The 54836-nt window shown below is 68.9% G+C and carries 51 protein-coding genes and 9 pseudogenes (2 of these 60 running past the window's edge); 33 read left to right on the top strand and 27 right to left on the bottom strand.

Annotation, left to right across the window (positions count from 1 at the left end; genetic code table 11):
• On the bottom strand, positions 1-590 hold the 5' portion of the coding sequence (locus ACFJGX_RS27015) for a hypothetical protein (protein WP_382323180.1). 67 nt of this gene lie to the left of the window's left edge; 590 of the gene's 657 nt are visible here — the first part of the coding sequence; its start codon is at positions 588-590; the stop codon falls past the left edge of the window.
• A 179-nt stretch (positions 591-769) separates the two neighbouring features.
• Between ACFJGX_RS27015 and ACFJGX_RS27010 the strand changes: the two genes are divergently transcribed.
• Positions 770-1249 (top strand): MarR family winged helix-turn-helix transcriptional regulator, encoded by a 480-nt coding sequence (locus tag ACFJGX_RS27010; RefSeq protein ID WP_382327456.1) that lies wholly within the window; start codon positions 770-772, stop codon positions 1247-1249.
• A 67-nt stretch (positions 1250-1316) separates the two neighbouring features.
• The gene (locus ACFJGX_RS27005) at positions 1317-2354 is read left to right on the top strand and encodes an aromatic ring-hydroxylating dioxygenase subunit alpha (protein WP_382327454.1); all 1038 of its coding nucleotides are present in this window, start codon (positions 1317-1319) and stop codon (positions 2352-2354) included.
• A 21-nt stretch (positions 2355-2375) separates the two neighbouring features.
• Here the strand turns inward: ACFJGX_RS27005 and ACFJGX_RS27000 are convergent, their stop codons facing one another.
• Positions 2376-2924 (bottom strand): hypothetical protein, encoded by a 549-nt coding sequence (locus ACFJGX_RS27000; RefSeq protein ID WP_382323183.1) that lies wholly within the window; start codon positions 2922-2924, stop codon positions 2376-2378.
• The gene (atpE, locus tag ACFJGX_RS26995; protein WP_291119650.1) at positions 2924-3163 is read right to left on the bottom strand and encodes a F0F1 ATP synthase subunit C; all 240 of its coding nucleotides are present in this window, start codon (positions 3161-3163) and stop codon (positions 2924-2926) included. The genes ACFJGX_RS27000 and atpE overlap by 1 nt, the downstream gene beginning before the upstream one ends.
• A 259-nt stretch (positions 3164-3422) precedes the next feature.
• Between atpE and ACFJGX_RS26990 the strand changes: the two genes are divergently transcribed.
• Positions 3423-4841 (top strand): ATP-binding protein, encoded by a 1419-nt coding sequence (locus tag ACFJGX_RS26990; RefSeq protein ID WP_382161995.1) that lies wholly within the window; start codon positions 3423-3425, stop codon positions 4839-4841.
• A gap of 18 nt (positions 4842-4859) precedes the next feature.
• On the opposite strand, the gene ACFJGX_RS26985 is transcribed toward ACFJGX_RS26990, so the two are convergent.
• The 3 genes from ACFJGX_RS26985 to ACFJGX_RS26975 are packed head-to-tail and all read right to left on the bottom strand — an operon-like array spanning position 4860 to position 7042.
• The gene (locus ACFJGX_RS26985) at positions 4860-5303 is read right to left on the bottom strand and encodes a MarR family winged helix-turn-helix transcriptional regulator (protein WP_382161992.1); all 444 of its coding nucleotides are present in this window, start codon (positions 5301-5303) and stop codon (positions 4860-4862) included.
• A gap of 6 nt (positions 5304-5309) precedes the next feature.
• On the bottom strand, positions 5310-6257 hold the full coding sequence (locus tag ACFJGX_RS26980) for an alpha/beta hydrolase (protein ID WP_382327452.1): 948 nt from the start codon (positions 6255-6257) through the stop codon (positions 5310-5312).
• 26 nt (positions 6258-6283) lie between these two features.
• The gene (locus ACFJGX_RS26975; protein ID WP_382323185.1) at positions 6284-7042 is read right to left on the bottom strand and encodes an SDR family NAD(P)-dependent oxidoreductase; all 759 of its coding nucleotides are present in this window, start codon (positions 7040-7042) and stop codon (positions 6284-6286) included.
• Positions 7043-7184: 142 nt separating this feature from the next.
• Here ACFJGX_RS26975 and ACFJGX_RS26970 point away from each other — a divergent pair.
• The 5 genes and pseudogenes from ACFJGX_RS26970 to ACFJGX_RS26950 form a co-directional block, all read left to right on the top strand.
• A pseudogene (locus ACFJGX_RS26970) lies at positions 7185-7298 on the top strand (hypothetical protein); the annotation flags it as partial.
• Positions 7299-7524: 226 nt separating this feature from the next.
• Positions 7525-8796 carry a flavin-containing monooxygenase gene (locus ACFJGX_RS26965; RefSeq protein WP_382327450.1) on the top strand — a complete coding sequence of 424 codons (1272 nt, stop codon included), beginning with the start codon at positions 7525-7527 and terminating at the stop codon, positions 8794-8796.
• 54 nt (positions 8797-8850) lie between these two features.
• Positions 8851-9894 (top strand): TRAP transporter substrate-binding protein, encoded by a 1044-nt coding sequence (locus tag ACFJGX_RS26960; protein WP_382323187.1) that lies wholly within the window; start codon positions 8851-8853, stop codon positions 9892-9894.
• A 109-nt stretch (positions 9895-10003) separates the two neighbouring features.
• Positions 10004-10435: a hypothetical protein gene (locus tag ACFJGX_RS26955; protein ID WP_382323188.1), complete on the top strand. Its 432-nt coding sequence runs from the start codon at positions 10004-10006 to the stop codon at positions 10433-10435.
• Between the two features lie 114 nt (positions 10436-10549).
• Positions 10550-11095, top strand: coding sequence for a hypothetical protein (locus tag ACFJGX_RS26950; protein ID WP_382323189.1), 546 nt, complete (start codon positions 10550-10552; stop codon positions 11093-11095).
• An 8-nt stretch (positions 11096-11103) separates the two neighbouring features.
• On the opposite strand, the gene cls is transcribed toward ACFJGX_RS26950, so the two are convergent.
• Complete coding sequence (gene cls, locus ACFJGX_RS26945) at positions 11104-12309, bottom strand: cardiolipin synthase (RefSeq protein WP_382327448.1); 1206 nt, start codon at positions 12307-12309, stop codon at positions 11104-11106.
• Positions 12258-12638, bottom strand: a complete 381-nt coding sequence (locus ACFJGX_RS26940; RefSeq protein WP_382327446.1) for a hypothetical protein — start codon at positions 12636-12638, stop codon at positions 12258-12260. The genes cls and ACFJGX_RS26940 overlap by 52 nt, the downstream gene beginning before the upstream one ends.
• Before the next feature lie 248 nt (positions 12639-12886).
• Here ACFJGX_RS26940 and ACFJGX_RS26935 point away from each other — a divergent pair, with 248 nt between their 5' ends.
• Positions 12887-13711, top strand: coding sequence for a DUF1566 domain-containing protein (locus tag ACFJGX_RS26935; RefSeq protein ID WP_382327444.1), 825 nt, complete (start codon positions 12887-12889; stop codon positions 13709-13711).
• 19 nt (positions 13712-13730) lie between these two features.
• Here ACFJGX_RS26935 and garD read toward each other — a convergent pair.
• Positions 13731-15372, bottom strand: a pseudogene (gene garD, locus ACFJGX_RS26930) (galactarate dehydratase).
• A gap of 121 nt (positions 15373-15493) precedes the next feature.
• Between garD and ACFJGX_RS26925 the strand changes: the two are divergent.
• The 6 genes and pseudogenes from ACFJGX_RS26925 to glxR form a co-directional block, all read left to right on the top strand.
• Positions 15494-16264, top strand: a pseudogene (locus ACFJGX_RS26925) (LacI family DNA-binding transcriptional regulator); the annotation flags it as partial.
• Positions 16265-16346: 82 nt separating this feature from the next.
• A complete protein-coding gene (locus ACFJGX_RS26920; RefSeq protein WP_382328821.1) occupies positions 16347-16496 on the top strand; it encodes a substrate-binding domain-containing protein in 150 nt (49 codons plus the stop codon).
• A 315-nt stretch (positions 16497-16811) separates the two neighbouring features.
• Entirely contained in the window at positions 16812-17762 is a 951-nt protein-coding gene (locus tag ACFJGX_RS26915; RefSeq protein WP_382323194.1) for a Bug family tripartite tricarboxylate transporter substrate binding protein, read from the top strand.
• A 7-nt stretch (positions 17763-17769) separates the two neighbouring features.
• Positions 17770-19116 (top strand): glucarate dehydratase, encoded by a 1347-nt coding sequence (gudD, locus tag ACFJGX_RS26910; protein ID WP_382323195.1) that lies wholly within the window; start codon positions 17770-17772, stop codon positions 19114-19116.
• A 37-nt stretch (positions 19117-19153) separates the two neighbouring features.
• Positions 19154-19942, top strand: coding sequence for an HpcH/HpaI aldolase/citrate lyase family protein (locus ACFJGX_RS26905; RefSeq protein ID WP_382327441.1), 789 nt, complete (start codon positions 19154-19156; stop codon positions 19940-19942).
• Positions 19943-19976: 34 nt separating this feature from the next.
• Positions 19977-20862: pseudogene (gene glxR / locus ACFJGX_RS26900) on the top strand (2-hydroxy-3-oxopropionate reductase).
• 15 nt (positions 20863-20877) lie between these two features.
• Here glxR and ACFJGX_RS26895 read toward each other — a convergent pair.
• Both ACFJGX_RS26895 and ACFJGX_RS26890 read right to left on the bottom strand, forming a co-directional pair.
• On the bottom strand, positions 20878-21843 hold the full coding sequence (locus ACFJGX_RS26895) for an MBL fold metallo-hydrolase (RefSeq protein ID WP_382323197.1): 966 nt from the start codon (positions 21841-21843) through the stop codon (positions 20878-20880).
• Between the two features lie 2 nt (positions 21844-21845).
• Positions 21846-22739: a Bug family tripartite tricarboxylate transporter substrate binding protein gene (locus tag ACFJGX_RS26890; RefSeq protein WP_382327439.1), complete on the bottom strand. Its 894-nt coding sequence runs from the start codon at positions 22737-22739 to the stop codon at positions 21846-21848.
• A gap of 204 nt (positions 22740-22943) precedes the next feature.
• Between ACFJGX_RS26890 and ACFJGX_RS26885 the strand changes: the two genes are divergently transcribed.
• Complete coding sequence (locus ACFJGX_RS26885) at positions 22944-24203, top strand: LysR substrate-binding domain-containing protein (protein ID WP_382327437.1); 1260 nt, start codon at positions 22944-22946, stop codon at positions 24201-24203.
• On the opposite strand, the gene ACFJGX_RS26880 is transcribed toward ACFJGX_RS26885, so the two are convergent.
• Positions 24200-24481 (bottom strand): ACT domain-containing protein, encoded by a 282-nt coding sequence (locus ACFJGX_RS26880; RefSeq protein WP_382161938.1) that lies wholly within the window; start codon positions 24479-24481, stop codon positions 24200-24202. The two genes, ACFJGX_RS26885 and ACFJGX_RS26880, sit on opposite strands and share 4 nt — an antisense overlap.
• A gap of 93 nt (positions 24482-24574) precedes the next feature.
• Here ACFJGX_RS26880 and argP point away from each other — a divergent pair, with 93 nt between their 5' ends.
• Positions 24575-25480: an HTH-type transcriptional regulator ArgP gene (gene argP / locus ACFJGX_RS26875; protein WP_382323202.1), complete on the top strand. Its 906-nt coding sequence runs from the start codon at positions 24575-24577 to the stop codon at positions 25478-25480.
• A gap of 6 nt (positions 25481-25486) precedes the next feature.
• Here the strand turns inward: argP and ACFJGX_RS26870 are convergent, their stop codons facing one another.
• The 5 genes from ACFJGX_RS26870 to ACFJGX_RS26850 form a co-directional block, all read right to left on the bottom strand.
• The gene (locus tag ACFJGX_RS26870) at positions 25487-26698 is read right to left on the bottom strand and encodes a hypothetical protein (protein WP_382327435.1); all 1212 of its coding nucleotides are present in this window, start codon (positions 26696-26698) and stop codon (positions 25487-25489) included.
• A 304-nt stretch (positions 26699-27002) separates the two neighbouring features.
• A complete protein-coding gene (locus ACFJGX_RS26865; RefSeq protein WP_382323204.1) occupies positions 27003-28079 on the bottom strand; it encodes a pyridoxal phosphate-dependent aminotransferase in 1077 nt (358 codons plus the stop codon).
• Complete coding sequence (locus ACFJGX_RS26860) at positions 28076-28888, bottom strand: trypsin-like peptidase domain-containing protein (RefSeq protein ID WP_382161927.1); 813 nt, start codon at positions 28886-28888, stop codon at positions 28076-28078. Before ACFJGX_RS26860 ends, ACFJGX_RS26865 begins: the two co-directional genes overlap by 4 nt.
• Complete coding sequence (locus ACFJGX_RS26855) at positions 28885-29103, bottom strand: hypothetical protein (protein ID WP_382327433.1); 219 nt, start codon at positions 29101-29103, stop codon at positions 28885-28887. The genes ACFJGX_RS26860 and ACFJGX_RS26855 overlap by 4 nt, the downstream gene beginning before the upstream one ends.
• Positions 29100-29933, bottom strand: a complete 834-nt coding sequence (locus ACFJGX_RS26850) for an alpha/beta hydrolase family esterase (RefSeq protein WP_382327431.1) — start codon at positions 29931-29933, stop codon at positions 29100-29102. Before ACFJGX_RS26850 ends, ACFJGX_RS26855 begins: the two co-directional genes overlap by 4 nt.
• A gap of 337 nt (positions 29934-30270) precedes the next feature.
• On the opposite strand from ACFJGX_RS26850, the gene ACFJGX_RS26845 reads away from it, so the two are divergent.
• The 5 genes and pseudogenes from ACFJGX_RS26845 to ACFJGX_RS26825 all read left to right on the top strand — a co-directional run bounded on the left by ACFJGX_RS26845 (position 30271) and on the right by ACFJGX_RS26825 (position 35972).
• Positions 30271-31236, top strand: coding sequence for an ABC transporter substrate-binding protein (locus ACFJGX_RS26845; RefSeq protein WP_382323206.1), 966 nt, complete (start codon positions 30271-30273; stop codon positions 31234-31236).
• The gene (locus tag ACFJGX_RS26840) at positions 31233-34313 is read left to right on the top strand and encodes a PAS domain S-box protein (protein ID WP_382327429.1); all 3081 of its coding nucleotides are present in this window, start codon (positions 31233-31235) and stop codon (positions 34311-34313) included. The genes ACFJGX_RS26845 and ACFJGX_RS26840 overlap by 4 nt, the downstream gene beginning before the upstream one ends.
• A gap of 25 nt (positions 34314-34338) precedes the next feature.
• Positions 34339-34557 (top strand): annotated as a pseudogene (locus tag ACFJGX_RS26835) (universal stress protein); the annotation flags it as partial.
• Positions 34558-34663: 106 nt separating this feature from the next.
• Entirely contained in the window at positions 34664-34786 is a 123-nt protein-coding gene (locus ACFJGX_RS26830; RefSeq protein ID WP_382327427.1) for a universal stress protein, read from the top strand.
• Positions 34787-34898: 112 nt separating this feature from the next.
• The gene (locus ACFJGX_RS26825) at positions 34899-35972 is read left to right on the top strand and encodes a hypothetical protein (RefSeq protein WP_382327425.1); all 1074 of its coding nucleotides are present in this window, start codon (positions 34899-34901) and stop codon (positions 35970-35972) included.
• A 6-nt stretch (positions 35973-35978) separates the two neighbouring features.
• Here the strand turns inward: ACFJGX_RS26825 and ACFJGX_RS26820 are convergent, their stop codons facing one another.
• Positions 35979-36680 carry an ArsR/SmtB family transcription factor gene (locus tag ACFJGX_RS26820; RefSeq protein WP_382323209.1) on the bottom strand — a complete coding sequence of 234 codons (702 nt, stop codon included), beginning with the start codon at positions 36678-36680 and terminating at the stop codon, positions 35979-35981.
• 339 nt (positions 36681-37019) lie between these two features.
• The gene (locus ACFJGX_RS26815; protein WP_382323210.1) at positions 37020-37589 is read right to left on the bottom strand and encodes a DUF2889 domain-containing protein; all 570 of its coding nucleotides are present in this window, start codon (positions 37587-37589) and stop codon (positions 37020-37022) included.
• Positions 37590-37693: 104 nt separating this feature from the next.
• On the opposite strand from ACFJGX_RS26815, the gene ACFJGX_RS26810 reads away from it, so the two are divergent.
• Positions 37694-38206, top strand: a complete 513-nt coding sequence (locus ACFJGX_RS26810) for a cupin domain-containing protein (protein WP_382323211.1) — start codon at positions 37694-37696, stop codon at positions 38204-38206.
• Between the two features lie 142 nt (positions 38207-38348).
• A complete protein-coding gene (locus ACFJGX_RS26805; RefSeq protein WP_382323212.1) occupies positions 38349-39086 on the top strand; it encodes a hypothetical protein in 738 nt (245 codons plus the stop codon).
• A gap of 4 nt (positions 39087-39090) precedes the next feature.
• Here ACFJGX_RS26805 and ACFJGX_RS26800 read toward each other — a convergent pair.
• The 6 genes and pseudogenes from ACFJGX_RS26800 to ACFJGX_RS26775 form a co-directional block, all read right to left on the bottom strand.
• A pseudogene (locus tag ACFJGX_RS26800) lies at positions 39091-40189 on the bottom strand (chemotaxis response regulator protein-glutamate methylesterase).
• 13 nt (positions 40190-40202) lie between these two features.
• Complete coding sequence (cheD, locus tag ACFJGX_RS26795) at positions 40203-40808, bottom strand: chemoreceptor glutamine deamidase CheD (RefSeq protein ID WP_382325873.1); 606 nt, start codon at positions 40806-40808, stop codon at positions 40203-40205.
• A gap of 41 nt (positions 40809-40849) precedes the next feature.
• Positions 40850-41741: pseudogene (locus ACFJGX_RS26790) on the bottom strand (CheR family methyltransferase).
• A 57-nt stretch (positions 41742-41798) separates the two neighbouring features.
• Positions 41799-43928 (bottom strand): chemotaxis protein CheA, encoded by a 2130-nt coding sequence (locus ACFJGX_RS26785; RefSeq protein WP_382323214.1) that lies wholly within the window; start codon positions 43926-43928, stop codon positions 41799-41801.
• Positions 43929-43968: 40 nt separating this feature from the next.
• The gene (locus ACFJGX_RS26780) at positions 43969-44331 is read right to left on the bottom strand and encodes a response regulator (protein WP_291113599.1); all 363 of its coding nucleotides are present in this window, start codon (positions 44329-44331) and stop codon (positions 43969-43971) included.
• Between the two features lie 61 nt (positions 44332-44392).
• Positions 44393-44835 (bottom strand): annotated as a pseudogene (locus tag ACFJGX_RS26775) (hypothetical protein).
• A gap of 159 nt (positions 44836-44994) precedes the next feature.
• Here ACFJGX_RS26775 and ACFJGX_RS26770 point away from each other — a divergent pair.
• The 7 genes and pseudogenes from ACFJGX_RS26770 (at position 44995) to ACFJGX_RS26740 (ending at position 52064) form a co-directional block, all read left to right on the top strand.
• Positions 44995-46143: a response regulator gene (locus ACFJGX_RS26770; RefSeq protein WP_382161883.1), complete on the top strand. Its 1149-nt coding sequence runs from the start codon at positions 44995-44997 to the stop codon at positions 46141-46143.
• Positions 46121-46750 carry a response regulator gene (locus ACFJGX_RS26765; protein ID WP_382161880.1) on the top strand — a complete coding sequence of 210 codons (630 nt, stop codon included), beginning with the start codon at positions 46121-46123 and terminating at the stop codon, positions 46748-46750. The genes ACFJGX_RS26770 and ACFJGX_RS26765 overlap by 23 nt, the downstream gene beginning before the upstream one ends.
• A gap of 82 nt (positions 46751-46832) precedes the next feature.
• Positions 46833-47345 carry a DUF2845 domain-containing protein gene (locus tag ACFJGX_RS26760; protein WP_382327423.1) on the top strand — a complete coding sequence of 171 codons (513 nt, stop codon included), beginning with the start codon at positions 46833-46835 and terminating at the stop codon, positions 47343-47345.
• A 77-nt stretch (positions 47346-47422) separates the two neighbouring features.
• On the top strand, positions 47423-50065 hold the full coding sequence (gene tssI / locus ACFJGX_RS26755; protein WP_382323217.1) for a type VI secretion system tip protein TssI/VgrG: 2643 nt from the start codon (positions 47423-47425) through the stop codon (positions 50063-50065).
• A gap of 112 nt (positions 50066-50177) precedes the next feature.
• Positions 50178-51056, top strand: a pseudogene (locus ACFJGX_RS26750) (MFS transporter); the annotation flags it as partial.
• Positions 51057-51126: 70 nt separating this feature from the next.
• Positions 51127-51753 (top strand): MFS transporter, encoded by a 627-nt coding sequence (locus ACFJGX_RS26745; protein WP_382327421.1) that lies wholly within the window; start codon positions 51127-51129, stop codon positions 51751-51753.
• Between the two features lie 26 nt (positions 51754-51779).
• Positions 51780-52064, top strand: a complete 285-nt coding sequence (locus ACFJGX_RS26740) for a hypothetical protein (protein ID WP_382327419.1) — start codon at positions 51780-51782, stop codon at positions 52062-52064.
• 80 nt (positions 52065-52144) lie between these two features.
• Here the strand turns inward: ACFJGX_RS26740 and ACFJGX_RS26735 are convergent, their stop codons facing one another.
• The gene (locus tag ACFJGX_RS26735) at positions 52145-53029 is read right to left on the bottom strand and encodes a dienelactone hydrolase family protein (protein ID WP_382323220.1); all 885 of its coding nucleotides are present in this window, start codon (positions 53027-53029) and stop codon (positions 52145-52147) included.
• A gap of 95 nt (positions 53030-53124) precedes the next feature.
• Here ACFJGX_RS26735 and ACFJGX_RS26730 point away from each other — a divergent pair, with 95 nt between their 5' ends.
• Both ACFJGX_RS26730 and ACFJGX_RS26725 read left to right on the top strand, forming a co-directional pair.
• Complete coding sequence (locus tag ACFJGX_RS26730; RefSeq protein WP_382323221.1) at positions 53125-54099, top strand: GlxA family transcriptional regulator; 975 nt, start codon at positions 53125-53127, stop codon at positions 54097-54099.
• 36 nt (positions 54100-54135) lie between these two features.
• Entirely contained in the window at positions 54136-54642 is a 507-nt protein-coding gene (locus ACFJGX_RS26725) for a GNAT family N-acetyltransferase (protein ID WP_382323222.1), read from the top strand.
• 16 nt (positions 54643-54658) lie between these two features.
• On the opposite strand, the gene ACFJGX_RS26720 is transcribed toward ACFJGX_RS26725, so the two are convergent.
• Positions 54659-54836: the final stretch of a cupin domain-containing protein gene (locus ACFJGX_RS26720; RefSeq protein ID WP_382161853.1), read on the bottom strand. It continues 188 nt past the right edge of the window; 178 of the gene's 366 nt are visible here — the last part of the coding sequence; its start codon lies off the right edge, out of view; the stop codon is at positions 54659-54661.

Raw genomic sequence — 54836 nt, 5'->3', positions numbered from 1 at the left:
GGGATGGTGTCCACGAAGTCCTGCTGCACCTTGGGCGCCAGCGCGCTCCCGCTGAGCAGGACCTGGATGTACTGGATGTAGGACTCGCGCACGGTTTCGGCGAACAGGCCCGACCAGGCGCGAAAGACGATGTCCTTCTCCAGCGGGGCGAGGGCGATGGCATCCTGCAGCCCGCCTTCCAGGCAGTGGGCGTAGCGCACCGCATCGAATGCGCTGAGCGACAGATGGAAACCGGCGTCTTCCTGCTGAAGGATGCGCTCCAGGGCCGCCGCCTCGTCGTGGGTGTTGGCGCAGATGCGCTTGGACAGACGGTGCACGTTGTTGGAGCGCACGGGCGATGAGAGCGGGCCTTGCAGTTCGTTGAGGAACAGCGCCGCGAAGCGGCTGCCGATCTGCGCCTGGCGCATGAGCAGGCGCAGCGCCAGCTGGCGTTCGATGGGCAGGTCCTTGGTGCGCGACTCGGTGTTCGCACTGACGAACAGCCAGACCTTGCGGAGGTATTCGTTCACCAGCAGGGGCGCGTCGTGGGCCGAGAATTCGGCCAGCAGGGTGCGCATGTCGGATCGGTGCAGGGCCACGGTCTGCTGCATGGGGCTCACTCCGGTGTGGGATGGCGCCATCTTCGTACCATGGGGGGTATGCCGATCGCCACATGCTTCAAGTGCGCCGCGGGTGGCACGAAGCGTGGCGGTGGCGGCATGAGCGGTCGCGGCCGGGGTGACAATCGGCGGTGCGTCCACCCGACCGGGCGTTCCAACACCGCTTCACCATGCCCGCTCCGTCCCGTACCCCCCGCACCCTGGCCTCTGCCTCCGCCGATCGCGGCCCGGAAGCCACGCTGGGCCTGCACGAACCCGGCCACCTGTTCCGGCGCGCCCACCAGCACTCGGTGTCGTGCTTCAACGCGGTGTTCGGGCGGGCCGTCACGCCGCTGCAGTACGCCGCGCTGCGGGTGCTGCAGGAGCACCCGGGCATCGACCAGGTCACGCTGGCCGCGGCCATCGCGCTGGACACCTCCACCACGGCCGAGATCGCGGTGCGCCTGGAGCGCGATGGCTGGATCGTGCGCGAGCTGGGCGCGCGCCGCCAGCGCCGGCTGGAGCTCACCGCCGAAGGGCAGCGGGTGATCAACGAGATGCTGCGGTCCGAGGCGGTGCTGGCCGACCGCATCCTCACCATGCTCGACGCCGGCGAGCGCGAGGTGCTCATGGGCCTGATGCACAAGCTGCTCGGCAAACCCCCCGTCTGAACCCGGTTGACGACCGGCCCCGGCTTGGGCTACCATTTGATTCAGTGTACTGAATGAAGGAGACGACATGAGCTGGATGCGCAATGCCTGGTATGTGGGTGCCACCTCGGTGGAAGTCGGCGATGCCCCCTTGGGCCGGCGCCTGTTGGGGGCCCGCATGGCCTTCTTCCGCGACGCGCAAGGCCGTGTGCAGGCGGTGGAGGATTCTGCCCGCACCCGGGGCGCGGCGCTGTCGCTGGGCCGCGTGTGCAAGGGTGAGCTGGTGTGCGGCTACCACGGCCTGGTGATGGGCGGCGACGGCGTGACCCGCTCGATGCCCGGCCAGCGCGTGGCGGCGTTCCCGCGCATCCAGCGCTTCGCGGTCGAGGAGCGCTACGGCTTCATCTGGGTCTGGGCGGGCGAGGCCGACCAGGCCGATCCCTCGACGATTCCGGTGCTCGAATGGCACGACAACCCGACCTGGGCCTACGGCGGCGGCCTGTTCCACATCAAGGCCGACTACCGCCTGATGATCGACAACCTGATGGACCTCACGCACGAGACCTACGTGCACTCGACCAGCATCGGCCAGCAGGAGATCGACGAGACGCCCTGCACCACGCGCCGCGAGGGCACCACGGTGGTGACCAGCCGTTTCATGGAGAACATCGAGGCGCCGCCCTTCTGGCTCGACGCGCTGCGCGCCATCGGCGTGGAGGGCAACCCCCGGGTGGACCGCTGGCAGGTCTGCCGCTTCTCGCCGCCCAGCCATGTGCTGATCGAGGTGGGTGTGGCCCTGGCCGGCCAGGGCGGCTACGACGCGCCCGACGACAAGAAGGTCTACAGCGTGGTGACCGACTTCATCACGCCCGAGGTCGATGGTTCGATGTGGTATTTCTGGGGCATGGCGCGCCGCTTCCGGCCGCAGGACGCCGCGCTCACCGACCGCATCCGCGCCGGGCAGCACGGCATCTTCTCCGAAGACCTCGAAGTGCTGGAGCGCCAGCAGCAGAACCTGGACGCCTTCGCGCAGCGCAAGCTGCTCAAGCTCAACATCGACGCGGGCGGCGTGCAGGCACGGCGCGTGATCGACGAGCACATCGCGAAGGAATCGGTGCCGGCGTAAGGGACCGGGCCCCCGCGCCGCTCAGCGCGGCGGGCGGCGGCCGTAGGCGGCCTGCGCCATCTGCAGGGTGGCGACCAGGGTGCGGATCAGCCACAGCGCCAGCCGCTCGAGCCAGGGCCCGGTGGGGGCGGGCGGCGGCACGGCCACCACGGCCGGGTGCATGTCCAGCCGGTCCCAGCCCAGGGACGCCAGCGCCTGGCGTTCGGCCGGGCTCGGGTCCGGGCTGTCGGCGATCACCACCTCCAGCGTGCGAACACCCTGGGCGTGCAGCGCCGTGGCCAGCGGCACCAGGTCGGCCCGCGCGGGCGGCCAGTAGACCCGCTCGCGCGCGCGCCGCACCGTGTCGAACACGATCACGGCGTGGCCCGCCGCCGGCAGGGCGGCGGCCCAGTCGTTTGCGGTCACCACGGCATCGGCCAGGCGCGGGGGCATGCGCAGAAAGCGGTGCGTGGTCAGCACCGTGACCTGGTCGTACCGGGCGTCGCCCAGCGCGGCGTGCAAGGCGGCGCCGCCGGCACCGCCGCCCGCGCCGATCACCACCACGTGCCGCTCGGGCGGGGCGGGCCGCATCAGGCAAACGGCGCGGCCAGGGCGAACCACACGCCCAGCGCCACCGAGATGATGAAGGCGCCGTCCAGCAGGCCGGCGAGCAGGAAGACCTTGGGCTGCAGGGCTTCCATCATCTCGGGCTGGCGGGCCGAGGCCTCCAGGTACTTGCTGGCCATCACGCCGATGCCGATGCAGGAACCGAGGGCGCCCAGGCCGATCATGTGGCCGACGGCGAGGGGGAGCTGGCTGAGGTCTGACATGTGAAACTCCTTTCTGATTGGACTGGTTTCACTGTGACGGAGGAGCGACATGAAATCCATGACGCGGGAGGTCATGGCGCTACGATCACCCGCTTCTTCCACCCCGAAACCTGACCATCATGCACCGACTGGCCCCGCCCGAGAGGATCCGAATGGGGGTCTCGCGCTGCCGGGCCGGCTGCCCTACACTGCGCAAGTGGCGCCCGGCAGACATGGGCGCAAGCTTGCCGAGCCCAAGCTCATCACGGAGGAGGCCGTCGTGACCCACCCGGTCCTGAGTTTCTTCAGCGACATCCGCATCCTGTCCGCCATCCTGATCGCGATGCTGGGCATGACCTTTCTGGCGCACGCCAGCGCCCGCTCATGGCCGTACGTGAAATGGCTGGCGGGTTCGGCGCTGGTGTTCGGCGTCACGCAGGGGCTGCTGGTGTCGGCGGACGCGCTGGGCTGGATCTCGGGCGAGGTCGCCGGCCCGGTGGGCTCCGCGATGGGCCTGGGCGCCCTGGCCGCCCTGCTGGCGGGCCTGCAGGCCTGCTTCACCCCGGGTGGCACACCGCCCTCGCGCGTGTTCGCCGCCGTGCTGGTGGGCGCCCCGGTGCTGGTGGTGGCGATGAGCGGCCTGATGGACGGTTGGGCCTTCGCCGGGCCGGCGGCGATCGCGCTCATCTTCACGGCCGCCGCCTGCTGGCTGGCCTGGCTGTGGACGCGCGACGGCTGGGGCGGGCAGCTGGTGCTGGCCGTGTTGTGCCTGGGCTACCCCGTGTTGTTCGTGGTCGCCATGCTCTCCGACATGAGCCTGCTGCAGTTCCGCCAGGTCACGCCGCTGCCGGTGAGCATCGCCTACGTGTTCGTGATGACCCTGATCCTGCAGCGCGACTCGCTGATCCTCGCGCGCGAGCTGCGCGAGCGCGTGCGGGCCGAGCAGGCCCTGCAGCAGCTCACCGATTCGCTGGAAGAGATCGTGCGCAGCCGCACGCGCCAGCTGGAAGAGATCATCCAGGGCCTGCGCTCGTTCGCGGGCATGGTCTCGCACGACCTGCGCGGCCCCTTGCGCAACACCGCCGGCCTGGCCGATCTGGCGCTGGAGGACTACCGCGCGGGCAACACCGCCGGGGCGGAGCGTTCGCTGGAGCTGATCCGCCGCGAGGCGCAGCGCGCCACCGACATGGTGAACGACCTGCTCACGCTGGCCAAGGTGGACCAGGGGCCGCCCAGCCCCGAGGCGGTGGACATGCAGGCCCTGCTGCGCGAATGCCTGCAGTCGCTGGCCGTGCAGTTCCCGCAGGCGCCCGAGGCGGTGCAGGCCGCGCCCCTGCCGGTGGTGCAGGCCGATGCGGGCCTGATGCGCCACGTGCTGATGAACCTGCTGGGCAATGCGCTGAAGTTCGGTGCCGAGCGGCGCGACCTGCACATCGCGCTCGATGCCCGCGAGGAGGGCGGTTTCTGGCGCTTCTCGGTGGCGGACAACGGGCCGGGCTTCGATCCCGACAAGAGCGGCGAGCTTTTCAAGCCGTTTTCCCGGCTGGACGAGCGCCAGGCTGGCGGCACGGGCCTGGGGCTCACGGTGGTCAAGCGCGCGGTGGAGCGGCACGGCGGCACGGTCGGCGCGTGGTCCTCGCCCGGCGAGGGCGCGGCCTTCTGGTGGACCCTGCCGGTGACGGCCGCCCCCCAGGGCTGACGGCGCTTTTCGTTTTCTTCAGCGGCCCACGCGCTGCACGCCTTCGAGGTTGCCCAGCATGCGCTTGAGCAGGGCGATGACCTGCTCGCGTTCCGAGGTGCTGAAGCCTTCCAGCAAGGCTTCCTCGCGCGCCATCGCCAGGCGGAACACCGCGTTGTGCAGCTTGTTGCCGGGCGGGGTCACGTGGTATTCGATCTTGCGCAGGCCCTGCGGCCGGGGCTCGAGCCAGCCGTTCTCCACCATGAAGGCGATCGACCGGCTCACGGCGCCCTTGTCCAGTCCCATCAGTTCGCACGCCTTGGAGGCGGTGGACCAGGGGTAGATCTTGAAGTACGACAGGATGCGCCACTCGGTCACGCCGATGCCGAACTTCTCGTTGTAGAGGCTGGACGCACTGCTGGACACCCGGTTGGACAACCACAGCAGCAGGCCGGGAACGTAGGTATCGAGATCGAGTTGCATGGGCTTTCAGGGGCGGTGTTCGTCGTCCGGCGCCGCCAGGCTTTGCACGATGCGCTCGAAGGCCCGGGCGGCATTCGGAGAATAGTGGATCATGGACAGGAAGGCGTGCAGCAGGCCGGGGCAGCGCACGGTTTCGCAGTCCACGCCCGCGGCCGCCAGGCGCTCGCCATAGGCCTCGCCCTCATCGCGCAGCGGGTCGCATTCGGCGGTGAAGATGCGCGCGGGCGGCAGGCCGGCGAGGTCGCTGGCCTGCAGCGGCGAGGCGTCGGGGTGGCGGCGCGCCGCCGTGTCGGGGCAGTAGTGGTCCCAGAACCAGCGCATGTCGTCCGCGCTCAGCAGGTGGCCTTGCGCGAAGTCGCGGTAGCTGGCGGTGTCGAAGCCGGCGTCGGTCACCGGGTAGACCAGTACCTGCAGGTCCACCGGCCGCGCCCCGGGCAGCTCGCGCAGGCGCCGCGTGCGCACGGTGGCCAGGGTGGCGCCGGCGCTGTCGCCCATGGCGATCAGGCGCCGCAGGGGTTGGCCCAGCCAGCCCGCACCGGCCTGGCCGCCTTGCAGCAACGCGGCGATGGCGTCGTCCACCGGGCCGGGGTGGGGACTCTCCGGGGCCAGGCGGTAGTCCACCGACAGCACGGCCGCGTGGGTTCGGGCCGCCAGCGTGGCGGTGAACGGGTCGTGGTCGGCCACCGAGCCCAGCACCCAGCCGCCGCCGTGGAAGTAGACGATCAGGTCGCCGTTGCAGGCTTCGGGCACGTAGAGGCGCGCGGGCAGTGGGTGGCCCTGGGGCGTGGGCAGGGCGAGGTCTTGCACCCGGGCCACCGGCAGGCCCTCGCCGAACAGGCTTTTCATGAGGGTGGGGAAGGCACGCGCCTCCGTGGCGGTGCAGGCCGAGAAGGGTTTGCGGCCGGCGGTGCGAACGCGTTCGAGCAGATCGAGGGTGGGGGCGTCGAAGGTCATGGGTGCAGGGTTCAGGAAAGAAAGGTTCAACCGTTGATCACGCCGCCATCGACGGTGATCACCTGGCCCGTCACATAGGACGAGGCCTCGCCGCAGAGAAAACCGACGACGCCGGCGACGTCCTGCGGCGTGCCGAAGCGCTGCAATGGGATCTCGGCCAGGCGCTGTTCGCCGTGGTGGGCGATCAGGTCTTCGGTCATGCGCGTCTGGATCAGGCCCGGCGAGACCGCGTTGACCAGGATGTCGGGCGCGAAATCGCGCGAGAAGGCGCGCACCAGGCCGACGATACCGCCTTTGGCCGCGGCGTAGGCCGCACGGCCCGGCGTGCCGCGCTGGAAGGCGCGCGAGGTGCAGAGCACCATGCGCGAAGGCGTCCGCCGGTCGCGCGCGGCGCGAAAGGCCAGGGCCATGTCGTAGGCGGTGGTGAGGTTGCTGGCGATCGCCCGGTCCCAGCCCGAGCGGTCGGCGGGATCGAGCCGGTCGGTCTCGAACAGGCCGGCCATGTGCACCAGCGCGAAGGGCGGGCGCCCGCCCTCGTCGATGGCGCGCTCGCAGGCCGTGTGGTCGGCCAGGCGGGAGGTGCTGCAGCTCACCGCCGCGTGGCCTTGAAGCGCATGGCGCGCCCCGTCCAGCCGCGCGGCGTCCACGTCGATCAGGTGCACCGAGGCACCCGAGGCCAGAAAGTGCCGGGCGCAGGCCAGGCCGATGCCGCCCGCACCGCCGGTGATGAGCACGTGCCGGCCGGCGAATTCAGGAAAGGGGCGTTGCGCGTCAGAGGAAGGCATGCGGGGATTGAATTGGCATCAGGTTGATGGGTCAACCTATGGTAAACCCTTGGATCTGTTGTGTTGACATGTCAACCTAATGCGATCATAGTCCGACCCGTGCCGCGATCCGCGGCGGTGATTCAAGACGGAAAGTGGAACGATGGCGGATTCGGTTGGTCGGCTGGACATGTTGGTGGTGGGCGCGGGTTTCGCGGGCATCTACCAGCTCTACAAGGCCCGGGAGATGGGGCTGTCGGTGCGCGTGCTGGAGGCGGGCGACGGCGTGGGCGGCACCTGGTTCTGGAACCGCTACCCCGGTGCGCGCTGCGACGTGGAGAGCCTGGACTACTCGTACTCGTTCAGCCGCGAGCTCGAGGAAGAATGGGTGTGGAGCGAGCGCTATGCGCCGCAGGCCGAGATCCTGCGCTACATCGAACACGTGGTGGACCGCTTCGGCCTGCGCGACGGCATCCAGCTCAACGCGCGGGTGCGCCAGCGCGGTGTTCGACGACGAGCGCCTGCTCTGGACGGTGCGCACCGAGGCCGGCGATGTGCTGGAGTGCACCTACCTCGTCATGGCCACGGGCGGCCTGTCGATCCCGCAGCGCCCGCAGTTGCCCGGGCTGGAGAGCTTCCAGGGCCGCTGGTACCACAGCGCGCAGTGGCCCAAGGAGGGTGTGGACTTCACCGGCCAGCGCGTGGCCCTGATCGGCACCGGCTCCAGCGGCGTGCAGATGGTGCCCGTGATCGCGGAGCAGGCCGCGCGGCTCACGGTGTTCCAGCGCACCGCGAATTTCAGCGTGCCGGCGCACAACGTGCCTTTCACCGAAACCGCGCTGGCGGCGGCGAAGGCGCGTTACCCGGACCGCCGCGCCATGGGGCGTGAAGCGATCACCGGCCAGTTCCTGAACGCCAACACGAAGACCGCCGCCGAGATGACCGAGGAGGAACAGCGCGCCGAGCTCGAGTACCGCTGGCGGGGCGCGGGCGGCGGTTTCCGCATGTTGCGCACCTTCGCCGACCAGATGAGCAACCTGGACACCAACCGCATGGTGGCCGACTACGCGCGCAACCGCATCCGCGGCGTGGTGAAGGACCCGGTCAAGGCCGAGCTGCTGTGCCCCAAGGACGACCTGCCGTTCGGCGGCAAGCGCCTGTGCGTGGACTCGCACTACTACGAGACCTTCAACCGCGAGCACGTGGACATCGTCGATGCGGCGGCCCACCCGATCATCGAGGCCACGGCCCGCGGCGTGCGCACCGATGAGCGCGAGCACGAGGTGGACGCCATCGTCTTCGCCACCGGCTTCGACGCCATGAGCGGCGCGCTCAAGGCGATCGACATCCGCGGTGCGCGCGGCGCGCGGCTGAGCGACAAATGGGCGCACGGCCCCACCTCCTACCTGGGCCTGGGCATCGCCGGTTTTCCCAACATGTTCGTGGTGGCCGGGCCGGGCAGTCCCTCGGTGCTGAGCAACATGGTGCATTCGATCGAGACCCACGTCGACTGGATCGCGCGGCTGCTGCAGCAGGCCCGCGCGGTCGGCGTGCGCCGCATCGAGGCCACGCAGGAAGCCGAGGACGGCTGGGTGCGCCGCTGCGCGGAGGAGGCCGACAAGACGCTCTACCCGCGCGCGAACTCCTGGTACATGGGCGCCAACATCGCGGGCAAGCCGAGGGTGTTCATGGCCTTTGTCGCGGGCGTGCCGCTGTACCGCCGGATCATCGAAGACGTCGCCGCCCGGAATTACCAGGGATTCGAGATGGCCTGAGCCACAGGCCACCACCACACCAGCATCCGAACCTATCCACCCGAGAGAGACACCATGATCCAACGCAGAACCCTGCTCCAGTCCGCCGCCGCTTTGGTGGCCGCCCCGGCCATCGTGGCCCGAGCGCAATCGCCCATCACCCTGCGCTTCCAGACCTTCGTGCCGGCGACCTCCAACGTGTACTCGCGCGTGCTGGTGCCATGGATGAACAAGGTCGAGAAGGAATCGAACGGGCGCCTGAAGTTCGAGCACTATGCGGCGATGCAGATGGGTGGCGCGCCCGCCCAGCTGTTCGACCAGGCGCGCGAAGGCGTGGTGGACATGGTGTGGTCGCTCGCCGGCTACACGCCCAACCGCTTCCCGCGCGCCGAGGTCTTCGAGCTGCCGTTCTTCACCTACGACGGCGAAGGCGCGTCCAAGGCCGCCTGGGAGTACATGACGACCTATTCCGCCGACGAGCTCAAGGAAGTGAAGGTGCTGACCTTCCACACCCATGGCCTGAACGTGCTGCACATGAAGAACAAGCTGATCACCAGGGCGGCCGACTTCAAGGGCCTGAAGGTGCGCGGCCCCTCGCGCAAGGCGACGCAGATCCTGAGCGCGGTCGGCGCGATTCCGGTGGGCATGCCCTTGCCGCAGATCCCGGACTCGCTCTCCAAGGGCGTGATCGATGGCGCCATCATTCCCTGGGACACCGTGCCTTCGGCCAAGCTCGACGAGCTGACCAAGTTCCACACCGAGTTCGCCAAGGGCATGCCGGGCTTCAACAACAGCATCCAGTACATGGTGATGAACAAGGCACGCTACGAAAACCTCGCGCCCGACCTCAAGCAGATCATCGACCGGAATTCGGGCCTGGAGGCCTCGGGCCTGTTCGGTCGCGTGATCGCCGACGCCGATCCGGTGGTGCGCAAGGGCGCGATCGACCGGGGCAACACCGTGCACGTGATGGGCAAGGCCGAGACCGAGGAGTTCATCAAGCTCACCGCGCCCATCACCGACGAATGGGTGGCCGACATGGACAAGCGCGGCTTCGACGGCAAGAAGCTGCTGCAGGGCGGGCGTGACCTGATCAACAAGTACAAGCCCAAGGCCTGAAGGCTTCCGCGCGTCGCGTGAGAGAGCCCGTCCAGCACGGGCTTTTTTTCGGGTGTCACCGACCGGTGTTATGGTCGCGCGTTTTTCTTCAACGCTGAAAGGATGTTCGATGCTGGCCCGCCGATTTGTCTGGACTTTGCTGCTGGTGCCCTTCTTGCTGGTGGGTTGCGGCAAGACCGATCCTCAGGCCGCGCTCGAAGCGGCGGTGCAGAAGCTGCAGGACAACCTGGAGGCAAAAAAGACAGGGGCCGTGATGGACCAGCTGCACCCGAGTTTCCAGGCGGGCGAGGGCATGGACCGCGAGTGGGCCAAGCGCACGATGACACTGATGTTCATGCGCTACGCGAACATCAAGATCATCGCCGTCACGCGCAGCAGCCGCATCGACAGTGGCAGTTCGCAGGTGGGCCACACCGAGGCCAAGGTGGTGGTGACGGGCGCGCAGGGGCTCATTCCCGAGCGCGCCGAACCCTATGCCGTCCAGCTGCAATGGCGGCTGGACGGCGGCGAATGGAAGCTGATCGAACTGCATTGGGAGTGAATGTCCGAGGCCCGGGTCGGACTGGGCCTACAGACGCTCCGGGTACCCCTTCCTAGCATGGTGAATCCAGGGGCGGTGCCCCCCGCACCGCCTGGCTCTCAGGAGGTTCACACCATGTTTGCATCCATTTGTCACCACCCACGCGGCTGGGTGGCCGCAGCGGCACTCGCCGTCTGCCTGCCTGCGGCCTGGGCCGCGGGCCCCGACAAGGCCGCGATCGAAGCCGCCTACCAGCGCGACCGCGCCGCCTGCCAGGCCCTGAGCCCCACGCAGGACCGCACCAGCTGCCTGCGCGATGCGGGCGCGCACCGCGCGCAGGCACTGAAATCCGGTATCCGGGGTGGCTCATCGGCGCAAGACCTCGAGCGCAACGCGCTGCAACGCTGCCAGCGGCACACGGGCGAACAACGCACGATCTGCGAGCGCATGGCGCGTGGCGAAGGCTCGGTCTCCGGTTCCGTTCAAGGCGGCGGCACGATCCGCGAGCTGGTGACGCAGGAGACCCTGCCGGTGCCGCCACCACCGCCGCCCCAGGCGCCCGTGTTGTCGCCGCCGCTGCAACCGGCGCCCATGTCCCCACCGCCGTCGCTCTCGCCACCGCCCTCGATGAACCCGACGCCCGCGCCGCTGCCACCGACGGCCCCGCCGCTGTCGCGCTGAGCTTCAGGTCAGAGCCAGTACTCCCACATCCGCGCGAAGAACTCCTTGAAGCGCAGGTTCAGGCCGCGCCGCTGCCATTCGGCGAGCGTGACCTGTTTCGACGCCGCGAGATCGGCGTCGAACAGCTTCTGCAGTTGGGCGTTGAACTCCGCGCCCAGCACGACCGCGTTCAGCTCGTAGTTGTGCAGGAAGCTGCGCCAGTCCAGGTTGGTGGATCCGATGGTGGACCACACGCCATCGACCGAGCCCGTCTTGGTGTGCAGGATGACGCCCTGGCGTTCATAGATCTTCACGCCGGCCTTGAGCAACTGCGTGTAGTAGTTGCGCCCGGCGTGGAAGATCAGCCACGAGTCGGTCTTGCCCGGCAGGATGAGCTTCACGTCCACACCGCGCCGCGCCGCGTCTTCCAGCGCCGTCAGCAGTTGCGGGTCGGGCGCGAAGTAGGCGTTGGTGAGGTGCACGGTGGTTTCCGCGCTGGCGATGGCCGAGAGCAGCGTGGCGTAGATCGCGCTGTAGCTGTCCTTGGGTGAACTGCCGATGGCGCGCACCACGTCCGAGCCGGCGCGCACCGGCGTGGGGTAGTAGTTGCGCGCGGCGATGGCCTCGCCCTTCTGCGCCGCCCAGGTCTCCAGGAACAGCTTCTGGAACTCCGCCACCACCGGGCCCTGCAGCTGCACATGCGTGTCGCGCCAGGGGATGCCGTCGATGTCGCTCTTTTTCCCATCCGTCTTGCCGCTGCTGCCCGACCCCATCGACAGGGAGCCGCTGGAGTACACGCCGCTGATGTTGATGCCGCCCAGGAAGGCGATGCGGCCGTCCACGATCAGCAGCTTGCGGTGGTCGCGCTCGTTGAGCTCCCACTCCTTGCGCGCCAGCGCGGGGTTGATCGGGTTGAACTCGATGACCTTGATGCCGGCGTCGGTCAGGCGCTTGAAGAACTCGTCGGGCGTGCCGATGGTGCCCACGCTGTCGTGGATCAGGTGCACCTGCACGCCTTGCTGCTGCTTGGCGATCAGCGCGTTGGCGAACTGCTGCCCCACCTCGTCGTCGTCGAGGATGTAGGTCTCCAGGTGGATGTGGTCCTTGGCCGTGTCGATGGCCGCGAGCATGGCCTTGTAGGTGGCCGGGCCGTCCTCCAGCAGGTCCACCTTGTTGCCGGCCGTCAAGGGGCTGCCGACGATGGCCTCTTCCAGCGCGAGGTGCCGCGAGAGCACGTCGCTGCCCTGGCACCCGCGCGCAGGCGCTCCAGAATCGCGCGGCTGCGCTCGGCCGACAGCGGGCCCTGGGACCCTTCGAGGCGGACCGGGGGCGGGCGCCGGTCCAGATCCGGCACCACCCGCGGCAGGCTTTTGCAGCCGACCAGGCCGAAGACGAGCAGCAGACCCGCCGTCAAGCCCTGGGCCCTTCGCCACGAACCGTGGGGCTGGTGCAACATGCTTTGAACCTCTTTTGTGACTTTGTTGTGAACAGCGGCGGGCATGGCGTGCAGGCGAGTTGTAACGAATGGTATGTTCAACGCATTGACATTTTGTTGAGTGTTCATCATGTTGCATCACCTTTCCTCCGCCCGTTGGATGTCCTTGTGTTCCGCTGTGCTGTTGGCGGCTTGTGGCGGGAGCGGGGGAGGAGCGGGTGCACCCACCACGCCGACACCCACCACCACGCTGTCGGTGAGCCCGTCGGCGCTGGTGCTCTCGGTCAATCACACGGTGTCATCGCCCAGCCTCACCGGCACCCCACGCCGCTTCACGGTCACGAACACGGGCACCGCGACCGCGCAAGCGGTGATCTATGCCGTCGCCGACCACCAGTCCAGCCCTGCCATCGGGCACCAACCTGTCGTCCACTTGTTCGACGCTGGCACCCGGCGCCACCTGCACGATCACCGTGACGCCTGGCAACGCCCCTTCGGCCGCGCAGGGCAATACCGCCCCCGTGCCGGTCACCTTGAGCGTCGGCGGCAGCAACACCAACCTGTTGACGCCCACCGTGCAGGTGCTGACCCATGGCAGCGTGTACCAGGGTGGCTACGTGTTTGGCATCGACGACACCACGCCGGTCACCGGCAATGTCGGCGGCAAGGTGGCCGCGCTCAACGACGCGGTGGGCCTGGCGCCGGGCGTGATCTGGAGCTCCAACGGCAACAGCGGTACAACCCCGGATGTGGCCTACAACGTGGTGCCGGGCGTGGATGAGCTGTCCACCCCTGCACTAGGCCGTTGCAATGGCGGTACCGACGGTGCCTGCAACACGAATGAAATCACGACGTTCTATACCGGCGTCAACCACACTTATTACGCTGCCGGTGCCTGCCGCGCTACCCAAAGCGGCTACTCGGACTGGTACCTGCCCGCAGTTTGCGAATTGGGCGGCCAGGCATCGGCGGGTTGCGCTCCTGGCGGTGCCAGCATGCAGGCCAACCTGATTGACAACGGTGCCGTCAACGTGGCGGCCCTGCCAACGGCCGTCAACTACTGGAGCTCAACGCCGCGCAACGGCAACCCCAACTTCGATGCGTGGGTTCATCGGTTTGCCACCATGGGCGGCGCCGTTTCCACAGGAATCGACAAATCCACCACATTGCCGGTCCGCTGCGTCCGCGCATTGACGCTCTGACGCGCACCCGAGCCGGTGCTCAAGTCACCGGCGCCGGATTGAACAGCACCAGCGCGTTGTGCAACTTCCAGCGCTCGGCCCAGGTCTGCTGGCGGCCGCTGGCGACCTCGAGCATGAGGTGGAACAGCTCCCAGCCCACGTCTTCGATGCTCGCCGTGCCGTCGGCGATGGTGCCGGCGTTGATGTCCATCAGGTCGTGCCAGCGCCGCGCCAGGTCGCTGCGCGTGGCGACCTTGATCACCGGCACCGGCGCCAGCCCGTAAGGCGTGCCACGCCCGGTGGTGAACACGTGCAGATTCATGCCCGCGGCCAGCTGCAGCGTGCCGCAGATGAAGTCGCTCGCGGGCGTGGCGGCGTAGGTCAGGCCCTTGGCCTTGAGCTTCTCGCCAGGTGAGAGCACGTTGCTGATCGGCGCGCTGCCCGACTTCACGATCGAGCCCATGGCTTTTTCCACGATGTTGGACAGGCCGCCTTTCTTGTTGCCCGGTGTGGTGTTGGCGCTGCGGTCCACGCTGCCGCGTTGCAGGTAAGCGTCGTACCAGGCCATCTCGCGCACCATGGCCTGGGCCACCTCGGGCGTGGTGGCGCGCGCGGTGAGCTGGGCGATGCCGTCGCGCACCTCGGTGGTTTCGGAGAACATCACGCTCGCGCCCGCGCGCACCAGCAGGTCGGTGCAGAAGCCCACGGCCGGGTTGGCCGTGACGCCGGAAAACGCGTCGCTGCCGCCGCACTGCACGCCCACCACGAGTTCGCTGGCCGGCACGGTCACGCGCCGGCGCGCGTTCAGGCGCTCCAGGTGTTCCTCGGCCTGGCGCAGGATGGACTGGACCATGGACATGAAACCCACGTGCGCCTCGTCCTGCAGGCAAATGGTGTCCAACCCCCCTGCGCCGCTGCGCGGCTCCCCCCCTGGCAGGGGGGGCACCCCCTGTGGCCCGGCGAAGCCGGTTCCACGGGCGTCCTGGATGGGGATCGCGTCTGAGGGAAACAGGCGCTCGGGCTGCAGCTTCTCGCAGCCCAGGCTGACCACCATCACCTCGCCGCCGAAGTTCGGGTTCAGGCTGATGTGGCGCAGGGTGCGGATGGGAATGACGGCGTCGGGCGCGTCGATGGCCACGCCGCAGCCGTAGCCGTGTTCCAGCGCCACCACATCGTCCACGTTCGGGTATTGGGGCAGCAGCTCGGCCTTGATGCGCTGCACCGCGAAATCGGTGACGCCGGCGACACACTGCACCGTCTGCGTGATGGCCAGGATGTTGCGCGTACCGACCGAGCCGTCCGGGTTGCGGTAGCCCTCGAAGGTGTAACCCTCCAGCGGGGGCTGCGGCGCGGGCTTCACCGTTGGCGATGGGCAGGTTCTCCAGGCCGCGCGCCTCGGGCATCTGCAGCAGGCGCTCGTGCACCCAGCTGCCGGCCGGGATGTGGTCCAGCGCGTGGCCGATGGGCACGCCGTAGCGCAGCACCGCCGCGCCGCGCGCCAGGTCCACCAGGGCCACCTTGTGCCCTTGCGGCACCCGGTCGCGCAACACCACGGCGCCGCCGGGCAGGGCGGTGCCGGCCGGCAAGCCGCCATCGTTCGCCACGATCGCCACGTTGTCGGCGGCGTGCATGCGGATGGTCAGCGGCACAAGGGCCGGGGGGGAAGCCAGGGTCTCGGGCATGCGCATCTCCTATGATTCAGCGCGCATCGCTGGCCGTTTGAGGCTACGATGTGATCAATTTGGTACCGGTACCATTTTAAGCCGCAAATGAAAGAAACCGACAACACCCGGCGTTCGCGCCGTGGCAGCGGGGCCATCACCCTGCGCGACGTTGCGCAAGCTCGCGGGCGTGGCGCCCATCACCGCCTCGCGTGTGCTCAACACGCCGGAGCAGGTGTCGGTGGACGTGCGCAAGAAGGTGCTGGACGCGGTGCAGAAGACGGGTTACGTGCCCAACCGCATGGCGGGCGGGCTGGCGTCCTCGCGCAGCCGGCTGATCGCGGCGGTGGTGCCCAGCACGGTGATGTCGGTGTTCATGGAGACCATCGAGTCGCTCAACGGCACCTTGTTCGACGCGGGTTACCAGCTGATGCTGGGCCAGTCGAGCTACTCGGCCAGTCGCGAGGAGTCGCTGCTGGAGGCCATCATCGGCCGCCGACCGGACGGCATTTTCCTCACCGGCGTGTTGCACTCGGGCAAGGGCCGCACGCGGCTGCTGGCCTCGGGCATTCCGGTGGTGGAGACCTGGGACCTGACGCCCGCGCCGATCGACATGCTGGTGGGTTTTTCGCACGCCGACATCGGCCGCGAGGTGGCGAAGTTCCTGATCGGCAAAGGGCGGCGGCGCCTGGCGATGATTCGCGCGGACGACGAGCGCGCCGACCGGCGTGCCAAGGCGTTTGCGGCCGAGGTGGCGCGCAGTGGGCTGGCCGAGGCCAAGGTGGAGGTGGTGGACGTGGGCGCTTCGCGCACGATCAAGAGCGGGCGTGATGCATTGACCCGCCTGCTGGAGATCGAGCCCGAGGTGGACGCGGTGTTCTGCAGTTCGGATCTGCTGGCTTCGGGGGTGGTGACGGAGGCGCGGGTGCGCGGCATCGACATCCCGGGCCGTCTGGCCATCGTGGGTTTTCGGCGACGTGCCTTTCGTGGCGGACATGGTGCCGGCGCTGAGCACGGTGCACATCAACGGCGCGGACATCGGGCGCATGGCGGGGCGGTGTCTGATCGACCGGGCCGAGGGGCGGGAGGTGGCCCAGCGGGTGGTGGATGTGGGGTTTTCCATCGTCGAGCGGGATACCACCTGATTTTTCTCCGGCTGCTCCGGTCCTCGGTCCGTGGGCGTGCCAGCATTGCTTCGGCTCAGGAGTGCCGGGCGTTCTGCGCAGCGGGGTAAAGGAGGAGGCGGCACCAGCCGCCGGGGGACACCCGCGGAGCAGAGCGCCCGGCGCTCCTGAGCCCGCGAGGTGTCTCACAACCAATCCCCACCCAAAAAGCTCAACCAAAAAAACCGTTTGACGCCCCAATTTGGTACCGGTACCATCCGCATCACCTCCATTTGGTACCGGTACCAAATCGGAGTCCCTTGCCGCAAGATTCCCAACGACAGGAGACAAGACACCATGAAGAAACTGCTGTGCGCGCTCGGCGCGTCCATGACCCTCACCGCGGCCATGGCCTGGCCGGAAAAACCCGTCACCATCATCGTGCCCTTCCCCCCCGGCGGCTCCACCGACCTCATCGCCCGCACCCTGCAACCCAAACTGCAGGAAAAATTCGGCGGCACCTTCGTGGTCGACAACAAGGCCGGCGCCACCGGCACCATCGGCGCCGCGCAGGTCGTGCGCTCCGCACCCGACGGCCACACCCTGCTCGTCGCCTCCCTCGGCCCCTACGTCATCGCGCCCCACCTCACCAAAGTCCCCTACGACGCCACCAAGGAGATGGACTACATCACCGTCGCCGTGCAGGCGCCCAACGTGCTCGTCGTGCCCGCCGCCTCGCCGCACAAGAGCATGGCCGACGTGCTCGCGTTCCAGAAAGCCAACCCCGGCAAGATGACCTTCGCCTCCTCTGGCAACGGCAGCAGCGACCACCTCACCGCCGAGCTCTACTGGCAGCAGACCAACACCACCGGCGTGCACGTGCCCTACAAGGGCGGCGGCCCCGTGATGACCGACCTGCTGGGCAACCAGGTGGACTCGTCCTTCATGAACATCAACACCGCCATGCCGCAGATCAAGGCCGGCAAGCTGCGCGCGCTCTCCATCACCAGCGCCCAGCGCTCGCCCCTGCTGCCCGATGTGCCCACGCTGCAGGAGCTCGGCATCAAGGACGCCAACGTGTATTCCTGGCAGGCCGTCTCTGGCCCCAAAGGCATGCCGGCCGACCTGAAGAACAAGCTGCAGGCCGCCATCAAGGACGCGCTCAACGACCCCGCCATCAAGCCCAAGCTGCTCGAGCTGGGCTTCGAGATCGTGGCCAACACGCCCGAGCAGTTCACCGCCTTCCAGGCCAGCGAGTTCGCGCGCTGGAAAAAACTGATCGAAGCCCGCAATATCAAGGCAGATTGACCCGCTCATGCTGAACCTCGCCACCGTGTCCTCCACCCCCCGCGTCACCGAGCTGCGCGTCGTTCCCGTCGCGGGCCGCGACGGCATGCTGCTCAACCTGAGCGGCGCGCACGCGCCGTTCTTCACGCGCAACATCCTCATCCTCACCGACAGCGCCGGGCGCACCGGCGTGGGCGAGGTGCCCGGTGGCGAGAAGATCCGCCAGACGCTGGAGGACGCGCGCGAGCTGGTGGTGGGTCAGCCCCTGGGGGCGCACCAGAAGGTGCTGCAGCAGCTGCAGACCCGATTCGCCGACCGCGACGCGGGCGGGCGCGGGCTGCAGACCTTCGACCTGCGCACCACCATTCACGCCGTGACGGCGGTGGAATCGGCCCTGCTGGACCTGCTCGGCCAGCACCTGGAGGTGCCCGTGGCCGCGCTGCTCGGCGAAGGCCAGCAGCGCGACGCGGTGGAGATGCTGGGCTACCTGTTCTTCGTCGGCGACCGGAAAAAAACCAACCTGCCATATGCCAGCGAGCCCGACGCCGACAACCCCTGGAGCCGCCTGCGGCACGAGACCGCGATGACGCCCGAGGCCGTGGTGCGCCTGGCCGAGGCCGCGCGCGAGCGCTACGGCTTCAACGACTTCAAGCTCAAGGGCGGTGTGCTGCGCGGCGAGCAGGAAGTGGAAGCCGTCACCGCGCTGCACGAGCGCTTCCCGCAGGCGCGCGTCACGCTCGACCCCAACGGCGGCTGGCTGCTCAAGGACGCGATCCGCCTCATGCGCGACATGCGCGGCGTGGTCGCCTACGCCGAAGACCCCTGCGGCGCGGAAGAGGGCTTCTCGGGCCGCGAGGTGATGGCCGAGTTCCGCCGCGCCACCGGCCTGCCCACGGCCACCAACATGATCGCCACCGACTGGCGCCAGCTCAGCCACGCGCTGGCGCTGCAGAGCGTGGACATCCCGCTGGCCGACCCACACTTCTGGACCATGGCCGGCAGCGTGCGCGTGGCGCAGACCTGCCGCGACTGGGGCCTGACCTGGGGCTCGCACTCCAACAACCATTTCGACGTCTCGCTCGCGATGTTCACCCACGTGGGCGCGGCCGCGCCCGGCAAGGTCACCGCGATCGACACGCACTGGATCTGGCAGGATCGCCAGCGCCTGACGAAGGAACCGCTGAAGATCGTGGACGGTCATGTGCAGGTGCCGAAGAAGCCCGGCCTGGGCGTCGAACTCGACATGGCCGAGGTGGAGAAGGCGCACCGGCTCTACATGGAACATGGCCTGGGCGCGCGCGACGACGCGATCGCCATGCAGTTCCTGATCCCGAACTGGACCTTCAACCCCAAGCGCCCGGCGCTGGACCGCTGACCATCCCCCGACCCACCTGCAAAGAAGAAGGAACCTGATGAGACCCAACCGTCTGCGTGAAATCTGGGCCCGTGGCGGCGCCGTGGCCAACGGCTGGCTGGCCATTCCCAACAGCTTTTCCGCCGAGACCATGGCGCACCAGGGCTGGGACTCGCTGACCATCGACCTGCAGCACGGCGTGGTGGACTACCAGGCCATGGTGGGCATGCTGCAAGCCATCTCCACCACCGACACCGTGCCCGTGGTGCGCGTGCCCTGGCTGGAGCCCGGCATCCTCATGAAGACCCTGGATGCGGGCGCCTACGCGGTGATCTGCCCGATGGTGAACAGCCGCGCGGACGCCGAGAAGCTGGTGGCGTACACACACTACGCGCCGCGCGGCACGCGCAGCTTCGGCCCGGTGCGCGCGCTGCTCTACGGCGGTGCCGATTACCCCAAGCACGCGAACGACACCATCGTCACCTTCGCCATGATCGAGACCGCGCAGGCGCTGGACAACCTGGAAGAGATTCTTTCCACGCCCGGGCTGGACGCGATCTACATCGGCCCGTCCGACCTCTCGCTCGCGCTCGGCTGCAACCCGACCTTCGACGACCTCGACCCCAAGGCCGCCGCCGCCGTGGAGCACATCCTGGCGCGCGCCAAGGCGCACGGCCTAGTGGCCGGCATCCACAACGGGTCGCCCGAAGCGGCCGCGCGCCGCATCGCCATGGGCTTCCAGTTCGTCACCATCAGTTCGGACGCGCGCCTCATGGCCGCCGGCTCGCAGCAGGTGCTCTCGACGCTGCGCGCCTCGCAGCCCAAGGCCACGCCCGACGGCTACTGAGCGCCTCCCCCACCCCTCTTTTCAAGGAAGTTTCATGAAGATCGGATTCATCGGCCTGGGCATCATGGGCACGCCCATGGCCCTGCACCTCGTCAACGCCGGCCACTCGCTGTACGTGCACACGCGCAGCCAGGTGCCCGAAGCCATCCAGGCCGCCGGTGGCGTGCGCCGCGAGAACGCCGCCGCCGTGGCGAAAGAGGCCGAGGTGATCTTCACCATGGTGCCCGACACGCCCGATGTGGAGGCCGTGCTGTTCGGCGAGAACGGCGTGGCGCAAGGCCTGAGCAAGGGCAAGGTGGTGGTCGACATGAGCTCGATCTCGCCCATCGCCGACCAAGGAATTCGCGAAGAAGATCAACGCGCTGGGCTGCGACTACGTCGATGCGCCAGTGTCCGGCGGCGAGGTCGGCGCCAAGGCCGGCTCGCTCACCATCATGTGCGGTGGCGACGAGGCCGTGTTCGAGCGCGTGCGCCCCCTGCTGGAACTGATGGGCAAGAACATCACGCTGGTGGGCGGCAACGGCGACGGCCAGACCACCAAGGTCGCGCAACCAGATCATCGTGGCGCTCAACATCGCGGCGGTGAGCGAGGCCCTGGTGTTCGCCAGCAAGGCCGGTGCCGACCCGGCCAAGGTGCGCCAGGCGCTGATGGGCGGTTTCGCGGCCAGCCGCATTCTCGAGGTGCACGGCGAGCGCATGATCAAGCGCACCTTCAACCCGGGCTTTCGCATCAAGCTGCACCAGAAGGACCTGAACCTCGCGCTGCAGGGCGCGAAGGAACTCGGCGTGGGCCTGCCGCAGACCGCCAGCGCCGCCCAGCTCATGGGCGCCTGCGCCGCGAACGGCCTGGCCGACCTGGATCACTCGGCGCTGGTGAAGGCGCTGGAGCTGATGGCAACCACGAGGTCGCCAAGGGCTGACGCCGCCCCTGGTGGCTACGCCGACGTGAAGGCGTAGCCGTTGCCCTCGGCCTGGATGCGGCCGAACGCCGGGAAGGGGAAGTGGTACCCGCCCACGATGCCCTGGTCCGCCGCTGCGCGCGCCAATGCCGCGCGGCGCGAGGCGCGGGCCAGTTCAGGGTCCATGTCGAACTGCACCTGCCAGTCCGGGTTGCGGGTGAACAGCGCGGGGTAGTGCGCCGCGTCGGCCAGGTAGGTGAAGTTCGCGCTCGAGCCGCGCAGCGAGAACAGCGTGTGCCCCGGTGAATGGCCGTAGGCGGCGATGCTGTCCACCGCACCGAGCAACCGGTCTCCGGGTGTGAAGCGCTGCAGCTTGTCGGCCGGGTAGCCGTCCAGCACGCGGCGCGCGTTCACGAAGCCCGGCTTGGCGCCCGGCGCCGCCGCTTCCAGGCGCTTCGGGTCCATCCAGAAGTCGAACTCCGGCGTGGGCACCAGCACCGTGGCGTTCGGGAACACCAGGCCGCCGTCCTTGCGGCGCAGGCCGCTTACGTGGTCGCCGTGCAGGTGGCTCAGCAACACCGTGTCGATGTCCGCCGGGCCCAGGCCGGCGCCGCGCAGGTTCTCCAGCAGGCGCCCGGTGTTGGGCGGCCCGTTGTCGGCGAAACCCGTGTCGATGAGGCAGCGCTTGCCGCCCACGATCAGCAGGAAGGCGTTGTAGGGCACGTCGATGTACTCGGTGGGCAGTTGCTGCGAGGCCAGCACGGCTTTCACCTGCTCCAGCGGCGCGTTGCGCACGAACTCTTCGCCCAGCGGGCGGCGCACCACGCCGTCGTTGAGCGCGAGCACCTCGGCCGAACCGAGCGAGAACCGCCGCCAGCCCTGGGTGGGCAGGGGCGCCGTGCCCAGGTTGCCGCTGCCCTGCGACCAGGCCGAGCCGAAAGCGAGCGCGGTGGCACTCGCCGCACCCCAAAGAAGGAAATCTCGCCGGGTGGAGGTGGTCATGGTCAGTCGGCCTTCACGTTGCCGCGCTGGATCACCTTGGCCCAGCGGGGAATCTCGCGCGCGATCAGCTGCGCGAAAGCCTGCGGCGTGGTGGGCGTGGGCACGGCGCCTTCGATCGCCAGCGCGCGCGCCACCTCGGGCGAGGTCAGGGCCTTGTTGATCTCGCTGTTGTAGAGCGCGATCAGCGGCGCGGGCAGGCCGGCCGGGGCCACGATGCCGTACCACTGGTCGGCGTCGAAGCCGGGGTAGCCGCTCTCGGCGACCGTGGGCACGTCGGGCAGGGCCGGCATGCGCTGCGGGCTGGAGACCGCCAGCGGCCGCAGGCGCCCGCTGCGAATGTGGGCGATCAGGGCCGGCGAGCCGGTGAAGATCGCCTCCACCTGGCCGCCCAGCACATCGCTCACGGCCGGCGCCGCGCCCCGGTAGGGGATGTGCGGCATGAAGATGCCGGCTTCCTGCTTGAGGTACTCGAAAGTGATGTGGGCCGCGCTGCCATTGCCGCCCGACGAGTAGTTGAGCCGGCCCGGCTCGGCCTTGGCCTTGGCGATGAAGGCCTTGAAGTCGGTGGCGGGAAACTTCTCGTTGACCACCAGCACGTTGGGCACGCGGGCCACCAGCGCCAGCGGGGCGAAGCTCTTGACCGGGTCGTAGGGCAGCTTGGGGTAGATCGAGGGGTTGATCGCCAGCGTGCCGATGTGGCCCATCATGATCGTGGCGCCGTCCGGTGCCATGCGGGCCACCTCGCCCGCGCCCACCGAGCCGGCCGCGCCGCCCTTGTTCTCGATCACCACCGTGATGCCCAGTTGCGTGGCCAGCCGCGCGCCGATCGCGCGCCCCAGGATGTCGGTGGAGCCGCCGGGGGGGAAGGGCACCACCAGCTTGATGGTCTTGGGCAAGGAGGCCTGAGCCTGCGCGCGGCCGACGGCCAGGCCGGCGGCGGTGGCGCAGCACCAGTTGGCGCCGGGTGATCCGGGGGACTGAAAAGGTCATGAGATTCTGTTTATAGGAGAACGGGTTGAAACGCCACCCAGTGTCGCGGCTGGCCGCCGGCGCCACAACTGCAATATGCTTGGCCCGAATTGCAATCTGCTTATGACAGCATGGACCCACACGACGACCCGCTGACCCGGTTGCGCGCGCTGCGCACCGTGGAAGCCACGCACGAAGGTGGCAGCGCGGCCGTGGCCGCGCAGACCCTGCACTGCTCCACCTCCACCGTCTCGCGCACCATCCAGCAGACCGAGCAGGCCTTGCGGGTGGCCCTGTTCGAGCGCGGCACCCGGGGCATGGTGTGCACGACCGCCGGGCTGGCGGTGGTGCGCGGCTGCGCGGCCATGCGCGCCGAGCTGGTGCTGAGCGCCTCGGAAAGCACCCCGCAGGATCCTCGGCCGGAGCCCCTGCGGCGCCAGGTGGAGAGCCTGTTCCGCGTGCTCACGGTGCCCATGCTGCGCTGCTTCGTGGCCTGCACCGAGCTGACCAACGAAACGCTGGCCGCGCGCTCGCTCGGCCTGTCGCAGCCGGCGGTCAGCCAGCAGCTGCGGTCCCTGCACCAGGCCTATGGCCGCGCCTTGATGCAGCGCACCCAGCGGGGCCTGCGCCTGACACGCGACGGCGAGCGGGTGTTGGCGCCGCTCAAGCGCGTGCTCAACATCCTGCGCGTGCTCCAGGAACAGATGTCCGCCTACCGGGGCGAGGCCACGGGGCGCCTGCACCTGGGCGTGCTGCCCATGGCCAGCACCTCGCTGGCGCCGCGCGCCCTGGCCGGGCTGCTGCAGCGCATGCCCAAGGTGGTGGTGACCGTGAGCGACGGCACCTACGACGCCATGGCCCGGCAGCTCAAGACCGGTGACCTCGACATGATTCTTGGTCCCCTGCGCGGCGAGCTCGTGGCGCCCGAGCTGGAAGAGCGCGAGCTGTTCCGGGAATCGCTGATCGCGGTGGTGCGCCAGGGCCATGCGCTGGCCTCGGCGGGGCGGCTGCGCTCCCTGCGCCAGTTGCGCCACCAGGCCTGGATCGCGCCGCTGGAAAACACGCCGGCCCATGCCGCGTTCGAGCGTGCGTTCCGCGCCGCCGGCGCGCCCTTGCCCCAGGCCTCGTTCCACGCCAACAGCCCGCCGCTGGTGCGCGCGCTGCTGATGAAGAGCGACCACATCGCGCTGATGTCGCCATTGCAGGTGCAGGAAGACCTGGCGAGTGGCGCGCTGGTGCGGGTGCCGGTGACGTTGCACGAAGTGGACCGCCGCATCGGCATCACCGTGCGGCGGGCCTTCGCCTGGCCACCATCCTGCGTCTACCTGTGGGAGCAGCTCAACGCGCTGACGCCGTTCGAGCGAACCCAGGTGGGCGACGCAGGCACTTAGGTCTGCGCGGTTTTTCGCGAGAGCTGGCCCAGCGCGGCGAGCGTTTCGGACAACTTGTCGGACGGCACGAACAGATGGTCGTGATAAAAGCCGGAGACCACGTTGCAGGGGATCGATGCCGCCGCCAGCACGCTGCAGACTCGCGCGAGAAAGCCCACGGCTGCCAGCGAGGAGTGCACGGACAAGGTGATCAAAACGGACTCGAATTGAAAGGCGATGCCCAGCGCCTGGGCCTGCTCCTTGGGCACGATGGCCGTCAGGCCTTCCGCTTCCTGCATGGTGCAAACCGGTTCGAGTCCGTCGAGTAGCGAGGCATCGCGGAGGGTGCACCGGTGCGAGACCGTTGACTGTACAGGCGAGGAGAGAGGTTGATGCTGAACAGAGAGCAATTGGAGACGTTTGCGTCGGTCGTCGAGCATGGGAGCTTTGATCGTGCTGCCGCGGTGCTCAACGTGACCAAGGGTGCAGTGTCACAGCGCATCAAGGCGCTGGAGGACTCGCTTTCTAACGTGCTCCTGGTGCGCGCCAAGCCCGTGGTTCCCACGTCGTCCGGTGAGACACTGATGCGCCACGTCAAGATGCTTCGACTGATTGAGGAAGCCGTGTTGACCGATCTGGTGCCCACGAGCTGCGAGAAGAAGGCGGTCCCGGTCGCGATCGCCGTCAATGCCGATTCTTTGGCGACGTGGTTCTCTCAAGCGCTTTGGCGGATTCTTGAGACGAAACGCATCGCGCTGGAGTTGGTGATCGATGACCAGGATCACACCATGGAACGGCTCATCAAGGGGGAGGTGATCGGGTGCATCTCCACCAAGTCGGATGCCATGCCCGGGTTCGTTGCCGAGCCGCTGGGACACATGGAGTACCGGTGTTACGCCACGCCGCAGTTCTCGGCCCGACACTTTCCGAATGGGCTTGGCCTTCAGGCCGTGCTGGATGCACCCGCCGTCCTCTTCAACAGGAAGGACTCGCTGCACGACGACTTTCTGGAGAAGGTGTTCGGCTTTCAGGTTGCACGGTATGTGAAGCACTATCTTCCGGCTCCGAACACTTTGCGCGAAGCGATCCTGAGAGGGGCGGGCTATGGCCTCCTGCCGGCAGAGCAGGCGAAGGGTGATGTCGAGATGTCCACGTTGATCGAGCTGACCCCGGGTCAAGTCATGAAGGTCGTTCTCTATTGGCATCGATGGGAAGTCGAGCCGCCTGTCTTTCAGGAGATGACGCGCGTTGTTGTCAACGCCGCGCGCGCCACGCTGGCGCAGGAACCGTCGAAATAGAGGCACTCAGGATGGCAGTTTTCTGAGCTTCCCCGCGATGGCGACAATGCAAAAAACGGAGGCGGATGCAACCAATCCAGCCAGCAGCGAAGCGAGATCCCCGTCCGTGAAACGAGCCCCCGCCCACGCCAACAGGTAGACACCAGCAGAAGCCACGAAGCCAGTCCCCATGATGAGGGAGGCTTGTGATGCGGTCAGCTTCCAGTTCGCAAGCAGAGCGACGAAGACGATCGCGATGCTGCCGATGTAGATCACGTTCACAGAAACCATCGTGGCGACGATCCCTTGCCCGCGTGCGGCCAGCGCTGTTGCCATTCCCAGTGCGACAAGACTCGCCCGGATGCCGCTGACGAACTCGATGCCTTGAGTTGCCGAGTCCAACGCTTCGGTCATGGCTCGCGTGATGGCGGCCCCCGATCCCAGTGCGGCGGCAGACAAACCCAACAACAGCGTGCTGCCGATGGCCGCACCGAGATGGCCGACCTCTTGAGCCAAGATGAACGGGATGATCTGTTTCGCATCGGAGAGGTTCGTGAGATGGCCGCCTTCCTTGAACCCGAGCACGACCGACGCGGGAAGAAAGCTCACGGCGATCAGACACCCCGCAGCAATGAGGCAACCCCACACGGCGCCAGAGGCTCGCCTGGCCGCCAGAAGGAACTGGTGGTAGTCGGCGCCCGTGCACACCAGCGCGGCAACCGCGACCGAGATGGACACCATGGCGCCAATGCCCAGCAAGGGCGCGTCAGCGATGAACCTCTGTGGGCTTTTCAGGTAGATGGCGCCACCGTTGCCATTGATCAATGCGAGGACGAGAACCACGCCACTTGCCAACAAGAAGACAGAGAGCACGGCAGAGGCGGTCCTCAAATTCAGCCGGGATGCAACCAGGATGCATAGCAACACGAGCGCGTAGGCTGCGATCGCGCTCAATCCCAGCAGGTTGAGGATGGCAACGCCACCATGGATTTGTGCCGCCAGCACCCCGGCCATCCAGATCACCGACAAGAGGGCCACAGCCTGTCTGGAGCGTTCCCCAAAGGCTGCCCCAAAGAAGTCCCAGATGGACATGCCGGATCGCCACAACCGGGCCGCAAAAAAAGTGAGCAAGAGCATGCCGAAGGCGGTGGCCAGGCCGTAGATGCTGCCGCCCATGCCATAGGTCATCGCCATTTCGCCTGAGCCCAACAGGAATCCGATGCCGTAGCTCGCCGACACGAGCAATGCAGCGACTTGAAAAGCGCTCAATGTCCGGCGCACGCTGGATGCCCCTCCTCATGCGCACGAGGGCCGGTACAGAGCTGTGCTCCGTTGCAGTTCTTCCAGAATGGCGCTTCTCTGAATCATGGGCTTCTCCGAGAGATCCCTTGGCCCTGGATGGGCCTTTCGGGGTGCGCGCATTCTCTCGGTGCCGGTGGTCTACGAGGCCTTTTTTCTCATCGGTTTAGAAAATTTGAGAAAGAGGCAAAAGAATTGAACACGCCTGCCTTCTCACGTTCAACCAAGGGAAGTGAGTCTCTTCCTAGGCCATCAACCCAGCCGCGCGCAGGAACGCATCGTTCTCTTCCACCGTGCCCACGGTCACGCGGAAGCAGCCCTGCAGGCCGTGCAGGCGGTCCTGCCGGCGCACCAGCACGCCGCCGGCGAGCAGTTGCGCATGCGCCTGGGCCGCGTCGGGTGTGCGCACGAGCAGGAAGTTGGCGTGCGAGGGCAGGGGCCGCCAGCTCAGGTGGCCTTGCAAGGCGGTGAACAGGCGCTCGCGTTCGCGCAGGGTTTGCGCCACGCGCTCTTTCACGTAGCCGGGGTGCTCCAGCGCCACTTGCGCGCACACCGTCTGCAGCACCGACACGCCAAACGGCGGCACCAGCTTGCGCAACTGGCGCACCACGCCGTCGGAGGCCAGCGCGTAGCCCATGCGCAGGCCGGCCAGGCCCCAGGCCTTGGAGAGCGTGCGCAGCAGCACCACGTGCGGGTGTCGGCGCGCGAGTTCGCGCGCATCGTGTTCGGTGAAGTGGTGGTAGGCCTCGTCGATGACGAGCAGCCAGCCGTGGCCGCTGGCCTGCGCGAGCCGCTCCAGTTCGTCGAGTTCGCACAGCGAGCCGGTGGGCGCGTGCGGGCGGGGCAGGTAGATCACGCCCTGCGGCGCGGGGCCCGGTGAGGTGCCCAGGGCGGCGATCACGGCATCGATGTCGATCGAGGTGTCGTCGCGCAGCGGCACTTCGGTGAGGGTGGCGCCGAGCAGTTCCGCGTCCAGGCCGTAGAGCGCGAAGTTGGGTTTGACGGTGACGACGCGCCCGCCGCCCAGCGCGCTGAGCTGGATCAGCAGGGCGATCAGCACGTTGCTGCCGGTGGTGACCACGGTGCCTTCGGGCGACCAGCCTTCGTGCCGCGCCATCGCTTCGCACAGGGCTTCGGCGTTGAGGTCGGTGTAGCGGTGCCAGGGCAGCTGGCGCAGGCGCTCGAGCGCGAGGCCTTTCAGTTCGTCGGGGAAGTCGGCGAAGGATTCGTTCTGGTCGAGCTTGATGGGCGCCGTGATCGGGGAGAAGGGGTAGTCGGGGCTGGCGAGGACGGCGGGGCGGACAGGAGGCAGCGGGTTCATTCGGCGGTGGCGGGTTCGGTCAGGGTGAGCAGGATGTCGGCGTACCAGGCGCAGTTCAGGCCCAGCGACTCGTCGAGCACGAGGTCGCGGTTGCCCATGTCCATGCGCGAGGAGTGCACGCCCAGCAGCTTCCAGGGCAGGGCGGCGGTGGCGGGTGTGGGTTGGGTGTCGCGCATGACCACGGCCGCGCCGCTGGTGCCCCGGTGGGTGCGCGCGTCGGTCAGGAAGAAGCCCTGGGCCTGGAAGCGGATGCCGAAGGGCGAGGCGATGGCCGCGTGGCGCAGCACCGGCAGGTGGTGCACCACGTCGTGGAAGCCGAGCGGAAAACCCACCACCATCAGCGAGGTGTCGGCGGGCACGGCGTCGAAGGCGGTCTGCAGGTGGGCCGGTGTGAAGGCGCGCACCACGGCCTCGGCGGGGAAGGCGCCGCGGTCGAGTTCGATCACCGCCACGTCGATCTCACCACCGCTGTCCTCGCCCTGGTGCCAGACGGCGAGGCCGTCCACGTACAAGGGCACCGAGAAGCCGGTGGAGACCGTGAGGTTGACCGCGTCCATGTGCAGGCCGATCTCGATGCGGTCGGGCCGGTGGTCGGTGGCCTCGTCGATCAGCACGTGGCGGCTGGTGACGAGGTACAGGCGCGCGTCGCGCTCGAAGAAGAAGCCGCTGGCGTTGGTCAGCGGCTGGGTGCCCACGAAGGTGGAGACCTGGGGCGCGGCCAGGAACAGCGGGTCCACCAGCACGGGGGCGGTGGCGGGGGCCGGGGCCTTGGCGACGGCCTTGGGCGCGTGGCGGGTGTGTTTGCTCATCGGTCCAGTGTGGCAGGTTTCGTGGGCGTTTCCGTGCCGGGCATCCGGCGGAACTGGCGCGAGACGAAGGCCCAGGCCATGCGCGAGGCATCGGGCCCCCGGGCGTCGCTGTAGGGCTGGCTGGCCGTGCCGCCGCTCCACGCATGGCCCAGCCGGGGCACCTCCACCAGGCTGACCAGGGCGCGGCCGCGCTGCTTGAAATCGGTCACCGTCATGGGGTGGCGCTGGCCACGCCGCAGTTCGCGGGGCGCGCCGGCGGTGGCGCCGAGTTGCCCGGCCCACAGCCGCGCCACGGCCGCGCCGTTGCTGGGCGAGACCACGGCGTCGCTGCCGCCCTGGATGACCAGCAGTGGTGCGCCAGCGCTCGGCCGCGGGGGCGGCGGGCGCTTCGCCTGGCGGCGCTGGCAGGCGGCGCCCGCGCATGGCGGCGAGCGCGGTGGCGGTGGATTCGGCCACCCCGGGCGCCACGCCCGAGTGCATCACCACGGCCTGGAAGCGCGCGGGCTCGCGCGTGGCGCAGCAGCGCCGCCATGCCAGCGCCGGCCGAGAGGCCGGCCAGCGCGATGCGCGCGGGGTCCACCGGGTAGAGCAGGGTGGCCTGGTCGATCATCGCGAGGATGAGCGAGGCCTCGGCCTGGGCGCGGCCGCTGCGCGTGTCGTACCAGTTCCAGCAGCGCTGGGGGTGGGCCAGGCGGTCCTGCTCGGGGTAGAGCACCAGAAAACCTTCGCGGCGCGCCAGGGCGTTCATGCGCGTGCTGGCCGCGAAGCCCGCACTGTCCTGGCCGCAGCCGTGCAGCATCACCAGCAGCGGCACCTTCCCTTGGGCAGGCAGGTCGGGCGGGCGGTAGAGCCGGTAGCGCCGCGCGCCGCCGGGGCCCAGGGCCAGGCCGGGCAGCCAGTCGCCCGGGCCGGTGCGCACGCCGCGCGTCGCCTTGGCCCGCGCCACCCGGGGGGCGCGCGGCAGTTGTCGGGCCGCGCGCGCCATCGCGCGCAGGTTGCGGTTGAAGGCCTTGACCCAGGTGGACGTGGCGCGCCGGCGTGCCACGGCGTCAGCCCCTGCGGTGCGGCAGTGGCGCCGGGCTCAGGCGCATCTGGGCGCCCAGGCAACGGACAGGCTCATCGGGCGCAGTACGTCGATGCGCGCGGGCCCCAGGAGGTCGTGCAGGGATAGGCCGTGGAGGTCGATCATGCGCAGTGGGGGTGGCAAAGCGGGCAAAAGTTCAGTTTTGCGGCCTGTCGTGCGCCAAGGGATGGTCCGAAACCGCCCTTGATGGTGACAGAATGTTTTGATGGCAGATGGGATGCGGAGCAATTCGGGACTCGAAGGGAGGCTCGCTGGACAGGGTGCTGTCCTCGGGTGGTGGCTGCGCGCCCGCGCGGCCTTGGGCTGGCTGGCCTGTGTGGGCGCGCTGGCGGGTCTGATGGCCTGCAGCGAGCCGCCCCAGCCACCGCTGGTGGTCGGTCTCAACACCTGGGTCGGCTACGACCCGCTGGTGCTCGCGCGCGACCGGGGCCTGGCCGATGCGAAGCAGGTGAAGGTGGTGGAGCTCATCTCCAGCGCGGAGGCCCTGCGCCATCTGCGCAACGGTTTGCTGGACGCGGCGGGCCTCACCATGGACGAGGCCCTGCGCCTGGTCGACGGCGGCTTCGACGTGCGCATCGTCGCGCTGCTCGACACCTCGGCCGGTGCCGACGTGGTGGTGGCCGCGCCGCGCATCACGAGTCTGCAGAAACTGCGCGGTGAACACATCGCGGTGGAAGACGCCACCGTGGGCACGCTGATGCTCGAACGCCTGCTGCGCAAGGCGAACCTGCGGCGCGAGGACGTGACCGTGTTGCGCATGGACGCCACGCAGCACAAGACGGCGCTGCTGAGCGACCGCGTGGCCGCGGCGGTGAGCTACGCGCCGATCGACGGGCCGATCCAGGCCCTGGGCTACCGCGCCATCTTCGACAGCCGCCAGATGCCGGGCGAGATCGTCGACGTGCTGGTGGTGCGGGGCGAGGTGTTGCGCCAGCGCCCCGAGGCGGTGGACGCGCTGATGGCGGCCTGGGCCGCCGGCCTCAACGTGATGCGGCTGGACCCGGGTGGCGCGGCCACCTCGCTGGCGCCCGGCGCCGACCTGACACCCGCGCAATACCAGGCGGTGCAGCGGGGGCTGCGCTTCTATTCACCCGAGGAGTCGCTGGCCATGCTCACCGGCAACCCACCCCCGCTGGCGCAGCAGGGCGAGGGCGTGGCCCGCCTGCTGGTGGAACTCGGGGTGCTGCGCTCGGCCCCCAACTGGGCCGCGCTGATCGACACCACACCGGCGCTGCGCGCACCGACCGCGGGGCCCTTGCCATGAAGCCGGTGACCCGCCTGCTCTCCCTTCCCGCGCGCTGGCTCGCGCCTTTTCTGCTGGCCGCCTTCGCCCTCACGACCACGGGCGTCAACCTGGCGATGCAGTGGCGCGAGGTCGATCAGCAGGTGACCGACAGCGAGACCCGGCGCCTGCGCGAACGCCTGGGTGTGGAGCAGAGCCGGCTGAGCGCCGAGACCGGCAACGCCAACACGCTGCTGGTGCGCCGGCTCGTGGGCGGGCTGGGCCTGTACAGCGGCATGCAGCACGCCTACCTGATCGATGCGCGCGGCGTGGTGCTGGCGTCGCTGATGCGCACCGACATCGGCCTGCCGTTCGCCGATCTGCAGGGTCTCTACCCCGAGCTCGAGGGCGTGAAACCCCTGTTGGCCGAGCCCATGGCCGGCGCCACCCTGCAGGTGGGGCGCGCGGCCGGTTCATCCCTCCTGTTTGGCCGGGCGGCGCTGGAGCCGGGGCACGAGTTGCTCACCGTCGTCGACCTGAGCCAGCCCATGGCCGTGCGCTTCGTGGGCATGCGCTCGCAGGTGCTGCGCGAGAGCCTGGTCCTGCTCGTGCTGGTGGCCCTGCTCGCGCTGCTCCTGCACTGGGTCTGGTTCCGGCGCGCCGAGCAGCTGGCCCGTGCCCTGACCTCCATGGGCGAAGGCCAGTTGCAGGCGCGCACCGGGCTGCAGGGGCGCGACGAACTCGCGCTGATCGGCGCCGCCGCCGACCGCATGGCCGAGCGCCTGCAGGCCAGCCACGCGCAGCTGCAGCGCATGAACGACGTGGTGGACCGCTCGCCGCTGGTGGTGATCGAGTGGGACAACGTGATCGGCTGCCCGATCCGCTACGTGAGTCCCTCGATCGCCCAGTGGGGCTACGCGCCCGAGCCGCTGCTGCAGGGCCGCATGACCTACGACGACCTGATCCACCCCGACGACGTGGGCCAGGTCAACGCCGAGATCGACGGCTACCTGAAGCGCGGGCCGGACACCTACCGCCAGGAATACCGCCTGCGCTGCGCCGATGGCCGCTGGATCTGGATCGACGACCGCAGCGCGCTCACCCGCAACGCCGAAGGCCAGGTCACGGCCATCAGTGGCGTGCTGCTGGACATCACGGTGCAGAAGGAAGCGCAGATCGCGCAGCGCGAGCAGGCCGAGTTCCAGCGCCTGTTCTACGAGCTGCCCCTGATCGGCATGGCGATTTCCTCGCCCCACAGCACCAGCTGGCTGCAGGTCAACGACCGGCTGTGCCAGATCCTGGGCTATCCGCGCGAGGAGCTGCTGCAGCGGACCTGGTCCGAGATGACCCCGGCGCCCGATCTGGAGCGCAACCTCGCGCTGCTCGACCGCATGAAGGCCGGCCTGACCGACAGCTACCAGATGCACAAGCGCTTCGTGCGCCGGGACGGCAGCTTCGTGCACACCGAGATCCATGTGCGCGCGGTGCGCGAGCCCGACGGCGCGCTCAAGCACCTGTTCTCCATCGTGCAGGACATCACCGAGCGGCTGCAGACCAGCCAGGCCCTGAGCGACCAGAAAGGCCTGCTGGAGCAGGCCGAGGCCATGGCCGGCCTGGGCAGCTGGCTGTACGACTCGCACACCAAACACATCTGGTGGTCGCGCCAGATGTACCGCAACATCGGCCGCGACATCGCGCAGGGCCCGCCGCCCACCCTCAAGGACTACCTCGACTGCCTGCACCCGGACGACCGCGAGCGCGTGGCGCGTTTCATGCGCGCCCTGCCGAGCAACCGGGGCCGCCTGCACGCCGAGTTCCGCCGCCACCCCTCGCTCGGGCCCGAGCGCTGGTTCCGGGGCGGCGTCGAATGCCGCGCGCTGGCGGAAAACGCCGGCCACCACTACAGCGGCACCCTGCTCGACATCACGCAGATCAAGCAGGCGCAGATGAACCTGGAGCGCATCAACGCCCGGCTGGAGCAGCGCGTGGCCGAGCGCACCGAGCAGCTCAGCGCGGCCAACCGCGAACTCGAAGCCTTCTCGTACACCGTCTCGCACGACCTCAAGGCGCCGCTGCGTGGCATCGACGGCTACAGCCAGTTGCTGCAGGAAGAGCACAGCGAGCGGCTGGACGACGAAGGCCGGCAGTTCATTGGCCGCATCCGGCGCGGCGTGCAGCAGATGGGCGCGCTGATCTCGGACCTGTTGGACTACTCGCGCATGGAGCGCCGCACCATGGAACACCAGGCGGTGGAATTGCGCCCGCTGCTGGACCTGGTGCTCGAAGGCCACGCGGCCGACATCGCGGCCGCCCGCACCGAGCTGCGCCTGCAGCTCGAGCCCATGACCCTGCAGCTGGACCGAGAGGGGCTCGCGGTGGTGCTGCGCAACCTGGTCGGCAACGCCATCAAGTTCAGCCAGGGGCGCCAGCCGCCCCGGGTGGAGATCGGCTCGCGCAGCGAAGCGGGGCGGCGCATCCTCTGGGTGCGCGACAACGGCGTGGGCTTCGACATGAAGTACCACGACCGCATCTTCGGCATCTTCCAGCGCCTGCAGCGCGCCGAGGACTACGCCGGCACCGGCGTGGGCCTGGCGCTGGTTGCGCAAGGCGGTGCAGCGCATGGGTGGCCGCGTGTGGGCCGAGAGCGCACCGGACCAGGGCGCCACGTTCTATCTGGAGTTTCCGTCATGAGCGCCGCCAAACCGCTGCCGTCCATCCTGCTGGTGGAGGACAACCCGATGGACATGGACCTCACCCTGCGGGCTTTCAACAAGAAGAAGTTCTCCAACACCATCCATGTCGCGCGCGACGGCGAGGAGGCGCTGGCCTGGTTGCCCCGCTGGGAAGCCGGCGAGGCCCTGCCCGCCGTGATCCTGCTCGACCTCAACCTGCCGCGCGTCAACGGCCTGGAGGTGTTGCAGCAGCTCAAGGCCCATCCGCGCTTTCGCAGCATCCCCGTGGTGATATTGACATCGTCGCGGGAGGACAGCGACCTCAAGTCCGCCTACGATCTGGGGGTGAGCTCGTACATCGAGAAACCGGTGAGCTTCAGCAAGTTCATCGAGGTGGCCGAGCGCATCGAGCTGTACTGGTGCGTGCTCAACGAGCGGCCCTACTGACCACAAGACAAGGAATGGAAAGACCATGCTGAAAATCCTCATCCCCGTCGATGGTTCCTCGCACGCCCTGCTGGCCGTGCACCACGCGCTGCGGCTCGTGGGCGCCGGTCTGAAGGCGCGCTTCGTGGTGGCGAACGTGCAGGAGTCGGCCAACCTCTACGAGCTCGTGGTGGCGCACGACCCGGCGGTCCTGCAGCAGGTGAGCGAGGCCGCCGGGCGCGACCTCGTGCGCCCGGCCGTCGCCTTGCTCAGCGCCGCGGGCCTGCAGGTCGAGTCGGCCGTGCGCCAGCGGCGACCCGGCCCACCGGCTGGCCGAGATCCTGGAAGGCCATGCTTGCGACGCCGTCATCATGAGCACGCGCGGCGGCGGCCTGCGCTCGGCCGTGCTGGGCTCGGTGTCGCAGGACATGGTGCAGCGCTCGCCCGTGCCCGTGACCCTGGTGAAGGTGCCCGAAGACGCGGCACCCGACTGACGCCGGCGGCACCGCCGCACCGAGGAGCCGGCCCAGGCCGGCTCTTCGCTCGTTCACCGATCCCCCTTCGGCTTTACTTCCCGTTCCACACCCCTGCCCGTGACCCTGCTCTTTGCCGCCCCCCGATGCCTCCGGCGCGCTTCGCTTCATCGGCGAAGTCGAGCGCGGGGCCGACTGCGGCTGCCGGTGCCCGGTGTGTGGCAGCGCCCTGGTGGCGCGCCAGGGGGCCGCCAACGAATGGCATTTCGCGCACGAGGCCTCGCAGGAGCGGCCCGAATGCGCGGCGGCGGCGGCCAGCATGCTGCGCCGCTTCATGCTCGAACACCTGCAGGCCCGGGGCGAGGCCGGCGCGCTCTCGCTGCCGCCGTACCAGCAGCGGGTGGCGATCGTGCGCGCCCTGATCAACGTGCACGAAGACGTGCAATGGGGCGCCCAGGCGATGGGCGCGCTGCAATGGCTGTCCGAGGCGGCGCTGCACGAACCGGTGGCGCGCGCGCGGCTCGACACCGGCGCGGACCTGCACCTGTTCGTGACGGTCGGCGAGGCCGAACCGCCACCCCCCGACACGGGCTGCGCGCAGCTGGTGTTTCGCTGCCGCCTGCCGCCGGCCTCGGTGCTGCGCGATCGCCACGCGGCCGAGCAACACCTGGCGCAGCACGGGGAACTGGCCTGGGTCCACCACCCGGACACGCTGGGCCTGGTCGCGGCCGCGCAGGCGCGGCTGGAAGCGCGCGGCCGCCAGATCTATGCCAACTGGCTGGCCATGGCCGATGCCGCCGGTGGCCCGGCCACCGTCGTCGACACCCGCCCGCCGCCGCTGTTCTATGGGCCCAGCACACGCACCGAACCCAAGGAGGCGCCGCGGTATGCCTGCGCGCCCGCGCATGCGCCGAACGTGAGCTTCACGCTCTACCGCTTGTCGCCCACCGAAGCCTGGTTGCTCTACCTGCTCGAACGCGTGGGCCCGCTCGACTGGCGCACCGCCACGGAGAAGTTCTACGCGCTGGCGCCGTACCCGGGCCCTTTCGAAGGCTGGGCTCAGGCCTTGCCGCTCAGCGTGGGTGTGGCCGACCTGGATGTGGGCATCGTGCGCTGCACGGGTTTTCTGAACGCGGTCACCTACCTCTCGCGCCGCTCGCAACTCACGCGCAGCGGCCGCGACCCGATGGCTTTCCAGGGCGTGTGAGGCCCATCAGGCCGCGCGGCCGGCCGCCTGCTCCAGCCGGGGCAGCAGTTCGCGCTGCCCCTTGGGCGTGAGGTCCAGCACCCGACCGCCGCCGCGCCGCAGCCAGCCTTGGGTGGTGAGGTGCTGGAGGATGTCGTCGGCCAGCTGGCCGGCCAGGTGGTCGCGCCGTTCCGACCAATCCAGACAGGGGTAGGCAAAGCGCCGGCTGGCGCGGGGTGGCGCGGGCTGCAGGTCCAGGTGGTCGGACAGCCACGTGTGCCCGGCCTCGGTGAGGGCGTAGCCGCCGGCCTGGGCCGCCAGCGCGCCCCGGGTCTGCAGGGCGTCGTGCAGCAGGATGCCCAGGCGCCCCGCCATGTGGCCGTAGCAGCAGCGGGCGTAGCGCAGGCGTTGGCGCTCGGGATGGGCCCAGGCCTGGTCGTGCACGTCGCGTTCGGCCACCAGGGCCAGCGCTTCGAGCGCGTGCGCCACGTCGGCGTCGGCCAGCCGGTAGTAGCGGTGCCGCCCGCGTGGCTCGCAGACCACGAAACGCGCGTCCAGCAGCTGGGCGAGGTGGCCGCTGGCGGTGGCGGGGGTCACCGAGGCCGCCTTGGCCAGCTCGCCCGCGCTGGCGAACTCGCCGCTCATGAGGTAGGACAGCATGCGCGAGCGCGCCGGGTCGGCCACCATGGCGGCCACGCGGGCGAGGCGGGGTTCGTGAGCGGCTTTCATGGGGTCAGCGTAACGCAGTCAGGGCGCCATGTGACACGCCTTGTTTCGGTGGGGGCCAAAGCGTTGCACCGGTCATCGGCGCCCAGGGGGAGCGGCTCCGCGAATGTCCCCGACCCGGCTTCGCCGGGTCTCCTCCTTCACTTCGCTGCGCCGCGCCCCCTGGGCACCGACGACCTCATTGGCACACGGCGAATGGGCGATCCAGCATCCCTTCTGGCGCATGGGCCTTTGGCGTTCTGCGCAGCGGGGTAAAGGAGGAGGCGGCACCAGCCGCCGGGGGACACCCGCGGAGCAGAGCGCCAAAGGCCCATGCGCCCGCGATGCAGTCGAATGAAGCGGCTAGGAAGTCACAGACGACGAGACCGGCGGTTGCCAGCGAAAGAACATCGGATACACCCGCTCCACCACCGGTCCATTGAAATCCCAGCCCACGCACTGGCCCAGGTGCGCGGGTGGGCGGCCATCGCCCTTGGGCGCGAACGCACCCGCGCCCGCGCAGGTCTGGAAGGCCGCCGTGGCGAGGTTGAACAGCAACTCCCGCAAATGCGTGCAGCCCTGCACGTCGCCCAGGTGGCGCTGGATGGTCTGGCGCCAACCGCGCCCCAGCACCTCACCCACCATGCGCTGCAGGTTGGGCATGGCCTCGGGACACGGACCGTGCGGAAAAGCGTCCATCGCGACCTCGACCGCGCGGATCACCATGCCCTCGTCGAAGGTGACGCGCAGGCGCATGTGGTGGATGGGCTCGCCCGCCAGCCAACGGCCTTCGTCGTGGATCTCGATGTCGTGCGGCTTGCTGTCGTGCAGTTCGCCTTCCACCTCCCACAGGCCGTCGTCGCGCCGGAAGCCCTGGTAGGTGACGCGCCGGGTGTGCATGGGCGTGCGGGGAGCGGGGGTGGGCAAGGGCAAGGCAGTTTCTCCGGACAACGTGGGGTCGAACCCCGCATTTTCCCGCCATGCGCCCTTGCGCGCAGACTGGCACACTCAAGACCCGCGATTCGGAGACACCCGCCATGGCCCACGAGCACCATCCCCACGCGCCCCATGACCCCGATCACCCTGCCGACCCGGACTGGAAACACGACGGCGTGCGCGTGATCCCGGGCAACCAGCTCGACGGCAACGTGCCCTCCACCCCGGGCATGGACCGCAAGGCCGCGATCAACTTCGCGCGCGTGGGCGCACAGAAACTCTGGGCCGGCACCGTCACCATCCACCCCGATGCCAAGACCGGCGCCCACCACCACGGCCCGCTGGAGAGCGTGATCTACGTGGTGCGCGGCCGGGCGCGCATGCGCTGGGGCGAACAGCTGGAGTTCACCGCCGAGGCGGGCCCGGGCGACTTCATCTACGTGCCACCCTACGTGCCGCACCAGGAAATCAACGCCAGCCCCACCGAGGCGCTGGAGTGCGTGCTCTGCCGCAGCGATGGGCAGGCGGTGGCGGTCAACCTGGACATCGAACCGGTGGAAAAACCCGAGCAGGTGCTCTGGGTGGACCCGACGCACCCGACCGGCGGCGTCTGAGGCGGCCGCCCATCGGCCCGTCCGTCTGTCGGCCCCGCGCGCCGGGAGGCGAAGAAAGTTCTCAAGTTCGTGTGTTCCCGGCCGAAAACCCGGCAAGAACACCGGGCTTGTCTCGCCCGGTGGCCGCCGTGAGGGGAAGCCCATGCTGAACATTTCGAGCACCACTGCCGTGTCCTGGCCGACGCCGGTGTCCACCGCCGTCGCGCCGGTGTCGCCGGTCGCCGCCGTGCAGCCCGTGCAGGCGGGCGGCAACGACGGCAAGGCCCAGACCGGTTTTGGCCGCGAAGGCCGCACCGCCACGCCGTCGCAGGCCGCTGCCGCCGCCCGCGCGGCCGTGGACGGGCGCGCCGCGGCGACCGACGATGACGCCGCCGCGCTGCCGGCTTCGCGCAGCGCCTCCGGTGTGCCAGCGGCGCCGCAGGACGTGGCCGCCCAGCGGCAGGCCCAGCAGGAAGCCGCCCAGGTGGCCGAACAGCGCCAGGCCAAGGACAAGAAGGCGGTGGAGCACCTGCAGAACGTGCTCTCCCGCATGTGGGAGGCCAGCGCCGCCGTGGTGGACCGCGCGCTGGGCATCGAGCCCGCGAAGGGCAGCGAACTGCCCGGCAACCAGAGCGATACCGCGCCCGACCTGTCGGCGGTGACGGCCTCGATGATCCCGCGCAAGCCCCTGACAGCGGACCGCCCGGACCGGCCGGCGATGGAGCAACTGCCCTGGCCGGTGATGCCCGAAGGCGGCGAGGTCGCCGAGGCGGTGGAACTGGACGTGGTCGGTGATGGCGTGGGCCCCGAGGCCATGGCCGAGCTGGTGGCCTACGACGAACACGGCCACGGCAGCGCCGCGCCGGTGGAAGCCGGCACGCTTCTCAGCGAGCGGGTCTGAACGATCAAATCCGGTGCCGCACGCCCGAGGGCGAGCTGGCCAGCCGGTTCAACACCGCATTGGCGATCTGGTTGAGCGGCAGCACCTCGTGCGCCGCGCCGTGCTGGATGGCCATGCGCGGCATGCCGAACACCACGCAGCTGGCCTCGTCCTGCACGTAGTTGTAGCTGCCGGCGTCCTTCATCTCGCGCATCGCGGCGGCGCCGTCGCCCCCCATGCCGGTGAGCATGATGCCCAGGGCGTTGGGGCCGAGCACGCGCGCGGCCGACTTGAACAGCACCTCCACCGAAGGGCGGTGGCGGTTCACGGGTTCGGTGTCTTCCAGCACGGCCACGTAGTTGGAGCCGCTGCGGTCGATGCGCAGGTGGCGGCCACCCGGGGCGATGTAGGCGTGGCCGGGCAGGATGCGCTCGCCGTCGCGCGCTTCGGCCACGCGGATGCGGCACAGCGTGTTGAGGCGGTTGGCAAAACTGGTGGTGAAACCCGGCGGCATGTGCTGGGTGATCACGATGCCCGGTGCGTCGGCCGGCATGGGCACCAGCACCTCGCGGATGGCCTCGGTGCCGCCGGTGGACGAACCGATGCAGATGATCTTTTCGGTGGACAGGCGCGGCAGCGGCGCGCGCGGCGGCTCGGCGGCGTGGCCGGCAGCGGTGGGCGTGGCCTGGGCGGTTCCCGGGGCGGCGGCCAGGCGCTTCACATGGGCCTTGGCGGCCACGCGGATCTTGTCGACGATGTCGCCGGCCAGTTCGTTCAGGCCGCTGCTCACGCCGATGCGCGGCTTCGCCGACGAAATCGACCGCGCCCATCTCCAGCGCGCGCAGCGTGATCTCGGCTCCCTGCTCGGTCAGGGTGGAGACCATCACCACCGGCATCGGGCGCAGGCGCATCAGCCGCGAGAGGAACTCCAGGCCGTCCATGCGCGGCATTTCCACGTCGAGCGTGATCACGTCGGGGTTGAGTTCGCGGATCATCTCGCGCGCCACCAGCGGGTCGCTGGCCGCGCCGATGCAGGCCATGTCGGGCTGGCGGTTGATGATTTCGGTGAGCAGGCTGCGCACCAGGGCCGAGTCGTCGACCACGATGACCTTGATTTTTGCCATGTTGTTTTCTCCCTTAGAACAGATCCACCGAGCCGCCGGCCGTGGCCTTGGCCACGACGGCCGCGCTGCCCTTGCGTTCCTGGGTCTCGATGGTTTCGGGGTGCGAGTGCGCCAGGCGCTTGACCATGGCCTTGCCCGTAGCCGGGAAGTAACACACCTTGCGCGGGTAGATGTCGAGCACGTCCTTGGAGACCACGGCGATGCGCTCGGTCTGCAGGTAGTCGAGCACGAAGGCGGTGTTGCGCTCACCCACGTTCATGGTGGTGAAGGTGTGCATCACCTGCCCGCCGCCGAATACCTTGGCCTGCATGCTCTCGCGCCGGGCGCCGAGCTTGATCATCTCGTTGATCAGCAGTTCCATCGCGTAGGAGCCGTAGCGCCCGCTCGAATCGTTGCCGCCGTCGGGCAGCATGAAGTGGTTCATGCCGCCCACGCGCACGCGCGGGTCCCAGATGCAGGCGGCGATGCAGGAGCCCAGCACCGTCATCACCACCAGGTCGTCGGCGGTCACGTAGTACTCGCCCGGCAGGACCTTCACCGCGTCGTGCTTGAAGTGGTGGTCCTGGTAGAAGAAGCTGGCCTCGCCCGGCTTGGTGGGGCGCCCTCTGAGGGCGTCCAGCCGGGATGTCGTGCCCGCGGACGGGCGCGTCGCGCACGGCGTCAAATGCGCTCATACACGGTCTTTCCGCGCAGGGCGAAGAGGTTGCGGGCGTCGCTGAAGTTCTCCGCGTGGCCCACGAACAGCATGCCGCCGGGCTTCATCACGCGGTGGATGCGCTCGAGCACGGCGCGCTGCGTGGCGGCGTCGAAGTAGATCATCACGTTGCGGCAGAACACCACGTCGAAGGGTTCGCGGAACGGCAGGTTCTCGATCAGGTTGACGCTCAGGAATTCCATGTGCTTCTGCAGCTCGGGCTTCACGCGCATCAGGCCGGCGTTGCCCGCCTTGCCGCGCATGAAGAAGCGCTGCAGGCGCTCGGGGCTCAGGCCCTTGACGCCGTCGGCCTTGTAGATGCCGCGCTGCGCGGTGGCGCAGCACCTTGGTGTCGATGTCGCTGTTGACGATCTGGAATGAGCCTGAAGCCCCCAGCGCCTCGGTGGCCGTCATGGCGATGGAGTAGGGCTCCTCGCCGGTGGAGGCGGCCGAGCACCAGATGCGCCAGGCCTGCGTGCGTTTGGCGGCCAGCAGGTCGTTCAGGATGCCGAAGTGGTGCGATTCGCGAAAGAACGCGGTGAGGTTGGTGGTCAGCGCGTTGATGAACTCCTGCCACTCGGCGCCGTCGTGCTGCTCCAGCCAGTCAAGGTAGGTCTTGAAACTGTCGTGACCGGTCTCGCGCAGGCGGCGCGAGACGCGGCTGTAGACCATGGCGTGTTTGCCGTCGTGCAGGCTGATGCCGGCCTTCTTGTAGATCAGGGCCTTGATGCGCGTGAAGTCGTCGTTGGACCAGACGAATTCTCGGCCTTCGGTCAGGGGGCCGTCTTCGGGTGCGGGCGCGCTCGCCCGGCCCGTGGGCAAGGGGGAGCGCTTCGGGGGCGTGGTCTGCAGCAGCATGGGGTCCTGACTGAGGAAAAGCGGGGGGCGCCAGGCAGCGGGGCGAAAGGACTCAGGTCAGTGGCGTGAGCGGCGCACCAGGCCGGAGGTGTCCAGGATCAGCGCGACCTTGCCGTCGCCCAGGATGGTGGCGCCCGAGACGTTGGGCACCTTGCGGTAGTTGGACTCCAGGTTCTTGATCACCACCTGTTGCTGGCCCAGCAGTTCGTCGACCATCAGCGCCACGCGCGAGCCTTCGGCCTCCACCACCACCATGATGGGGCTGGTGCCGTTGAACTCGAAACGCGGCACCTGGAACACGCGCTCGAGTTCGACCACGGGCATGTATTCGTCGCGCACCTTCACCACCTGGGCGCCCTGCGCCATGGTGTTGATGTCGCTCGGCTTGATCTGGAAAGACTCGATCACGTTGGACAGCGGCAGGATGTACACCTCGTCGCTCACGCGCACCGACATGCCGTCCATGATGGCCAGCGTGAGCGGCAGGCGCACCGAGACGCGCATGCCGAAGCCTTCGGCCGAATCGATCTCCACCGTGCCGTTGAGCGCGGCGATGTTCTTCTTGACCACGTCCATCCCCACACCTCGGCCGGACACGTCGGTTACTTCCTCGGCGGTGGAGAAACCGGGCGCGAAGATCAGGTTCCAGACCTCGGTGTCGGTCAGCGTGTCGGGTGCGTCGATGCCCTTCTCGCGCGCCTTGCGCAGCAGCTTCTCGCGCGAGAGGCCCTTGCCGTCGTCGCGCACCTCGATCAGGATCGAGCCGCCTTCGTGCGTGGCCGACAGCGTGATCGTGCCGTTTTCGCTCTTGCCCTTGGCGCGGCGCTCCTCCGGCATCTCGATGCCGTGGTCGCAGCTGTTGCGGATCAGGTGGGTCAGCGGGTCGGTGATCTTCTCCACCAGGCCCTTGTCGAGTTCGGTCGATTCGCCCTGCGTGACCAGCTCGACCTTCTTGCCCAGCTTGGTGGCGAGGTCGCGCAGCATGCGCGGGAAGCGGTTGAACACCACGGACATGGGGATCATGCGGATCGACATCACCGCTTCCTGCAGGTCGCGGGTGTTGCGGTCCAGGTCGGCCAGGCCGGCCAGCAGGGGCTGGTTGTCCTTGTCGTCGAGTTCGCGGCTCTTCTGCGCGAGCATGGCCTGGGTGATGACGAGTTCGCCCACCAGGTTGATGAGCTGGTCCACCTTGCTCACCGAGACGCGCAGCGTGCTCGATTCGAGGCCGGCACCGGCGGCGGCGCGGGCCTCCACCTTGGGGGTGGCCTTCGGGGTGGCACCCTCGGCGGTGGCGGCGGCGCGCACCGGCACGCCGGGAGCGCCTTCGAAGAAGCCGTAGTCGCGGCCTTCGGTGGTCGGGTTCGGGTGGCCGGTGCCCATGGGCTCGCCGTCTTCGCCGATGGTGATGTTCGGTGCGGCCGGTTGGGCCTGTTGCTCGACGATGCGGATGTCGTCCTTGCCCACGTGGAAGGTGAACAGGTCCATCAGGTCGCTGTCGCTGGCCGAGGTGCGGGCGCGCCAGACGCGGCGCGTGCTCAGGTCGCAGGGCAGGGCCTCGACCGTGCCCAGGCCCGGAATGTCGCGGAACAGCTCGGCGATGCCGTCGGCCGAGGCCGGGTTCTCCAGCGGGCCGATGTGGATTTCCAGCTCGCGCTCGACCTTGGCGGCCTTGCGTGCGGGGGCCGGCGCCGGGGCGGCCACGGGAGCGGGCGCCGCGACCACCACGGGGGCCGGCGCGGGGGCTTCTTCTTCGACTTCGGCGTCCTCGCCGTGGGCCAGCACGCTGATGCGCGCGACCAAGTCGGCCGTGGCGGGGGGCTCGACGCCCCGGCCCTGGTGGGCGCCCAGCAGGCCGCGCAGCGCGTCGGAGGATTCCAGCAGCACGTCCACCATGGCGGCCGTGGGCGTCAGTTCATGGCGGCGCAGCTTGTCCAGCAGCGACTCCATCTGGTGCGTGAGTTCGGCCACGTCGGCAAAGCCGAAGGTGGCGGCACCGCCCTTGATCGAGTGCGCGCAGCGGAAGATGGCGTTGAGCTCCTCGTCGTCGGCCTTCTCCAGGTCGAGCGCGAGCAGCATCTGCTCCATCTGGTCGAGGTTCTCGCCGGCTTCTTCGAAAAAGATCGAATAGAACTGGCTCAGATCGATGTCGTTACCGAGGTTCTGGCCTTCGTTCATCATTTCACCCATCGGGGTTCTCCTTGGCCGCTTCTTGGGCAGCGCGTTTCAATCAGCGGATGACTTTCTGGATCACTTCGATCAGGCGGCCCGGATCGAAAGGCTTGACCAACCACCCGGTGGCACCGGCCGCGCGGCCGAGCTGCTTCATCTGGTCGCTGGACTCGGTGGTCAGGATCAGGATGGGCACGGACTTGAACTTGGGGTGCTCACGCAGCTTGCGCGTGAGGCCCAGCCCGTCCATGTTGGGCATGTTCTGGTCGGTCAGCACCAGGTCGATGCTGTGCGTCTGGGCTTTTTCCCAGGCGTCCTGACCGTCCACGGCCTCGACCACGTGGTAGCCCGCCCCGGTGAGGGTGAAGGACACCATTTTTCGCATGGACGCCGAGTCGTCTACGGCAAGAATCGATCGCATGGCTTACTCCGTTTGGAATCAAATATCGGCAATTGGGGCAAAGGCTTGAATCGGCCTGTGCTCAGAACAAGTCGATGGACCCGGCGTCCATCTCGCTTTGGGTCACCGGGCTGGGGCGCTCGGGCATGGGGTCGATGTCCATCGGCACCTCGCCTTCCTCGGGCTCCATGGTCTGGTCGGCCAGGCGCCAGGCGCAGCTCTGCAGCACCTTGCCGGTGTGCACGATCAGCTGGGTGGCATGTCGTGGAACTGCAATTCGGTCACGGCCTGGTGCAGGCTCTGGCGGATCGGGCCGAACTCCTCGCCCCGTTCGGCGCTGAGGTGGCCCAGGGCCTGGTTGGCCGAACCAAAACGCTCCAGCAGGTTGCTGGTGGCGTGGTCGAGCAGGCCTTCGAGCCGCTGCAGGTCCGTCATGGCCATGAGCAGCGAATCCTGGAGGTCGGCCACCAGATTCACGGGCAGGGAGACAGACGGCGGGGTCTGCTGCATCGTCGGTAGTTCCATGGTGGGTGGTGAGGCGCTCGGCTACTGGGGTGGGTATTACAATTTTCGACAGCTGTCCGACCCTGTATCGACAGATAACGGGCCGAATTCAGCACCAATTTCCGCGTTGCCGGCCCAGCCCTGGGTGCAAAGTGGCATTCATCCCCCGAGAACACCAGAATGAGCGGACCGTCTCCAACCCCGGACAAGCGCTTTGTCCGCATCCTTCACCTGGAGGATTCGCGGGTGGACCACGCGCTCGTGAAATTCGCCCTGCAGCGCAGCCAGCTCGCCAGCGAGGTGGTGCTGGTGGACACGCTGGAGGACTTCCGCCGCGAGCTGCAGAGCGCCCACTACGACATCGTGCTGGCCGACTACCACCTGCCCGGCTTCACCGGCATGGACGCCTGGGACGAGGTGCGGGCGATGAAGCTGGAGATCCCGTTCGTCATCCTCTCCGGTGCCATTGGTGAAACGGCGGCGGTCGACGTGATGCACCGGGGCGTGAGCGATTACCTGCTCAAGGACAGCATGCACCGCCTGTCGCACGTGATCGAGCGCGCCATCGAGATCAGCGAAACCCGCCGCGCCAAGGCCGCGGCCGACGCCGAACTGGCCGAATCGCGCCGCCGCCTGGCCGAACTGGCCGAGCACCTGCAGACCAGCATCGAACAGGAACGCGCCGACATCGCGCGCGAGATCCACGACGACATCGGCGGCGCGCTCGCCGCCGTCAAGCTCGACCTGGCCTGGGTCGGCCGGCACGTGGAGCAGGGCGACGTGCAGCGCCACCTGGGCTCGGCCATGGAGATGCTGCAGCACGCCCTGGGCGCGAGCCAGCGCATCATGATGAACCTGCGCCCGCCCATCCTCGACCAGGGCCTGGTCGCCGCCGTGCTCTGGCTGGCCTCGGGCTTCGAGCGGCGCACCGGCCTGCGGGTGGTGGTGCGGCGCTCGTCCGAGACGCTGGACGTGCCGCGCGAATTCCAGCTGGTGGCCTACCGCACCGCGCAGGAGGCCATGACCAACGTGCAGAAGCACGCCGAGGCCAGCTCGGTCGACATCGACCTGAGCGACCGCGAAGGCGTGCTCACCCTCGAAGTGACCGACAACGGCAAGGGCCTGGACGCCCAGGCCCTGCGCAAGGCCAAGTCCTTCGGCCTGCTGGGCCTGCGCGAGCGTGCCGTCAAGGTGGGCGGCTGGCTCGACGTGAGTTCCTCGCCCCGCGGCACCTCGGTCATTCTGTCGATACCCTTGCAGACTTCCAGCAACCCGGACAATGCGGCGCAGGCCGACGAGGAACCCCATGATCAAGGTGATTTTGTGTGACGACCACGCCATGGTGCGGCGCGGCATCCGCGACACCATTTCGGAAGCCACCGACATCCAGGTGGTCGGCGAGGCCGGCAGCTACCCCGAACTGCGCGACCTGATGCGCAAGGTCGAGTGCGACGTGCTCGTGCTCGATCTGAACATGCCCGGGCGCGGTGGCCTGGAGGTGCTGGGCACGCTCAAGGAAGAGGGCTCCACCGTCAAGACCCTGGTGGTCTCCATGTACCCGGAAGACCAGTACGCCATCCGCTGCCTGCGCGCGGGCGCGCGCGGCTACCTGAACAAGGCCGGCGAGCCGGCCGAGCTGGTGGCCGCCATCCGCACCGTGATGCAGGGCCGCAAGTACGTGACGCCCGACGTGGCGCAGATGCTGGTGGACACGCTCAACGCCCCCGAAAGCGAGGAGCTGCACGCCAGCCTGTCCGAGCGCGAACTGCAGACCCTGCAGAAGATCGCCTCGGGCAAGAAGCTCTCGGACATCGCCGAAGAACTCATGCTCAGCCCCAAGACCGTGAGCGTGTACCGCGCGCGCGTGCTGGAAAAGCTGCACCTGGCGAACAACGCCGAACTCACCGTCTACGCGATCCGCAACGGCATCGTGTAGCCCGCCCGCCATGTTCGCCCCAGCTGCTCGACCGCCCTCGACCCTGCCGGGCTGGCGGTGGCTGGCGGGCCTGGGGCTGCTCGTGGCCTTGCTGGTTGGTGCGACCCCGGCACGCGCGGAATCGTTGCGCTGCGCCGGCGGCATCGCGGCCGAAGGCGATTCGAAACTCTCGCTGATGGCCAAGTGCGGCCAACCCGTGCTGACCGACACCTACTGCGCGCCGCTCTACCAGAACCCCCACTACTACCCGGTGCCCGAACCCTACGCCAGCCGCATCCTGCCCTGCCAGGTCACCGAGGAATGGCTGTACGACCGGGGCCCCGGCAACCTGTTCGCCACGGTGCGCCTGCGCTCGGGCGTGGTGCTCTCCATTACCTACGGCCACACGCCGCGCTCAGTCGCTGCCTTCCCCTGTCTGCCTGGTGATCCGTCGCTTCCTCGCAACGCGATGAGGGGTTGCTGCGTCCGACCCACAGGAGGCTGGTGCAAGGGGCTTGCCATGAGGTGCGGTTTTGGTGGATTGAGTGGTCGGATTTTTGGAGCAGGACGCGGTGTCTTCCAGGTGGCAAGGCTTGGAGGAAAGTCAATCCAGTGAAGTCCGACCTTGGATGAATCGTTGAGGGTGGCCGAGCATGCGTCGCCATCTCAACGAGAACATTCAGGAGGACTGCCATGACCCCATCGACCCCCCGGCGTGGGCTGACGATCCGAAGCGCGGCGATTCCCGAGGTGAACGGTGTTCCCTTGCTGGAGCCCCTGAAGCTCGAAGGCGAGGAGGGCCTCAACACGCTGTTCGAGTACCGGCTGGTGCTGCAGAGCGCGGAAGGCGGTGGTGGGAATCATCTCGACCTCAACCGCTTCATCGGCCGAGAGCTGACCTGCTGCCTCGAACTCGAAGGCCAGGGCAGCTTCGTGCCCGGGGTGCCCGGGGGCGCCGGGGCCAACCAGGGCGCAGGGGTGCGGGAGATCTCGGGCCTGATCACCGAAGCCCGGTACATCGGCGAGTCCGGGCGCCACGCCTTGGTGGAGTTCACCCTTCGGCCCTGGCTGCACCTGGCCACGCTGAGCACCGACTGCAAGGTCTTCCAGGACCAGAGCCCGGTGGAGATCATCGAGGCGGTGCTGGGGGAGTACCCGTTCGCGGCGGACAAGCGCCTGATCGAGCGCTACCCGCGGCGCGACTACACGGTGCAGTACAACGAGAGCGACTACGAATTCGTCAGCCGCCTGATGCAGGAATGGGGCATCAACCACCACTTCGAGCACAGCGCCGGGGTGCACCGGCTGATCTGGAGCGACCACAACGGCGCGTTCCAGGCGGTGCAGCCCGGGCTGGAGCCCGGAGCCAGCCCCTACCACCGCATCCCGTATTACCCGCTGGGCCACAAGATCGACCGGGAGTACATCCACGGCTTCAGCCCGGTGCAGCGCCTGACCAGCGGGCGCTACGCCAGCCGGGACTTCGACTACACGCGCCCCGGGGCGCTGCTCGAGGTCAACGCCCAGGGGCCCAGGCAGACCGGGCACGCGAACCAGGAGGTGTACCTGTGGCGAGGAGATCGAGCCGCCGCGCACGGCCAACCCGGGATCACCGGCAGCGACCACAGCCAGCCCAACGCGGGGGCGCAGAAGGAGGCGAACCAGACCGAGGCGCAGGGGGCCCACCTGGCGCGGCTGAGGCAGCAGGCGCTGCGCCAGGGCGGGCAGCGGGCGCGGGGCCTGGGCCACGTGCGCGGCATCGTGCCCGGCTGCAGCTTCCACCTCACGGGCCACCCGCACGAGAGCGCCAACACCGAATACCTCACCCTGCAGACCCACCTGCTGATCGAGAACGTGGGGGAGGACACGCAGCGCGGGGCGTTCAGCCCGGTCATCCCCCAGGCGCTGACGCCCGCCCAGCGCCTGAGCGGGCAGTGGCGCGTGCAGGTCGGCTTCGAGGTGCAGCCCAGCACCGAGGCGCTCAGGCCCGAGGCGAGCCAGCGCAAGCCGCGCACGGGAGGCCCCGAGAGCGCGCTGGTGGTGGGTCCGGAAGATCAGACGGCCGAATCCCACCTGCACACCGATGCCCTGGGGCGCATCAAGGTCCAGTTCCCCTGGGACCGGTACGGGCAACTGTTCAAAGGACTCTTCATGCGCAACACCACTCCCGAGACCGCCACCATGAAGTGGCACGTCACGTTCTGTAGCTACGGCATCGACATCGAGCCACGAGGCCAGAGCGATGTGACCACCTTGACGGGTGACAACTGGATGAAGGATGCCGAGGGCCAGACCGTGGCCAGGTTCTACACCGGCTTCGGCGCAGCCTGGGGCGCGGGCAGCAGGGGCATGAGCGCCATCAGCGAAAGCGGCGCACGCCTGCCCAAGATACTGCGATTGAAGTACTACGACTATCTCGAAGACCGCTTCTACCAGCTCGATGCCGAGTTGCCGCTGCGCCGCATCTTCGATCTGTTCATCCAGTTGTCGCCCATCGTCGCCAAGAACGTAACCTACGGTAAGGTCAGGCCGCGCTATGACGACGTGCGCATTGGCGTGGCGCCCGACGGCCACGTGATGCTCTGGGCCGCCGGCCTGGGCAGTCAGGTGGAGTTGGCGAAGTACCGTGCCGTGGTGCTGCACGGCATCACCCGCAAGAGCTACAACGCCAGCCTGCCAGGGGGCACATTCACGCTCACCGAGAGCGAAGACCGCCGCCTGATGCTGGACCGGCTCAAGCCAGAGACCATCGCGCGCATCGACGCCGGCTGGCGTCCCGACGCCATGTGGTACATGCGGCACATCCGCGTGAAGTTCCCGTGGCGGCACGCGATGACGGGCAATGTGTCGCGCGTGACCGAGCTGGAGAGTTACCAGGGCAACGCCGAAGCCGAGACGGTGGGCCAGTGGGAGATGGCGACCTACACCCAGATCCACCGCATGCGCGGCATTCCTGACACGGCCAAGTTCTGGTTCCACGATCTGCAAGGCAAGCGGCACCATTTGTGGTTGAGCTTCTCCCTGCGCGAGCGGGCGGTGAGCGAATCCGACCTGAGCGAAGTGCGAGCGGCGTTCGACGAGCTGTTCCCGAAGCGCACGCTGGAGGACAACGACTACCTGCCGGGCGATGCGGACATGGCTCGGGTGGAAGTGAACGTGAACGAGGACTTCAGCCGCGTCACGGCCTGGCTGGTCAAGGGCGATGTGCGCCTGCCACTGCCGGTGGGCAAGACCCAGCGCTTCGAGCTGGAGCCGTTTACCCATTGGCCGGGCGTCAAGACCGAAGAGATCACGCCCGAGGAGCGGCAGTTGTTCCAGTACGGGCCGCAGACTTAATGGTTGCCCGCGGAGCACCAGTCGATGAATCTGGCCGCCATGGACACGGTCGAAAAGGCAGGGCACTCAACCTGACAGGCGCCCAGGACGCAGGGCTGCGGAATAATGGGCCATGTCCACATCCATCTGGAGCCCGCTTCGCCAACCCGCTTTCCGGGGGCTCTGGATCTGCGGCGCGGTGTTCTTCATCGGCAGTGGCATGCAGACCATGGCCGCCGCCTGGCTCATGGTCGAGCTCACCGGCTCCTCCTTCTTGGCCGCGCTGGTGCAGACGGCGGTGTTCCTGCCCATGTTCCTGCTGGCGTTGCCCGCCGGGGTGCTGGCCGACACCACCGACCGCCGCCGCCTGATCTCGGGCGCGCTGATCGCCCAGGTGGGCGCGAGCGTGCTGCTGGCCGGGCTGGTGCTGGCGGGCTGGGGTGGGCCCGCCTCGGTGCTGTTCCTGGTTTTCGTCTGCGGCTGCTGCACGGCGGTGCTCACGCCGGCCTGGAATTCCTCGGTGGTCGACCCGGTGCCGCGCCCCGAGTGGCCGCAGGCCATCACCGCCATCGGCATCGCCTACAACGCCGCGCGCGCCATCGGCCCCACGCTGGCCGGCCTGCTGTTCGCGCGCCTGGGCGCGGGCTGGGTGTTCGTGGTCACGGTGTTCACCACGGTGGTGATGTGGGAGTCGATCCGCCGCTGGCCGCCGCGCGCGCACCCGCCGTCCAGCCTGCCGGCCGAGCGCCTGTGGGGTGGCACGCTCAGTGGCCTGCGTTTCGCCTGGCACTCGCGCATCATCCTGGCGCAGCTGGTGCGGGTGATGGCGTTCAGCGCGGCCGGCTCGGCGCTCTGGGCCCTGCTGCCCGTGATCGCGCAGCGCCAGCTGGGCACCGGCGCCGAAGGCTTCGGCCTGCTCATGGGCTGCCTGGGCACCGGGGCGGTGGCTTCGGGCCTGGTCATCGGCCGGCTGCGCGCGCGTTTCTCGCTCGACGCCATCGTGGCCGTGGCCTGCGTGGTGTTCGCCGCCGTGATGCTGGTGGCTGCCTGGGTGCGTGTGCCGGCGGTGGTGTACGTGGCGCATGGCGTTCGGCGGCGCGGCCTGGATGGCCACCATGTCCACCTTCAACACCGCCACCCAGGCCAGCGCGCCGCCCTGGGTGCGCTCGCGCGCGGTGGCGCTGCACATCGTCTCCGCGCTCGGTGCGTTCGCCATCGGTTCGGCCTTCTGGGGCGCGGTGTCCGACATCGCGGGCCTCACCGCCGCGCTCGCCGCGGCCGGCGTGCTCATGGCCGCGGGCCTGCTGCTGGCGCGCCCCTTCCCCTTGCGCGTGGGCGCGGACCACGAAGTGACCCAGGGCACGCCGTGGGACGAGCTCTTCGTGGAGGCCGAGCCCAGCCCCGAGTCCGGACCGATCGCGGTGGAGGTGGGCTACCGCATCCGCCCCGGTGTGGACGAGGCCTTTCTCGACACCATCGCCCAGATGAAGGCGCCGCGCCGCCGCGACGGCGCCACGTTCTGGCGCGTCTACAAGGACCTGGGTGAACCCTCGCGTTATGTGGAGCGCTTCATCGTCACCTCCTGGGCCGATTACCTGCACCAGCGCGCGCGCGCCACCGTGGCCGACCGCGCGATCGAGACCGAGGTGCGCGCCTTCCTGGCCGAGGGCGAGAGCGCGCGCATGTCGCACTACATCGCCGAACGTTGATCCGGCGCCCCACCGAAAGGCACACCATGAAGTTCCCACACCTCGCCTGCATGGCCGCGATCGCCGTCGCCCTGGCCGCCTGCCAGGACCGCACGCCCGCAGCCGCGCCAGCGGCCGGCGCGAGTGCCCCGGCCGCGCCGGCACCTGCGCCCACACCTGCTGCGCCCGCTCCGGCCACCGATGCCTGGCTGGGCCAATGGAACGGGCCTGAAGGCACCTACCTCCAGCTCGCGGGCAGCGGTTGCGCAGTACGAGGTGACCATCCGCAACCTCGACGGCCCCCGCACGTTCCCGGGCAAGGCGGCGGGTGATGCGCGCATCGAGTTCGAGCGCGACGGCGTGAAGGAATCCTTGCGCGCCACCGACGGCGCCGAGACCGGGATGAAGTGGCTCAGCGAGAAGAAGAACTGCCTGACGGTTCGAGCGGGCGAGGGCTACTGCCGGGATTCCTGAGCCGCTGCGTGAAGAAGGCCAGGATCTCGTCGCGCGCCGCGAGGGTGGGCTGGCCGGCCTCATCGATCAGGTGCGCCGTCACCACGCTGTGCGGGCTGTTCACCACCTGCTCGAAGAACGGGGGCAGGGCCGTCCGGTTGGCGGCGCTGTCGGGCAGCACCCGCGCCACGAAGCGCGGGCCCAGCGCGGCTTCGTAGGCCTTGAAGCGCTCGGCCTTGCAGAACTTGTCGCCCGCGAAGCGGTAGGCCATCACCGTGAGGTCCTCGCGCTCCAGGCGCGAGCGCACCTCGGCCAGGTCCTCGGGCCCGATCTCCAGGCTGGCCGGGTCGTCCAGCGGCAGCGAAGGCTGCGACAGCACGGGCGCCAGCATCGACGGCTCCAGCATCATCGTGAGCGCGAAATTGCCGGTGAAGCACATGCCGATGGCGCCCACGCCTGGGCCGCCGCAAGCCTCGTGCGCGTGCCGGGCCAGCAGCCTCAGCCAGCGCGTCACCGGGCTGGCTTGGTTGGGCCCCTTGCGGTTGGCGAACGCGCGGAACTCCGCGCTCACACAGGCGCGCTGCATCACGGCCATGCCCGCTTCGGCCTCGGGCACCGCGCCGTCCACCCCGAACAGCGACGGCATGTAAACCGTGAAACCCGCGTCGCGCACCCAGCGCGCGAAGCGGGCCACGTGCGGGCTGATGCCCGGCATCTCGGTCATGACGATCACCGCCGGCCCATGGCCGGCCACATGCACGCGCTTGGTGACGCCATCCAGCATGATCTCGCGCGCCTCGAAATCGTCGAGGGCGTCGTGTTCGGTCAGATTCGGGTGAGGCATGTCCTGGCTCTCTGGAGATGGAAGGGCCTTGATTGCACCAAGGCCGGCGCTACACTGCCAGTGTCTGTTTCGACATCTTTCAAGCCATTCCTGCCATGCGTGATTTCACCGTTCTCGTGCTGCCCGGGGCCTGGGGGAGTGGGGTGGCCGTCACGCTGGACGTGTTGAGCGCGGCGGCGGCCATCGCGCCCCGGCTCGCCTTGCCGCAGCCCACCTGGCGCGTGTGCTCGCCCGACGGTGGCCCGGTGGCGCTCGGCCACGGCCTGCAATTGCAGACGCACGCCCTGCCGGCCCGAGCGGGTCGCGACAGCTCGACCTGGATCGTGCCTGGCCTGGGGGTGGACCAGGCCTCGGCGCTGGCCGACCGCCTGGCGCTCGACGACGCGCGGGCCGCCAGCGAGGGCCTGCGGCGGCACGCGGCGCGGGGCGGCGAGGTGGCCGCGTCCTGTTCCGCTGTGTTCCTGCTGCAGGCGGCGGGTCTGCTGGATGGCCGGCGGGCCACCACCTCGTGGTGGCTGGCGCCGCGCCTGCAAGGCCTGGCACCCCTGTGCCGCGTGGACGCGGACCGCATGGTCTGCGCCGACGGCCCCATCACCACGGCCGGTGCCGCGCTGGCGCAGACCGACCTCATGCTCCACCTGCTGCGCACCCGCTTCGGCCCGGCGCTGGCGGACGCGGTGAGCCGCGTGCTGCTCATCGACGGCCGCCAGGCGCAGGCGCCCTTCGTGCTGCCCGCCATGCAGTCCAACGGCAACGAGCTGATCGGCCGCCTGACGCAACACATCGAATCCGCCTTGCCCCACCCGCCTGACGTGGCGGCGCTGGCCGAGGCCTTCGCCATGTCGCCGCGCACCCTGGCGCGGCACGTCAAAGCCGCCACCGGCCGGGGCACGCTGGCGCTCGTGCAGAGCGTGCGGCTCAACCGCGCGCGCATGCTGATCGAGCGCAGCCGCCTGACGATCGAGCAGGTGGCGGCCCAGGTGGGCTACGAAGACGCGACCGCCCTGCGGCGCCTCATGCGAAAGTCGGCCGGGGCCTCGCCCAGCCGCTTCCGTTCGGGCCCGCATTGAACTCCCCCACACCCCCAATGCCACCTCACATCACGCATGCACATCCGCCGCCTCACTCCTCAAGACGCGAGCCCGTTTCGCGCGTTGCGCCTGTCCGCCTTGCACGAGGAACCCACCGCGTTTGGTTCCAGCCATGAGGAAGAGGTGGTTTTCCCTCCCGAAACGACGGCGGCCCGCCTCGCGGTGCATCCCGACCAGGGCGCGTTCGGCGCCTTCGAGGGAGACCGGCTGATCGGCATCGTGACGCTGCGGCGCGAAGACAAGCGCAAGCTGCGGCACAAGGGGATGATCTATGGCCTGTACGTGGCGCCCGAGGCGCGGGGCAAGGGCGTGGGCCGTGGATTGCTCGTGCAGGCGCTCGCGCTGGCCGGGTCGGTGCCCGAACTGCTTCAGGTGAACCTGAGCGTCAATGCCGGCAACATGGCCGCCATCGCCTTGTACGAATCCCTGGGCTTCCAGACCTTCGGCCGTGAACCCGCCGCTCTGCGGATCGACGGGGTGTTGCACGACGAACTGCACATGTTCTGGCGTCCCGCCCACTGAGAGGGCGGCAGGGGTTTCATGCCGGGGAGGCCGGTGGCGCGTTGGCCATCACCAGCAGCACCATGGCCGGCCGGTTGCTCTCGTTGATGAGCTGGCGCGCCTCGCCCGGGGCGAAGCGGCAGGAGTCGAGGGCGCGCAGCGTGGCGCGCTGCGGCACGCCGTCCACCGCGCCCACCAGGGTGACCTCGCCCTCG

The organism is Hydrogenophaga sp. UC242_50, assembly GCF_042697355.1.
Lineage (GTDB): Bacteria > Pseudomonadota > Gammaproteobacteria > Burkholderiales > Burkholderiaceae_C > Hydrogenophaga.
This window is presented reverse-complemented; position numbering and strand designations above follow the sequence as displayed.

Bases quoted from the DNA above. Each gene is read 5' to 3' on its own strand.
- ACFJGX_RS26860 (WP_382161927.1), bottom strand. From the start codon at position 28,888: ATGAGCAAACACACCCGCCACGCGCCCAAGGCCGTCGCCAAGGCCCCG.
- ACFJGX_RS26905 (WP_382327441.1), top strand. From the start codon at position 19,154: ATGAGACCCAACCGTCTGCGTGAAATCTGGGCCCGTGGCGGCGCCGTG.
- ACFJGX_RS26805 (WP_382323212.1), top strand. From the start codon at position 38,349: ATGCTGAACATTTCGAGCACCACTGCCGTGTCCTGGCCGACGCCGGTG.
- ACFJGX_RS26920 (WP_382328821.1), top strand. From the start codon at position 16,347: ATGGTGCCGGCGCTGAGCACGGTGCACATCAACGGCGCGGACATCGGG.
- ACFJGX_RS26855 (WP_382327433.1), bottom strand. From the start codon at position 29,103: ATGACGGTGACCGATTTCAAGCAGCGCGGCCGCGCCCTGGTCAGCCTG.
- ACFJGX_RS26865 (WP_382323204.1), bottom strand. From the start codon at position 28,079: ATGAACCCGCTGCCTCCTGTCCGCCCCGCCGTCCTCGCCAGCCCCGAC.
- ACFJGX_RS26985 (WP_382161992.1), bottom strand. From the start codon at position 5,303: ATGCAACTCGATCTCGATACCTACGTTCCCGGCCTGCTGCTGTGGTTG.
- ACFJGX_RS26785 (WP_382323214.1), bottom strand. From the start codon at position 43,928: ATGGGTGAAATGATGAACGAAGGCCAGAACCTCGGTAACGACATCGAT.
- ACFJGX_RS26765 (WP_382161880.1), top strand. From the start codon at position 46,121: ATGATCAAGGTGATTTTGTGTGACGACCACGCCATGGTGCGGCGCGGC.
- ACFJGX_RS26880 (WP_382161938.1), bottom strand. From the start codon at position 24,481: ATGCAGGAAGCGGAAGGCCTGACGGCCATCGTGCCCAAGGAGCAGGCC.
- tssI (WP_382323217.1), top strand. From the start codon at position 47,423: ATGACCCCATCGACCCCCCGGCGTGGGCTGACGATCCGAAGCGCGGCG.
- gudD (WP_382323195.1), top strand. From the start codon at position 17,770: ATGCTGAACCTCGCCACCGTGTCCTCCACCCCCCGCGTCACCGAGCTG.
- atpE (WP_291119650.1), bottom strand. From the start codon at position 3,163: ATGTCAGACCTCAGCCAGCTCCCCCTCGCCGTCGGCCACATGATCGGC.
- ACFJGX_RS26820 (WP_382323209.1), bottom strand. From the start codon at position 36,680: ATGAAAGCCGCTCACGAACCCCGCCTCGCCCGCGTGGCCGCCATGGTG.
- ACFJGX_RS26730 (WP_382323221.1), top strand. From the start codon at position 53,125: ATGCGTGATTTCACCGTTCTCGTGCTGCCCGGGGCCTGGGGGAGTGGG.
- ACFJGX_RS27010 (WP_382327456.1), top strand. From the start codon at position 770: ATGCCCGCTCCGTCCCGTACCCCCCGCACCCTGGCCTCTGCCTCCGCC.
- ACFJGX_RS26940 (WP_382327446.1), bottom strand. From the start codon at position 12,638: ATGAACACTCAACAAAATGTCAATGCGTTGAACATACCATTCGTTACA.
- ACFJGX_RS26770 (WP_382161883.1), top strand. From the start codon at position 44,995: ATGAGCGGACCGTCTCCAACCCCGGACAAGCGCTTTGTCCGCATCCTT.
- ACFJGX_RS26735 (WP_382323220.1), bottom strand. From the start codon at position 53,029: ATGCCTCACCCGAATCTGACCGAACACGACGCCCTCGACGATTTCGAG.
- ACFJGX_RS26980 (WP_382327452.1), bottom strand. From the start codon at position 6,257: ATGACCTTCGACGCCCCCACCCTCGATCTGCTCGAACGCGTTCGCACC.
- ACFJGX_RS26810 (WP_382323211.1), top strand. From the start codon at position 37,694: ATGGCCCACGAGCACCATCCCCACGCGCCCCATGACCCCGATCACCCT.
- ACFJGX_RS26895 (WP_382323197.1), bottom strand. From the start codon at position 21,843: ATGACCACCTCCACCCGGCGAGATTTCCTTCTTTGGGGTGCGGCGAGT.
- ACFJGX_RS26780 (WP_291113599.1), bottom strand. From the start codon at position 44,331: ATGCGATCGATTCTTGCCGTAGACGACTCGGCGTCCATGCGAAAAATG.
- ACFJGX_RS27005 (WP_382327454.1), top strand. From the start codon at position 1,317: ATGAGCTGGATGCGCAATGCCTGGTATGTGGGTGCCACCTCGGTGGAA.
- ACFJGX_RS26950 (WP_382323189.1), top strand. From the start codon at position 10,550: ATGTTTGCATCCATTTGTCACCACCCACGCGGCTGGGTGGCCGCAGCG.
- ACFJGX_RS26745 (WP_382327421.1), top strand. From the start codon at position 51,127: ATGGCGTTCGGCGGCGCGGCCTGGATGGCCACCATGTCCACCTTCAAC.
- ACFJGX_RS26840 (WP_382327429.1), top strand. From the start codon at position 31,233: ATGAAGCCGGTGACCCGCCTGCTCTCCCTTCCCGCGCGCTGGCTCGCG.
- ACFJGX_RS26975 (WP_382323185.1), bottom strand. From the start codon at position 7,042: ATGCCTTCCTCTGACGCGCAACGCCCCTTTCCTGAATTCGCCGGCCGG.
- ACFJGX_RS27000 (WP_382323183.1), bottom strand. From the start codon at position 2,924: ATGCGGCCCGCCCCGCCCGAGCGGCACGTGGTGGTGATCGGCGCGGGC.
- ACFJGX_RS26725 (WP_382323222.1), top strand. From the start codon at position 54,136: ATGCACATCCGCCGCCTCACTCCTCAAGACGCGAGCCCGTTTCGCGCG.
- ACFJGX_RS26740 (WP_382327419.1), top strand. From the start codon at position 51,780: ATGAAGTTCCCACACCTCGCCTGCATGGCCGCGATCGCCGTCGCCCTG.
- ACFJGX_RS26915 (WP_382323194.1), top strand. From the start codon at position 16,812: ATGAAGAAACTGCTGTGCGCGCTCGGCGCGTCCATGACCCTCACCGCG.
- ACFJGX_RS26885 (WP_382327437.1), top strand. From the start codon at position 22,944: ATGGACCCACACGACGACCCGCTGACCCGGTTGCGCGCGCTGCGCACC.
- argP (WP_382323202.1), top strand. From the start codon at position 24,575: ATGCTGAACAGAGAGCAATTGGAGACGTTTGCGTCGGTCGTCGAGCAT.
- ACFJGX_RS26935 (WP_382327444.1), top strand. From the start codon at position 12,887: ATGCCGTCGCCGACCACCAGTCCAGCCCTGCCATCGGGCACCAACCTG.
- ACFJGX_RS26955 (WP_382323188.1), top strand. From the start codon at position 10,004: ATGCTGGCCCGCCGATTTGTCTGGACTTTGCTGCTGGTGCCCTTCTTG.
- ACFJGX_RS26830 (WP_382327427.1), top strand. From the start codon at position 34,664: ATGAGCACGCGCGGCGGCGGCCTGCGCTCGGCCGTGCTGGGCTCGGTG.
- ACFJGX_RS26960 (WP_382323187.1), top strand. From the start codon at position 8,851: ATGATCCAACGCAGAACCCTGCTCCAGTCCGCCGCCGCTTTGGTGGCC.